Genomic DNA, 57671 nt, shown 5'->3' with positions numbered 1-57671 from the left:
CGTGCTCATCGAGCCGCTGCGCAACTTCTACCCGGCTGAGGCGCATCATCAGGATTATCTGGTGAACAATCCCGGCGGCTACTGCCATATCCCGCTCGCCGCGATCGCGAACGTGAAGCGCCGCCAGAAGTACGTGGAGAAGATTTGGGACCTGACGCTCGAACAGTTCGCGGTGACGCAGAACGCCGCCACCGAGCGTCCGTTCGTCAACGAGTACGACCACACGTTCGAGCCGGGCATCTACGTGGACATCGTGAGCGGCGAGCCGCTGTTCTCGTCGCGCGACAAGTTCGATTCCGGCTGCGGCTGGCCCGCGTTCTCGAAGCCTCTGGACGCCTCCTCGCTGACCGAGCATGCCGACGACCGCGTGCCCGGCCGCCCGCGCATCGAGATCCGCACCGCGGACACGCAGATTCATCTCGGCCATGTGTTCGAGGACGGTCCCGCCGAGCGCGGCGGCCTGCGCTACTGCATGAATTCGGCCTCGCTGCGGTTCGTGCCTCGCTCCCGCATGGAGGCCGAAGGCTACGCCAAGTGGATCCCGGCGGTCGACGGCGATGCCGACGGTGACGGTGTGGATGGTGCCGGTGCGGCTGGTGTGGCCGGTGTGGCCGGCGAGTGACGGCGCGGCTCGGCCAGCATCCGTTCTACCAAATCAATCATCACGTCCTTTTCGTCAGGGTCGCTTACCGCTACGAGTAACGTGATGGCCGCAAGATCGTTGTTGGTGATTTCCGGCGTATGGCCGCCGGCGAAGGCGTCGGCGTTTCCCTCAAGGAATCGCACGAACAGTGCGGCGGCCATACGTTTGTTGCCGTCGGCGAACGGATGGTCCTTGACCATGAAATACAGCAGATGCGCGGCTTTCTCCTCGACTGTCGGGTACAGGTCCTGGCCGTCGAAGCTCTGATAGATGGCGCCGATGATGCGTTCCACGGATTCGCCCCGTTCCCGTCCGAGCAACGAATCGGCGGGGTACGCCTGTCGCAGGCGCATCGCCAGAGCATGGACGTCATCGGCTCCGAGTTTCCAGACCGGATGTGTTTGTGGTTCAGGAGATAGTTCGCGCGCATCGTAGTCGCGCAGCATGTCCAATCCCGGCAGGTAGCTTGATACCACATCCGCGATGCCGGCCGCCAGCTGGTTGTCGCTGCGGGCAAGCACGTTGACGATTCTTCCCAGTTGTTCCAGACGTCGCTTGTTGGCCGCATAGCCATCGATGAGGTATCGCCTCAGCACGGTGGTGGCCCAGCGGCGGAATTGCACGCCGCGTTGCGATTTCACGCGATAACCCACGGAGATGATGACGTCGAGATCGTAGTAGGTGACAGGCTTGTCGGATTGGGCAATTTGCACTTTTTGCAAATTGCTTTCTCCGTTGATTTCTCCTTCCGCAATGGCGTTGGTGATATGCCGGGAAATCGACGCTACGGAACGGCCGAACAGCTCCGCCATCTGGGCCTGAGTCAGCCATACCGTGTCGCCGTTCACATTGACTTCCAGTTGTATGGTGCCGTCCTCGGAACGGTACAGTTCAATGTTCTTGGCTGATTCGTGGGGCGGCGTGTTCGTGACGATGTCTGATGATGCGGCCACGTCGGGCTCATCATCGGCATCGGGCAAGATGATGCCGGTGAGGCTCGCCGTGGCCGGTGTGAGCGGGCTGGTGAGGGCGTCGAGCGCCTGCTCGTACCGCTGCAGGAAATCCTGCGTCGGATTTCCCTCGCGTTCCGCGCGCGATAGCGCCGACTGGGTGGTCCCCATGGCCTTCGCCACCGCGCCCTGCGTGACGTGCAGTCGCCGGCGCTCCCCGCGCAGCTCCTCAATGCTTTTCATATCCCTAATATAGCATATGTGCTATATGCAACACGTCGAGCGCGAACCTGACGCTCTTCCTGGCGTCGCGCGGTGGGTGGGGGACGGCGGGCGATGGGGCGAACGGCCGTCGGTTCGCGCTCGGCTATCCGCGTCCGGCCTGCTCGTTGCGGATGGAGGCGTAGACCTCCGATGCCCATGCGGTGTACGGGTCATCGTGCTTGCCGTCGAGCGGCTGGTAGTTGACGTCCGTATGCATCGCATGCGTGCCGGCGCTCGCGGTGATGCGCAGTTCGGTGGGTTCGTCCACATGGTATTGCGCGCAGACGGCGCGGTAGTCGTCCATGAGCGAGCGGCCGTAGTCGAAGAACGCGCGTCGGCTCTCGTCGGGTTCGTTGCGGAGCAGGTCGCCCGCGCCGACAAGGCCGTCTCCGGCGCGGAAGAAGCAATCCCACTTCGATGCGTCGTTCTGCACGGATGCATGCACGTAGATGGTGCTGATGCGCCCGTCCTTGATGGCGTTGGCGTCGATGAGGGAGCGGGCGTGGTCCGCCATGCGCATCTGGAGAATGGAGGTCTTCTGCTCGAACGGGTTGAGGTTCTGTTGCGCAAGGTGCGGGGTGCGGCGTGCGTCCGCCGTCTGCGCGCGAGCCTGCCGTTCGGCGCGCTCCCGCGCCTCCCGTTCCGCGGCGGCGAGTTTGCGCGCGCTGAGGAACAGTGCCGCCCATACGATGATGAGCGCGAAGTCGGCGGTGAGTCCGAGGAACAGTCCTCGGATGCCGCCGTAGGTGATTGCAGACCAGATGGTCACGCCGATGCCGACGGCGATAATCACCGGCAGAAGTATCAGTATGCGGCGTTGTCTGCCCGCATAACCGGAATTTCCGGGGTTGTTTGGGTTGGGAGACTTGTTGCTGCTGGCCACCGTGCCGCTCCATTCCGTCCTGTGGTTTCGTGTTCGCTCCGATCGCCCGGACTCGTTCGATGGGCTATGCGTCTGCGCGTTCTGACCGGAGCCGCGTTTCCTCCAGATTATCGCCGTGCAGGGGAGCGCGGGGCGGTGGGCTCGTAAGTTCATCCGCTGTTCATGTGTATCGCGTGGTGTTGTTTCACGTGAAACAACACCACGAAGCCACCGTCCGGGGCGAAGGCTCGGGGCGTTGGTGGGTCCGCGGCGCCGCCCACTGTCGCGTCACTGCGCGTGCGGCGTGACGCTCCACGCGCCGCCGGCGGCACGGTCGTACAGCAGCAGTGAGTCGTCGCCGATCGGCCGTCCGTTGCGATACAGCGAATGTGTGTCGCAATACCACAACTCCGCGCGATGGCGCCCCGACTGGCGTCCGGCTGCGGCAGGCTCACCCGTGCCGATGCCACAGCGGCGGTAGAGCGTCGTGGTGACCGGCGTGTGACCGACGATCTGCCGGTATCCGACGAGCGGGTCGAGCGCCAACTCCTCCATGCCGGTCCAGACCGGCGACGGAATCGATCCGGGCCAGCCGCCGCGCTCATATCCGACCATTACGCCGAACGGCCGGATGCCGCCGGCGATATGCCCTTGCGCGAACGCGTCGATCGCATCGGCTACCTGCGCTGCGCCGGGGATGGGGGAGCGGGCGCCGGTCTTTTCGGTGGAGCCGCCGCCCGGCAGTATCTCATCCGGCAGCGGCTTGTTTGACAATGGTTCTCCCGGCAATGGCTCGCCCGCATCGGCGAGTTTGCCGATCATCCACTCCCACCATGCCTGCGTGACGCCGGCGTGCGAGGCGAGTACCTGATTCCCGCGCGCATCCGCGAACCCGTAGGCGAGCCGCGGGCGCATCATGTGCAGCAGATAATGCACGTCCGGATAGGCGGCATCGTTGTAGCCGGGGCAGGTGTCGCGGAATGCGCGATGGTCGGCCATCGCGGAATCCGCCCAGTAGGTGAGGTCGTGATTGCCGAGCAACACGATCACCTCGCGCTGCTCGCGTTGCCGATTCACCCACTCCGCAAGCCGTTCGAACGCGGCGACCTCGCCGGCGGCACTGATGCCCCACTCGTTGAGCAGGTCGCCAAGCAGGACGATCGTGCCGGCGTCGGTGCGATCCGCCGTCTCCTCGATGATCGGGCAGATCTTCGCGCTCTTGCAGTGGATGTCGCCGGAGAAGAGGATGCGGTCGGCGCGCGAACCATCCTGCCCAAGCCCGCGCCGCCATCGTTTCGCGCGCTGCGGCGGTTCGGGCAATACGCGTGCCCTGGCGATGGCCGCAGACCCGTCTTGGTCGTCGGCATCGTACGTGCCGAAGATGAGATCGTCAATCCGCATGATTCCGTTCCTTTCCCGCTTGCCGTCTTACACGATGCCCGCCATATATAGCGGCATGTCCTTGATGGCGCCGCCGTCGTGGTGCTTACGGGTGGAGAATCGGAAGGCGGCGGGGAAGTCGTACTTACGTACGGCGGCTATAAGCGATTTGGCTTGCGTGTGATTGCCTGCCTTGACCTCCACGGGAATGATCTCACCGGATGTCTCATAGAGAAAATCAAGTTCTCCGCTGGAGTTCGATGCGGACCAGTAGCAAGGCGTCGATTCGAGTTTCGCCGTCAGATGTTGGCAGACGAATTGCTCGATGAGGGCTCCTTTGAACTCTTGGAACAACCGATCCCCTTCGATGAGGGTCTTGACGTCCAGCTCGCTCATGGCGCCAAGCAGTCCGACGTCGAGGCTGTAGAGTTTGAAAGCCGCATCATCTCTATAGGCGCGTAGCGGATGCATCGGGGCGCTGACGCGCGGCACTTGCAGTACCAGAGAAGAATCCTTGAGCCATTGGATCGCCAGTTCGAAATCCTTGCCTCGGCCTCCGGATCGTACCGCCCCGTAAATGAACTTTTTGTTCTCGCGTGCAAGTTGGGAAGGCAATGAATCCCAGACCTGATTCAGTCGCAGGGTAAACGAGGCTCCGCGCTCACCGGTGCCGGTATGTTTGGAGAAATCATCCCGGTAGTCGGCCAGCAATGTGTTCTGAATGGTGCGGATGGCCGTGAAGTCGACGTTCGGGAACGTTCTGACGAATCCAAGTACGGCGTCGGGCATGCCTCCCGTATACAGATAGTAGCGGAACCACGTCATGATGTTGTCGTGCATGACGTCGATGAGGTCGAAGTTCTGCGAGGTGAGCAGATCGGCCATGGCATCCTGACCGGCCGCATCGAGGAACTCCAGGAATGTCAGTGGATAGAGTTTCAGCCGATGGACCTTGCCTACGGGGAACGAGGTGCCGGGGTGCAAGGCGATGCCGAGACTGGAACCTGTGGCGAGTACGTGATATTGCGGTGCTGTTTCGGCAAAGGTCTTCAGCGAAAGCAGTGCACGAGGAACCTCCTGCACCTCATCGAAGATGATGAGTGTATCTTCGGGGGTGATCCGAGTCCCCGATTCGATGGATAGTGCCGGGATCAGCCGCTCGACGGTGATGCTTGACTCGAAGAGGGCACGCATGGTGGCGTTGTCGTAGAAAGAGACGTATGCGACTTTGTCGTAATGGGTGCGCCCGAATTCGTTGGCCAGCCAGGTCTTGCCGACCTGACGGGCGCCTTCTAGCAGCATCGGCTTGCGGTTGGGGGATTTCTGCCATTCCTCCAGACGGTGCATCAGAAACCGCTTCATTAGGCCATTCCTTACATTTTCATGCGCACTTTTTAATGTTTATGCTACATTTTCATGTGGACTTTTTGCGTAAATAGGCACATTTTCATGTGGACTTTGGGTAGGGGACGACGAGGGCACGCACTGCCCGGTTTGTTTCGCTGGGCTTGTCGGCCTGTCTCCCAGTTGGCCTCGGCCACAATCACCTTGGCTGTTTCAGCTGGTCAGGTGGCGGTAGAGTTCCGGGTCGAGTGGTTTGGCGAGCCGCAGCGTGGAGAGCGTCACGTTCACGCGTCCCTCGCCGGACGCGGTGGGTTTCGTGGTGAGCGTCGGCCGGTCAAACGCGGCGACATGGCCGACGTAGTAGTACCGCCCGTCAGCCTCCTCCGCCTTGCGCATGACGAACAACGGCACGAAGTGCGTGCGCTGCCAGTCAGTCGCGCCCGTATGGAATCAAGACAGTCGTTTCGCTATGGCAAGACCAATGCGGTGTGGGATTTCCGTGACTAGGGCATTGCCCATGCAGAAGGCTCGGTGACCGTCGGTCATGCCGTCGTTGGTCCAGCCTTTGGGGAACATCTGGAGCTGGTCCAGTTCGTCGGGCACCAAACGGCGAAGGCGTCCATCCTGTTCGACCACGTGCTTGGTACGGCTGGCTCCGGCTCCGCCCTCTCCGGTCAGGATGGTACGGCTGGGGGCGGAGGGGGAGTCCGGGAAAGCGACAGGTCCTTCGGAATACGTGTACGTGTATCCGGCGGCGGTGGTCCTTTCCTCGCGCTTGCCGCCCTTGAGATACTGCCATGACGGCAGTTTGGCATCATCAATCCAGAACTGTTCGGGCACTTCGGAAGCGGGTACAAGCACATCGCCGAGCGTCTTGTGCGGTCCGTCGTATACGGCGTCAACGCGCATGGTCAGCACGTGGCCGTCGATCATGACGCCCGCATTGCGGAACACGCTGACCTTATCGCCCTTGCCGAAGCTTTGGGTGATTTCATAGGGGTCTTCACCGATATCGAAGCTGGCGGGCTCTTTCTCCTTCACGCTGCGAGTGATGGGGAACGCTTGTGCCATGACGCCGGTCGACAACAGTTGGGTTTCCGGCTCGTCCCATGACCCGTTGCGCTCGGCGTAGATGTACACCCTTCGGCGTCGTTGGGGCATGCCGTATTCGGCCGCGTTCACGACGTGCCATTCGGCGTTGTATCCCAAGCGGTTAAGGCAGGAGAGAATAATCGCGAAATCGCGTCCGCGTTGGCTTGCGGGGGACTTCAACAGTCGATCCACGTTCTCCAACAGCACATACTTGGGATGGCGCATTTCCAAAAGACGGTTGATGCTCCACCACAATACGCCCTTACGCCCTTCGATGCCGGCGGCAAGGGCCAAAGGCTTGGCGACGCTGTAATCCTGGCAGGGGAAGCCGCCGACGAGCATATCGAAATCAGGGATGGTGCGTTCGCCGGCCTCGACCTCATCCAGTACCTTGGCGATGTCTTCGTTCACGCAGGAACCTTTGCCGAAGCGTTTCTCATAGCAGCGCCAAGCGAACTGCTTGGTCTTCTGGCCCATGGGCTCCCACTGGTTGGCCCACACGGTGTGGAAAGGCCCGGCGGGCTTCATGTAGAAATCGTCTCCGGGATTGCCGTAGCCATCAAGTCCAAGGCGGAACCCGCCCACGCCGGCAAAGAGCTCGGCGACTCTAATCTCGTTGGCCACGGCAATCCTTTCGATCCGAACAGATGTGCTCGAATGTCCTGTTCGACTATGCAAAATCCATCAATCTAGCGGTAGACCTGGACTACATTAGCAAATCCTGCACTTGTTTGAACATGTACTCCATGTTGAGCCACCAAGCCTGCTTGGTCATATAGTCGTTCGTGAATGCGGGACTATCGGGCTTGTTATTCCAATGAGCCGGTGCAGGAAGCCGGCGGGAATTGTTGACAAGGCGTGGTCTTTTGTCGGATGCTTTTTCGTAGTATGGAGGGCAATATTGTGCCTTCGCGGCATCGGGGCGCAAATGAAGAATTCTATCATCCGCAGGTTTGACGAAATTGTTATAGACCCTACCGTTCTGATAGCGGAGTCGGACTCCTTCGCGGATTTTGCTGACATCTTCCTCCCATACCGATTGGATTTGGCCGTGGAGGTCCTCCGCGCTGACGCTCCAGAATTTTGCTCCCATAAAACGAATGCCAGCGGGATCGGTGTCTTCCTTGCTGGGATTTTCGTTATTGAACACAAGTAGCAGGAAACGCTGTGATTCCAACAGGCCATACAAGTCGGACGAATCCCATTCAGTCTGTCTGGTCAGTTCGAAGAAATCAGGGATGCCCTGTACCTTGAAATGCTCTTTCGGTCTGCCATGGAAAAGAGTAATGGTTTTAATGCGTATCTGACCATTGTTGAACTCTTCGACATTGAGTTTGTCGAAATCAGAGTCCGTCCCTTTTCCCTCATCGGGACCGGTGAGATGCAACATGCGTCGAATGGCCATATATGCGAGATTTTTGGGCACTTTTGTGTTGGGCCACGAAATATTAAACCGCCTTGTGATTTCAAGCATGGTTTGTTTCTCATAAGGACGGAAATAGTCGAGGATGATATCTTCGACAGAGCGTTTTCCAAGAGCTGCCGCGTCTCGAATAAGACTCTGAGGTGGTTCTTCTCCCAAAATGTATTCTTGGAGAATTGTCGTCATGAATCCCTGCCTAAAGCAATATGCTCGGCTTTTGGCATATTTGCCGTTTGCTTGCGTGGTGTAGCGATAATCTCTATTGCCCTTGGTGCATGTGCCTAAAGTTCTTGTGAGCGACTCCGTAAGTTCAGATGCTCGTCCTTCAACAATGAGCTGGTGGATTTTGTTCCAGTCTTGTTCGATTTCCGCCATATGCTTGTCGGATAATCTGATTAGGTTGCTGTTTGGAAAATCTGGCTCATCGATATCTTCTAATGCAAAGAGATTTGCGTATTTGACTTTATATTTGCGCTTATCTTCATCCTTTCTTTTATTTGAAACATCGCGACGTAGATATTGAATGACTTCAAGGAACTTGTTCTTGTTCCAGAATGAGCTTGTGGTAAAAGAGGAGAACCGTTCGTTGCGATAATTAATAATGTTGAGAACGAGCCGTTCTCCTGCTTGGAAAACGATAATGCCATTGACCCTTTTGACGTCAATTGGCGTTACCTTAAGCTCGACGCCTGCCTCTGGGAAATCCGGGGCAGAAATGTTGTCGGCTTGGTGACTAAACCATATTTGTTCAATGACGTTTCCGGGATAGCCTTTATTGTTGGGGCTCTTCGTATTGTCTGAATCGATTTCTCCCAGTGTTAGGTCGATTGCGTCGAGGGCGTGCTCTTGTATGGCCTTCTTGGTGCGGTATTCGCTTTTCCCGAATAGAGGAGACATTACCCTGTCGGCGGCCTTCTCGTCTGTTCCGAGCCAAACGTGATTTGCCATTTCCGTAGGAGTAATCCATGCAATCACGCTGCCGTCTTCAAGGTGACGAATCATCTTATCGGGATAGCAAATGTATGTCGTTACGCGACAAGGTATGCTGTTGAGCACAATATCCGTTCGGCACAATTCGGTGCCAATCTTGAGCTCTCCTTCGTACATTCCATGAAGGACACGTTCGAGCGTGGTGGTCGCGTCTTCTCCTTCATGCTGTTCTCCACCTGGAAGTGACCACACGCCGTCATCATTATGGGGAGGCGCTACGCACGCGACCGCACTGCCAATTAGGCAAACGGCCTTGATGATGTATGTGCGGTTGTTTGTGGTCGATTGTCGTTTTGCCATATCATCTCCGTTGATAAGAACACTATGTCGTTTTACTCTTTCCTTCATCCTATCCACTACCTCCCCACCACATCGCGTTTCCCCGTAATACCAAGCAGCGCGAACGGACGTTCCGCGTCAAACGGAAACAGAATCGTGCGCGCCAGATGGAATTCCAACCCATGATTGTATCCCCGAATCGACGGTCGTACGCCAACTGGTGCTGAACAGGCACAACCGCACCCTGAACGTCACCGGACCATCCGGCATCAGACAGGAACTCAGCCGCACAACCTACATCGCAACCTACGGCACGACGACCACGAACGCAATCGTAAGCGGCACATCCCGATTCACGCCGAACGGTTAATTGTCGTGTGGCATTCCAGCCAACCAGCATCCTCCCACCCGTCAGCGCCAGCAGCGCGTTTAGCGGCAGCCCGCGCCGCCGCCTTCATAACCTAGGCCGCCGCCGCTTCCACGCGGTGAAAGCGGCCTTCGACTACGCGATTGCATGGGTGGACGACGACATGTGGTGACATGATGCAAACGAAGATGCAAAGGAACACTTATTGACGTCTTGTCAGAGAGCATTGGTGCTTGTGTAGGGGGTTTAGCGATTCCGCTGGGAACTGATGCGACGTTTGAGCAGATAGCTTGATAGACGATCGGCCATATTCCGCGCTTTCTGGAATGCATGTAACTTGGTTCATCCCATTCGGTTTCCAACGGAACCCGATAACGACCTACGGAGTTACTCGCGCATGCGTCTTCGTCATGCTCGCCGCCTAATTCGCTGTGACCGCCAGCAGTTTGGTACAGTCATCGGACAGGTTTACGACGTCGTCAAGCGTTTCGGCGTGGAACGACTACTCGCGGCCGGACTGCGCGCCGTCAACGATCGCGCCGTCGCGGATGAACGGAATCGGCGATTGTCGCCTGACTCACATGTTGCGGTGTCGCCTATAGCGCCGAGGAACGAGGCTTGAAGCGTGCATTGGGGGCACCGGCGATGAGGGCTTTCGCGTCGTCGTCGTACCGGCCGCCTGAGATACAGGCGATTGCGCCTTTGTTCTTGAACTCCATCTGCTGGCCTGTTGTGCTGAGGGATTCGATGTCGGTGATCGATGCTCTTCCATTTGCGATGCGAAGCGTGATATAGGCGATATTCAGTCGTTCGCAATCATTCAAGCTGTCGGTGATGATGCGGTGAATGCTCACCGTCGTTTCGGATGCCGCCAGCTGGTCGAGCTGATCGTTGATATCGTTCCTTACCAGTACGGGCGGTCGGTTCTGCCGCCAAAGATACGGACTGATGGAAGTGGGGAACCGTAAGGTCGCAGCCGTCATGGGAGGGAACAGGATGCGATCGATGTGATAGGGGTCGGGGTGGTCGTCCGAATCGTAGTGCTGCATCTGCAACGATTTGACACCGAGCTCGGAAGCGATGTCTTTCCCGTCGATGCCGACGAGTCCTGCGTAGGGATTCGCGTCATGATGCATTTCGTAATACTGGTGGAACAGACGAACGGCGATTACGGTGGTGATGATCGCCGGAATGCCGAACAGCAACGCTGGCACGATGCTTCCGTGCTGATCCAACTCCATCACGGCCCCCATAATGGCGAACACCCAGCAGAACAAGGCGAACATAGTGTAGAACCACGCCATGCTGAACTGCTGTGAGTCTGCCGCCTTCTCTGCGTCTGCGCGAGGGGCGTCGGTGCCGGTCCAACTGGTGGTACGCCACGATTGTTCGGGAGGCTCCGGGGCGGGAGACTCCAACGACGCGGGAGCGGCGTCGGCTTGCCGGATGCCGGTATATTGCGTGCCGTCCTGATCGTCGAATGGCTGCTGGAACTGCGGTTCGGGAATGGCGCTCACGATCCTCCTCGGTCGATGCTCATCGGTTCATCCTGTCTCCATTGTCCTACTCGGAGAGGGCGCATGGCCGTGAATATCGTTCGTGGGGAGGCGATGTTCAGATACGTTTCTCCCTTTGTTCCGCTGCCATTTAACTGTCGAAAGGGCAATGTCGTTTGCGAACACGTCTGGTCATGCATGCGGGAGTAGGGGAGTTGACATCCATCGCGGAACGGCCACTTGTGGCCGGACGGCTATCCGCCCACGGTCGCGCCGTTGCGCACGAACGACATCAGGCGGTTTTGTCGTTTGCTCTGCTTATTCCACCAATTCGTGTAGCTGCCGCACACTGATGACCCGCCCATGCCGTGTCATGAACGAATCATCACCGCCGTAGACCAGCACTTTTTGATTGGCATCACATCCCATCAATTCTCCTAGGGAATCCAACGTGGCGAACGCGTGGGGATCATAAGTGGAGGACGCCTTGATTTCCACGAGATACCGTATACGCCCCGCCTTTTCGACAATCAGGTCGGCTTCCTTCTGGTTGGAGTCGCGCCAATAGTAGACGTGTGGTGTCTTGCCGCGCGAGTAGTACTCCTTGACGATTTCCGAAACGACCATGTTCTCGAATAGATGCCCACGAAACGCATTGTTCGAACGCAGGTCATCCACACTTTCCAACCCCAACAGGTGTGCGGCCAGGCCGGAATCGTAGAAGTACAGTTTCGGCGTCTTTGTCAGACGCTTGCCGAAGTTGCGGTAATACGGTTGCAGGCGGAATGTAACGAAGCTCGCTTCGAGAATCGACATCCAATCACTGGAGGTATTTGTGCTGATGCGAGCGTCGGCGGCAAGGGAACTGTCGGAGGTGAGTTCTCCGATGCGGTAGGCGCACAATCCGAGGAATCGCCTGAAATCGGCGAGCTTGCGCACTCCCAGTTCGCCGCGCACATCGCGTTCCACATAAGTGCTGACATAGGTGTCGAAGAAGCGGTTCGGGGACAGGCGGCTGGAATATAGACGGGGGTATCCGCCTCGGAGCAGCCATTCGTCGAGATTGCCGGGCTGAAGCCCGGCCGCCAGGATTTCGGAATAGGTCAAAGGAAGCAGATACGTGAGCCCCACTCGTCCGGCCAGTGATTGCGAGATGGACTTCAGCAGCAGGAAGTTCTGGGAACCGGTGAGGATGAACTGCCCCGGTTCGTTGGTGGCATCGACGATGCCTTGGAGATACGAGAACAGCTCAGGAACGCGTTGTGCTTCATCGATGATCGTGTGCTTCGGGTACATGGTGAAGAACAGGCGCGGATCATCCTCGGCGAGATGCCGAGTGTCCGTATCTTCCAGGCTGACGTATAGGAATTCCGGATGTAGCTCTCTTGCCAGCGTGGTCTTGCCGCTTTGCCTTGGGCCTGTGATGGAAACCACGGGGAATCCGGCGAGCAGTTCATCGATATCCGTGGCCAATGTCCTAGGTATCATTATCTTCCCGTCATTTCAACGATTATCGACTCCTACTGAGAGTTTAACATAACTTCTACTGACAGTTTTGCATAGGAGATACTGACAGTTTGACATAATACCTACTGAGAATTCTGCATGGAATCGTGACTGGTTGCTTCGCGCATGGCGCGGGCGTCGCGGGAGGCACCGTCGCTGCCGTCAGGCGTGGTTCCAGCGCTCTCGATGACAGCGCCGCTGCTACATGTTGCCGCCGACGATCTCGTCGTAGAGGCGGGCGAGGCGGTCCTCGCGCTTGGACTTCACGAGCTCGCACTCCCACACGTCGATCACGCGCCAGCCGGCCGCCCGGAGCTCCGCATGCTGGCGGCGGTCGCGCTCGCGATTGCGCAGCAGCTTCGCCGTCCAGAACTCCACGTTCGACTTCGGCGTGCTATGCCGCGCGCACCCCTCATGCGCATGCCAGAAGCAGCCGTTCACGAACACGATCGTGCGCCACTTCGGCAGCACCACATCCGGGTGCCCGGGGTAGCGCTTGTCGTTCTTGCGGAACCGCAGTCCGCGGCGGAACAGGTAGCTGCGCACCAGCATCTCAATCGACGTGTCCTTGCCGCGGATATGCGACATCGTGTACGACCGGGTGCCGCGCGCGTATTTCTCCGGGGGCTTCGGGGTCACCACGGGATCTGCGCCTCGTCGCCCGAGAACGGGCTGTTGTTCGAGAACGGGTCGCCGCCCGAACCCGAGGCGGAGGGGCGCACGCCTGCGCCGCTGCCCGCCGTTGTGCCGTCCGTCGTCACGCCGTGGGCGAGCTCGTCCAGGAACCCATCCACCTCGGCGACGTCGTATCCCTCCTTGAAGCGCACGGTCTGGAACGTCCGGGCTGCGAGTTCGGTCGCCGTCATCGGGTTGCCGGCCTTCAGGCGGGCGATGACCTCGTCGAGAAAATCATCGACCTCGTCGACGTCGTACCCTTCCCTGAAGCGCACGGTCTGGAACGTCTTGTTGCGGATATCATCCACGTTGACCATCGTCATCCTCCCGTCTGGCGACCGGTGGCCGGCGGCCGGCGGCCGGGCTCATGCTTCGGGCGGGGCCGGCTGCGGCTGGTCGTCTTATAGCCCTTCAGCTTAGCCTGGGTCGTTGAGACCCGGCGGCGCCGCAGGGAACGAGCCATCGGGCATCGAAGGGTGGGGCGCAGCGACGAATGTGCGGAGCGCAGGGGCGAACCTGTAGGGTTTGGGCGGCAACCTGCGGAGTTTCGGCACGAACCTGCAGGGTTTCTGAGCAGATGTGCAGTCCCTGACGGCGAATGTGCAGGGTGTCCCCTTGAAGAACTTCCGACCGCTGGTTTTTCCGTTCCGGCGAATCCGCATGATTCTGCCGATTCCGGATGCCGCCATCGGCGGGTAGGGGCTCTTCTTTACGGGATGGCCCTGCAGGTTGCTGGTCGAATTATGCAGGTTGCTGTGGGAACCGTGCAGGTCGCCTTCCGAACCGTGCAGGTCGCCGCCCAAACCCTGCAGGTTCCGCGCCGAATCCGGCGCCTAGGGCTCAGACGGTCTCACGCAGGCTCAGGTAGTTGTCGATGTCCTGCTGTCGTACCGCGCGGTCGGCGTAGATTCTGCGCGACGCGGCGTCGGCGGTGAAGTCGACGTCACGCCGCACCACGACGAAGCCGAGCTTGTCGGCGATCATGCAGGAGGCGTAGTTGCGCGCCAATGCCGCGAGGAATATGGGCAGCGCCGCATCGTATTGCGCGGCGATCTTCTGTCCGCTCGCCGCAAGGTATGAGCCGTACCGGAGATGCCAGAGCCGTGGCGGTATGTAGTAGCGCATGTTCAGAATGTCGCCGGCGCGACGGATGCCGCCCGTGCCGAGGAAGTGCCCGCTGTGGTCGCGCATGACCCAGTAGCCGATGCCATGGCGTTGCCAGTCGTGAATCCAGTGCTCCAGCATCGTCTGCGTCTGGTCGATGCTGGTGTGGCGATGGTTCGGCATGTTCCACCATATGCGCGGGTCGGCGAACAGCGTGTGCAGGTCGTCGAGGTCGTCCATCGTCGGCTTGGACAGGTGCGGCGCCGGCCCGCGCCGGCCGCGGCGTCTGGCTCCGGCGCGTTTCCTTCTGGAGCGGCGTGGCTTGACGATGACGGCTTCGTCGTCGGCGCTGGGATCGGTCGCCGGCTCGTCCGTCGTATAGAAGCCGCCGCTGCGGATGTCCTGACGGACGGCGACCTGCGGGATCGACACGATGTGGATGGGCGCGCCCGGTGAGGGCGCGGTCGTGGCGGTGTCTTTGATGACATGGCGTCGCCCGGCGGTGGAACGTCCTTGGACCGGTGTGGCGATGTGCTGGTTGAAGGTGATTGCGTTGCTGGCATCCGAGCCGGTATCGCATGGCATGGTGCAGAATCCTTCTTTCCTTCTTGTTCCTTCCTTGATCCCACCCCCGAAAACTAGGTAGTTGGGCCCCTCGTATACACCCCCTATTCAATATGTGGCCGCGGGGGATGAGGATTGTGGTCTTGTTCACAACTACGTTCCGGCAGGGAGGGGGATTGGTGTATCGGCGGAGTTCTACCGGCGGAGTTCCGCCGAGGGCACGCGGCCGGGGTGCGGGAATGTGCGACGAGGCAGGGTGAGATAGGGGGTATATGGGGGCTGGAGGAGTGTGTAAGGGGGTGCGTGATGGGTATGGGCGCAGCGGCGCGCGCACGGACTCGGTCGCCGCCGGGCGCGCACGCCACGGACCATGTGCCGGTCCTCGTCGCTATGATGGTCATAACGCGCGTGCGCGAAGCGGCGTATGCGGGTTCGAATGGAACCGAAAGCGGAATCGGATATGGAAGGCCAAGGAGGGCATCATGATTCTCGTCACTACGACACCAACGGTCGAAGGATACGTGATCACGAACTATCAGGGCATCGTGTTCGGCGAGGTCGTCGCCGGCGTGAACATGTTCAAGGACATCGGCGCCAGTTTCCGCAACATGTTTGGCGGACGCAGCCAGGGCTATGAGGAGGAACTGATGAAGGCGCGCAACGAGGCGATCGCCGAGATGCAGCAACGTGCGGAGGCGCTCGGAGCCCATGCCGTCGTCGGCGTGGACGTCGATTACGAAGTGCTCGGCACCGACGGCTCCATGCTCATGGTCACCACCTCCGGCACCGCCGTCCAGCTCGCCCGCGCCCGGTGAGAGGGGGTCGAACCAAAGCAAAAGGGCAGGAACCTTTCGGTTCCAGCCCTTTCTTGCTGGTGCGAGTGGGGGGAGTTGAACCCCCACGAGCATACACTCACTGCCACCTGAAGACAGCGCGTCTACCATTCCGCCACACTCGCAGACAAGTGGATAACTTAGCACCACCTCGTCGAGAGACGCAAATCGAGCGTGTCTTCGGCGTGTCGCGCCGAGGATGCCGCGTTTCGACGCACCTAGGCTACGCGCCACTCCACCGTGTGCGGGGCGGCACCAATCTCGAAGTGGTATTCGGCACAGCCGAGACCCACGTGCGCGAACAGGCCGTCCAACGCCTCCGCGGTCACCGAGCCATCCTCGTTGAGCGTGAAGTGGAACGGCTGCTGGCTGAGCGACGTGGGCGCGGCCATCGCCGCTTCCATGCCGCGCACGAACCAGTCCGGCCAAGTCCCGGCGTCTCCGCCTTCCGTTGTGCCTTCCGTCGCACCGTTCGTCGCACCGTTCGCCACGCTCGCCAGTTCCTCGATCGGCTTCGTGCGGCGCCGCCCGCCCGGGCGTGCGCCATGGCCGAACGCGATCACCCACACCACGGATTCGCCATCGTCCAGCGTCCACCATGCATCGGCCGCCGGCACGGTTTCGGTGCCGTCCAGCACCGCCCAGGACGTCGCCAATCCCAGCTGCACGGCGCGCAGCACGAGACGTTCGCCGTAGTATCCGACCCGCTCTTGCAGCGCGGCGGCAGCCGGCGAGACCGGCGTGCCGTCCGCGTCCTTGAACGCTTGCAGCGTGGCACCACCCGCGTTGCCCGTGCCATTCACGTCGCCGGCGTCACCCGCACGCCCGATCAGCGCGATTGCGTTGTGTACGCCCTTGAACCGGCCGTAGTGCGTCTTCAGCCCGAGGAACGCGTCGTCCAGTCCGGTGGTCATCTGTATGTGCAGGCCGCTCGCCGCGTTGCACGCGTCGATTTCGGCCTGCAACGCGGCGAGCACGTCGGCCGCGACCGGTTCGTCCGTGTAGGCGCGGATCGCGTGGCGCGCGTCGATTGCTTCGAGAAGATTCATCATGATGCCTTTGCGGTGATTGATTGAGGTGATGGGTGGGGTGACGGGGTGATGGTGCGGATGGGACCCCCTCAGTCCGCTTCGCGGACAGCTCCCCCTGACAGGGGGAGCCAAGTCGGGTCAGGGATTCGCTGCTAAAAATCGTTGGCTGCTCCCCTGTCAGGGGGGCCAAGGATGGGCGGGGTCTACTTGCCGTAGAAATGGGCCAGGGATTCGTCGCGGAACTCTTCGAAGTAGCCGCCGTCGATCGAGGCGCGGATGTCGTCGAGGAGCTTCACGAAGAACCGCTCGTTGTGGATCGTGGCGAGCGTGAACCCGGTGAACTCGTGCGCGCGCAGCAGATGGTCCACGTAGGCGCGCGAGTAATGCGCGCACGTGTAGCAGTCGCAGCCCTCCTCCAACGGCCCGAAATCGAACTTGTGTTGCGCGCGCTTGATGTTGTAGCGGCCGTGGCGCGTGAAGATCGCGCCGTTGCGGGCGCATCGCGCGGGTGCCACGCAGTCGAATGTGTCGCCGCCGTTCTCCACGCACGCGAAGATGTCGTCCACGGACGCGATGCCGAGCACGTGACGCGGCCGGTTCTCCGGCATCGCGTCGCAGATCCACGCGCACGTCTCGCCGATGATGCGCTTCTCGATCGCGCCGCCGATGCCCACGCCGTCGAAGTCGAGCGAGGCGATCTGCTCGGCCGCGTGCCGGCGTAGATCCTCATAATTCGCGCCCTGCACCACGCCGTACAGCGCCTGGTACGGCTTGCCGAGGCGGGCTTCGGTGAGCCGCTGGTGCTCGGCCACGCACCGCTGCGCCCAGCGGTACGTGCGCTCCACCGACTCCTCTTGGTAGGAGCGCGTGTTCATCAGCGTGGTGAGCTCGTCGAACGCGAACATGATGTCGGCGCCGATCTTGTGTTGGATGCCCATCGAGATCTCGGCGGAGAAGCGGTGCTCGTCGCCGTTGAGCGGCGATTTGAACGTCACGCCGTCCTCGTCCACCCAGGCGAGGCGCTCCTTGCCTTCCGCGATGATGTCGTCCGATTTCATGCCGGTCACGTCCATCGCGAGCGTCTTCTTGAAGCCGACGCCCAGCGACATGACCTGGAATCCGCCGGAATCGGTGAACGTCGGGCCGTGCCAGTTCATGAACTTCGCGAGGCCGCCGGCCGCGTCGAGCACGTCCTCGCCGGGGCGTTCGAACAGGTGGAACGCGTTGGCGAGCAGGCATTGCGCGCCGAGATCCCGCATCGATTCGGGCAGGACCGCCTTCATCGCGGCCTGCGTGCCCACCGGCACGAACGCGGGCGTGCGGATGTCGCCGTGCGGCGTGTGGATGATGCCGGTGCGGCCGTAGCGCGCGCCGTCCTTGCCCTTGCCGTCGGCCGCGTCCGGCAGGCGCGTGATGGTCTCGAATGAGAACGCGGCACGGTCGCCGGGTTTGCCGGGGGCGGCACCGCGCGGATGCTCGTTGAGGTCGACTACGGCGGTTGCGTCGGTGTTCGCCGTGGCGTCGGCTGTAGTGTTCGTGGGGTTGTCGGTCATAGCTTCACTTTAGGCGGACAAGCGGATTGCGGGAAGGTCGATGGGGCGGGCGGAACCGCTGGAGATGCGTGCGGCGGAGCGGATGGAAGGACGACGTAGGGCTGTCTCGCTTATGAGGGGTACTTCGGAACGTACGTCGATGTGTATCTCCGTTGGGAGGGGTGCCGGAGACGGTGTACCCGGGAGGTTTTGGAGGAATTCCGACGCCCGGCGCAGGTTTCCCGTCGGCGGAGTACCCCTTGCAACGGGGATAGCGGTTCGAGGCCCGTCGCATCCACCCCTTGCAAGCGAGATAGGCGGTGGCGTCGGACGAGTGCGCGCAAAAGGCTCGGCCGGGCGACCCCGCCTAGGCGAACCGGGCGGGCATCCCGGATGGGCGCATGCGGGAAGTCGGTAGAAGATTCACTCGGCACTTCCAACGAACATTCAGGAAACATCCAGAGCTACTGCCTTTACTCTTAGGTAGCAATACGAACCGGCGGCGAGATTGCTGAAGTGCAGACAACGATATGAAGCCGCCGTTCCTATGAAGGAGCAGACGATTATGGCTGATGAGCAGAACAGCTGGAACCCGCAGGGTGACCAGAACACGCAGCCGCAGGAGGAGCAGACCTCGGCCACGCAACCGCTGACGCCGCAGACCGGTGCCGATACCTCCGACCAGCGGGATGCGCAGGCCACGCAGAGCTTCGCCCCCGCATACGGCGGCGAGCCCGCGGACAACGAGCAGCCCACCGAGACCATCGATCCGTCGGCCGTGCAAGGCGCGCAGGCGGCCGCCGCATCCGGCTCCGCCGCGACCCGGACGTTCCCGACCGCGCCTGTGGCCCCGATCGCCTCCACGCCCGCCACGGCGTCGAACACGCCTGAAGCGGTTCCCGACTACGCCGCCGCCAAGGGTGAGCAGACCGTGGTCTCCTCGGCGCCGACCGGCTCCACCGAGCCGACGGCCCCGGCCTCCCAGCCGTCCCAGCCCGCATACGGCCAGTACCGTCCGGCCCCCGAATACGGCGCCTACGGCCCGGTGCCCACGCAGCCCGGCACCGGCGCCCAGCCCGGCGCATCCGCCGGCCAGACGCAGCCCGCGCCGGACCGCAACCCGTACGCCGGCGCGCCGGGAACCTCCAACAATCCGTTCGCGCCGCAGGGCGTGCAGAATCCGCAGAACCCGCAGAACCCGCAGCAGAACCCGTTCGGCCCCAACCCGTCCGCCCCGGGCGCCCCGGGAACCCCGAACAACGGCAACCCGTTCGGTCTCAACCCGAACAACCCGAACGATCCGAATACCCCGAACCTCAACGCCCGCCCGAAGGCCGCCAACGGCACGGTGCGCGGCGTGGTCATCGGCGTGGTCGCCGCGCTCCTGTCCGCCGGCCTGTGCCTCGGCGTCGGTTACGCGGCCATCACGAGCGGCGCGGTCAGGGTGCCGACCACCAGCTCGCTGGCCAACGTCAACTCCGGTTCCTCCGGCTCCGGCTCCGCCACCGCGAAGTCCGGCGAGGCCCCCGACTGGAAGGCCGTCGCCAAGGAGGTCTCCAACTCCGTGGTCTCCATCCAGACCCAGCTGTCCGACGGCTCCGCCCAAGGCTCCGGCGCGATCCTCGACACCAAGGGCCACATCGTGACCAACAACCACGTGATCTCCGGCGCCCAGAAGATCCAGGTGACGCTCTCCAACGGCCAGATGTACTCCGCGCAGGTCGTCGGCACCGACACCACCACCGATCTCGCGGTCATCAAGCTCGACAATCCGCCGAGCGACCTCAAGGCCGTCGAATTCGCCGATTCCGACAAGCTCGCCGTCGGCGAGAACATCATGGCCGTCGGCAACCCGCTCGGCTACGACGACACCGCCACCTCCGGCATCGTCTCCGCGCTCAACCGCCCGGTCACGGTGATGGACGACAACAACAACGACATCGTCACCAACGCGGTCCAGATCGACGCGGCCATCAACCCGGGCAACTCCGGCGGCCCGACCTTCAACGCGGCCGGCCAGGTGATCGGCATCAACTCGTCGATCGCCTCCACCTCCAGCTCGTCGTCCTCCAGCACCGCCGGCTCGATCGGCATCGGCTTCGCGATCCCGTCGAACCTCGTCAAGCGCGTCGCCAACGAGATCATCGAGAACGGCTCCGTCAAGCACGTGGCGCTCGGTATCACGATCACCTCCGACACGGTCGAGGCCGACGGCGTGACCCGCGCCGGCGCGAAGATCACCAAGGGCTCGTCCGGCTCCGCGGTCGTCTCCGGTTCCCCGGCCGCCAAGGCCGGCCTGAAGGAAGGCGATACGATCGTCGCCTTCAACGGCAACGCGGTCGGCAGCAACGCCTCCCTGCTCGGCTTCGTGCGCGCCTCTGCCCTCGGCGACAAGGCGACGCTCACCATCGTGCGCGACGGCAAGACCATGGACGTCGATGTGACGCTCGACCAGCAGGAGGAGAAGGTCAACGGCTCCAACCGCTCCGACTCCAACAGCCAGAACGGCAACGGCTCCGACGGCTCCGGTTCGGATGGTTCCGGTTCCGGCTCCGACGGTTCGGACGGTTCCGGCAGCAACGGATTCCCATTCAACATGTGGTGATTGGCAGCGTCCGGCCCCGGCATTCGCTTCGCGCGAGTGCCGGGGCTTTCCCGTTTCCGGGCCGACCGCAGGTGGGGGACGCGGGTGCGCCGTTGTGCTCCTGCTCCCCCTCAGTCGGCTGCGCCGACAGCTCCCCCTGAAGGGGGCGCATAATGCGTGCGACCCACGCCGTGGGTTGCGGCGCTCGCGGGCCGCTGTTAGAGTGGCAGCGCAATAACCGAATATCGATTCTTTACGCCGTGTATCGAGCGATGCATCATGTGGAAGCGCAGGGTCCGGCCCCGCTCCCGCCCCGATGCCGCCGATGGGTTAACAAGGCGTGACCGAACCAGCCGTGCGTCACGTTTTGCATACCGTCAAGGCCAAGCGATTGCAAAGCGGCACGCCCGGCCCGTACCAGCGTAAGGAGCATCAGATGAGCCAGCTCATCCCATCCCTCACCGCCGATCCAGTCGACCAGGCCACCCCATCGAAACACCGCGGCATCATCCCCGCGCTCGCCGACCTGTGCCGTCGCCTGCCGATGCTGCCGGTCGTCGTCCTCTCCGCGATTCCCGTCGCCCTGCTGTGGAACATCCGCCTGTGGGGCGCGCTCCCGTCGCACGCGTCCGTGCTCGCCGCACTGAGTCATCTCTCGCTCGGCCAGTGGATCGTCGTCGCGCTCGTCGCATACACCGTGACCGACACCGTCATCGGCATGATCGACGACATCCGCCACGGCCAGGTCGGCATCGACCTGCTCGCCGTCCTCGCCATGCTGTCCACACTCGTCGTGGGCGAATACTGGGCGTCGTGGGCGGTCGTGCTCATGGTCACGTCCGGCGAGGCGATCGAGGAATACGCGCAATCGAAGGCGGAACACAGCCTCACCGCGTTGCTCGACGCCGCGCCGCGCACCGCACACGTCGCGAACCTGCCCGGCGTGGGCAGGGGAGCGGCGCGCAACATCGCGCCGATCCGCGACGATGGCTTCCGTCGCGCCACGCGGCCGACGGACGACGTGTGCGCGATCACCGGCCGTGACCCGGAATCCTGCGATCCGGCCGTCGCGCGCGCCGACGCGCGCGTGCGGCCGGGCGCGGACGCGCGATTCGACACCGTGCCCGTCGACCAGGTGCGGCTCGGCGACGTGATCATCGTGCTTCCCGGCGAAACCGTGCCGGTCGACGGCGAACTGCTGTCCGGCGCGGCCACGCTCGACCTGAGCGCGATCAACGGCGAGCCTGTGCCGCGTGAAGTGTACGCTGGCGCGCGCGTCATGTCCGGCGCGGTCAACGGCTCGACGACGCTCGCCATGCGCGCCGTCGAAGTCGCCGCCGACTCGCAGTACCAGCGGATTCTCACGATGGTGAGCCAGGCGCAGGAGTCGCGGCCGGCGGTCGTGCGGACCGCGGACCAGCTCGCCGTGCCGTTCACGCTGCTCTCGCTGCTCATCGCCGGCGTCGCGTGGGCGGTGGCCGGCACGCCGCTGCGGTTCGCGCAGGTGCTCGTGCTCGCGACGCCCTGCCCGCTGCTCATCGCCGCGCCGGTCGCGTACATCGCCGGCACGTCGCGCCTCGCCGCCGCCGGCGTGCTCATCAAGACGCAGGATGTGATCGAACAGTTGGGGCGCGTCACGCAGGTGTTCTTCGACAAGACCGGCACGCTGACCGTCAAGCAGCCGCAGGTCGTGCGCGTGGAGATGGTGGATGACGGCGATGCCGTGGGCGCCGGTGTTGCGGGTGCGCGCGTGCCGAGACTCGACGAGGACCATGTGCTCATGTTCGCGGGCGTGGTCGAAAGCTATTCGGTGCATGTGCTCGCCAAAGGCATCGCGGCGGCTGGGCGCGAGGCGCTCGGACGGCTGCATGCGCGGTACGCGGCCGGGCGGCGCGAGTGCCCGGAGAACGCGGCGGCCGTTGCGGGCGGCGGTGCGGCGGGCGACAGCGCGGCGGCCGTCGCGTCCCATGGCGGATACGGGCGTGACTATCCAGTCGTGACGAACGTAAAGGAGGAATCCGGCAAGGGAATCTCCGCCGAAGTCAACGGTCATGCGGTGCGCGTCGGGCGGCTGGCGTTCGCGGCCGCGGGCGAGGACGGATTCGTGACGGTGGCTGGTGCCGGACGGACGGGCCGGGGCACGGGAGACCCCCTCAGTCCGCTGCGCGGACAGCTCCCCCTGGAAGGGGGCGCAAAGGGGAGGCAGGGACGTGACGAGCTGGAGCGGCTTCCCTTGGAAGGGGGCGCAAAGGCGAGGCAGGGACGCGAACGCGAGCTGAAGCCGAGGGGCGCAAAGAGTGGGGCCCGGTTCGGGATGCTGGCGGCGGACGAGATGGCGTCGTATGTGGCGGTGGACGGGCGGCTGGTCGCGCGCATCGTGCTGCGCGACGTGCCTCGCGCGAACGCGAAGGCCGCCCTCGCGAAGCTGCACCAGCTGGGTGTCGCCAAGCTCACGATGCTCACCGGCGACAAGCGGGCCTCGGCCGAGATCATCGCGCGCGAGGTCGGTATCGACGAGGTGCACGCCGAGCTGTTCCCCGAAGACAAGGTGGCGGCGGTGCGTGCGGTCGCCGGCGGCGACAGGGAACGCGGGAACGGAGGAGCCGGCGAGATCGTCCGTTCCCATGCGGCGGTCGAGCCCGTCACGATGATGGTGGGGGACGGGGTGAACGATGCTCCGGTGCTGGCGGCTGCGGGCATCGGCGTCGCGATGACCGACGGCACGTCCACCGCCGCCTCCGAATCGGCGCAGGTCGTCGTGATGAACGACGACATCGCCGCCGTGCCGCGCGCCATCGCCATCGCGCGGCGTACGAAGCGGGTGATGCTCCAGGCCGTGATCGTGGGTCTCGCGCTCGCCGTCGTCGGCATGGTCGCGGCCGCGTTCAATTTGATCCCGGTGGTCGTCGGCGCGTTCCTGCAGGAGGGCATCGACGTGGTGAGCATCCTGTGGGCGCTCACCGCCGTGTTGGACCGGGACTAGTGGCATCGCTGTTCGCGCTGCGCCGGTACTGTGATGGTGACGCGTCGGTGCTGCGTTGCGGTGTGCGGGTTTCACGCGGTCGCAGTGCTTGCCCATGGCGCTTTCTCGTTCGGGAGGGGTACCTCGTCGTCCTTGCGCGGAGGCAACTGGCCTACGAGGGGTATCTGACAGAGGGCATAACGGGCTTGAGTGGCTCCATGCCGCTCTCCGTGCCCGGAATGACCGTGATTGAGTACCCCTCGTAACGCGGATACGCCTCCGGAACGGTCAAAACGTACCCCTCCCAAGCGAGATGCCGTTAAGAAACGGGGTGGACGCCGTAATACGCGGCATCCACCCTGTTGCGTCGCCTGCGCGGCGGCCAGCAGACTCACACGGTGATCTCGCCGGCGATGGATCGGGGGATCCAGGCGGCGAGATCCTTGCCGGTCAGGCCCTGCGAGAGCAGGAACACGATCTTCGCATAGGCGGCCTCGAGCGTCATGTCGCCCGTGCCGACCGCGCCCGCGCGCGCGATCGCGTCGCCGGCCTCGTAATGGCCGAGCAGCACGTTCGCCTGCTGGCACTGCGAGGCCACCACGACGGGCACGCCCTCGTCCAGCACCTTCGCGAGCACGTCGGTCAGGCCGGGTTCGGTGCACGGCACGTTGCCCACGCCGTACGCGCGGATCAGCACCGCCTCGGGACGCGGGGTGAGCATGTCGTCGAGTCGCGCGGCCGTGATGCCGGGCGCCATGTCGATTACCGCCACGTCATGCCGCGCGTACGGCAGCGGGTCGTACCAGCCTTCGCCGCGGCCCTCGTAGGATTCCCAGTGCCAGGGCGCGCCGGTCTGCGCGAGCAGTCCGGCCGACGGCGCGTCGAAGCCCTCGAACGCCCACGACGACACCTTGCTCACGCGGTTGCCGGCGATCAGATGATGGCCGAAGAACAGCGAGACGCCGTGCGCCCGGCCGCTGATGACCGCGTTGAGCGCGCCGGTCACGTTGGCCGTGGCGTCGGTTTCGACCATGCCCAGCGGATACTGCGATCCGGTGAACACGATCGGCTTGCCGAAGCCGGTGAGCGCATACGACACCGCGGCCGACGAGTAGCTCATCGTGTCGGTGCCGTGCAGCACGACGAACGCGTCGGCGTCGTTGCGGTGCGCCCGCAGGTCGTCGATGATCGCCTGCCAGCTGTCCGGCGTGGCGCACGACGAGTCGATCAGCGGGTCGAGTTCGGTGTACGAGACCTCGTCGGTGCCGATCTGCGTGCCGTCGAGCAGCCCGCGCAGCCAGCCGAGCATGTCGGCGCCGGGGGCGAGCCCGTGCGGCGAGTTGACCATGCCGATCGTGCCGCCCGTATACGTGATGTGAATGCGCATGATGATTGCCTCCTGTCCGGTATTCGGTCTAGTCGGTCCTGTCCGTTCCGTCCGTTCGCGCCGCCCGCTACTTGGCGGCTTCGACCTCGTCCACCGCGTCGGCGTCGAGCATCTCGTCCAGCAGGTTGCCGTCGATGCGCCCGCGCACGTAGTACCAGCCGATGACCATGGCAATCACGACGACGACGAACAGGGCCAGCGTCCAGCGGCCGGAGGCGCTCGTCAGGTTCGAGATCACGACGATCGCGAAGAACACCAGCGACACGTAGTTCGTGTACGGGGCGCCCGGCATGCGGTATTCGGGGCGCGTCTCCTCGCCGGCCTTCACCTTCTTGAGGAACGCGAGGTGCGTGACGAGGATGGAGGCCCACGTGCCGGCGATGCCGATGCCGGCGAGGTTCATGATGATGTCGAACGCGTCGGACGGCAGCACCGCGTTGAGCACCACGCCGATCAGGCCCAGCGCGGACGTGATGATGATGCCGCCGTACGGGATGTGGTGCTTGTTCATGCGGGCCGCGAACTTCGGGCCGGAGCCGGCGATGGCCATCGAGCGCAGCGTGCGGCCGGTGGCGTACAGGCCGGCGTTCAGCGACGAGAGGGCGGCGGTGAGCACGACCACCTGGATCACATCGCCCGCGTGCGGGATGCCGATGCCGGAGAAGAACGTGACGAACGGGGACTCGTTCGACGAGTACGCGGTGTACGGCAGCACGAGCGCCATCAGGATCACGGAGCCCACGTAGAACACGAAGATGCGGATGATCATCGAGTTGATGGCCTTCGGCAGGACCTCCTTGGCCTCCTGCGCCTCGCCGGCCGCGACGCCCACCATCTCGGTGCCGCCGAACGCGAACACGACGCCCAGGGTCAGCGCGAACACGGGCGCGATGCCCATCGGGAAGAAGCCGCCGTGCTCGGTGATGTTGGCGATGCCGGCGTGCGTGTCTCCGACCGGGGCGCCGGTGACGATCGCCCAGATGGCGATGACCATGAACGCGATGATTGTGAACACCTTGATTGCGGCGAACCAGAACTCGGCCTCGCCGAACATCTTCACGCTCATCATGTTGAGCACGAACACGAGGGCCAGCGCGCCGAGCGCGAGCAGCCACTGCGGCACGTCGGCGAACGCCTTCCAGTAGTGGAAGTACACGGCGACGGCGGTGATGTCCGCCATGACGGTGGTGGACCAGTCGAGGAAGAACATCCATCCGGTGATGTACGCGCCCTTCTCGCCCAGGAACTCGCGGGCGTAGGAGACGAACGCGCCCGACGACGGGCGGCGGATCGCCAGCTCGCCCAGCGCACGCACCATCAGGAACGCGAAGATGCCGCAGATCGCGTAGGCGATGGTCAGGCCGGCGCCGCCCTGCGCGAGACGTCCGCCCGCGCCGAGGAACAGGCCGGTGCCGATCGAGCCGCCGATGGCGATCATCTGGATGTGGCGGGGCTTGAGCTCCTTCGCATAGCCGGCGTCGCCCTTGTCCTGCACGACGGTGGCGGTTTCCTTGGCGGTATCCTTGCCGGTTTCCTTTCCGGCGTTCGCGGGTGCGGCCTCCGGCGTGGTCGTCTTCTCTCTCTCACTCATGATTCCGTCCTTTTGTTCGGTGGATTCTCCGATATCGCGGCATCGTGGCGCGCGATCGGTGAACATGATATGACGCTCGATAACCAATCAGGTGAACGGATTCCGCATTGGTGCCTCCATAGGTGCCGGGAGACCGACACGCCGTTGCCGACAAGGTTGTTCGCTGATTTGACTTAATGGTTGTTAAGTGTAAAGTAAGAATCGTCCAACACAGGAGGGACGCGCAGCCGGACCGCAGTGATGATGCTGGTTCATGGAGGAATCCCGTCGGCCGCCAAGCGCTCCCATAGTGAATGCAAGGCAAGGAGAAACGATGTCCGTTTCAATGCAAGCCGCACAATCGCCCCAATCGGTGCGGTCCTCCCAGACGGAGCAGTCCGCGCGCCCGTGGTCCGGTTCCGTCAGTGACGAGGAACAGCCCAAGGCTCCTATTCTGATCGGCATCGCCACGGCGCTCGGCGCGATGCTGTGGCTTGGCCCGTACCTCGGCGTCAACGCCGTGCTGCTGCCGGCCAAGGTGCAGGTCATCGATCCGGCGAACAAGGCCAGCATCATCGCGTTGCTGTCCGGTTCGGCCATGGTGTTCGCCACGCTCGCGAACATCATCATCGGCGGCCTGTCCGACTTGACCCGCAGCCGCTGGGGCCGCCGCACCCCGTGGCTGTTCGTCGGTTCGATCGGCTGCTTCGTGATGCTGCTCGCGTTCAACGCGGTGACGACCGTCCCGCTGCTGGTGGTCTCGTGGTGTCTCTACCAGGTCTTCCTCAACGCCCTCGTCGCCCCGATCGTCGCCGTCATCGCCGACCGCGTGGCGCCCCGGCACCGCGGCCTGGTCTCCTCCATCTACGCGTTCGGCTACGTGATCGGCCAGTATGGCGGTCAGCTCGTCGGCGCGCAGTTCCTCGGCCCGAAGATCGGCACCGGCATCATCGTGATGAGCGTGCTCACCCTGCTGTGCGGTCCGCTCACCGCGAGCCTGATGCGCGAGAAGTCCAGCCTCGGCATGGAGAGGAAGCGCTTCACGTGGGACATGTTCGTCCAGCACTTCATCTTCCCGGTCAAGGATTGCCGCGACTTCTACCTCGCCCTGTTCGGCAAGATGCTCGTCAACACCGCGACCACCGCGATCATGGCCTACCAGCTCTACATCCTGTCCGACTACATCGGCCTCGGCACCTCCGGCCAGCAGAAGTACGTGTCGATCATCTCGATGCTGCTCATGGTCACCGCTATCGCGATGTCCATCGTCGCTGGCCCGATCTCCGACAAGATTCACAGCCGCAAGCTGCCGGTCGCCTTCGCCGCCCTGCTCGTCGCCATCGGCGTGGCGATGCCGATGGTCTCCAACGCCGCGTGGACCATGGTCGTCTACGGCGCCGTCGCTGGTCTGGGCATGGGCATTTTCTTCGCCGTGGACCAGGCGCTCAACATCGAGGTGCTGCCGAACGCGGAGAACGCCGCCAAGGACCTCGGCATCCTCAACCTCGCCAACACCGGCTCCCAGCTGCTCGGCCCGCTGGTCGCGGCCGCGATCGTCGGCGTCACCGGCGGCAGCTACTACGGCCTGTTCCCGGTCTGCGCCGTGGTCTCGCTCGTCGGTGCCGTGCTCATCATGATGATCAAGCGCGTGAAGTGATTACGCACCCCAATCCGCACGCACCCCACCACGCCCAATTAGACTGAACACCGATTAACCAATAAGGAGAAGACATCACCATGGTCACATGGATCGAAACCACCGACGACGCCCGCTGGGTCGCCAAGCCCGCCCCGAAGGCCGGCGCGACGAGCGAGCTCGGCATCGCCCTGACCGGCGGCAAGGAGCAGGAGGTCGAAGGCTTCGGCGGCTGCTTCAACGAACTCGGCTGGCTGCCGCTGCAGTCCCTCACGGCCGAGGACCGCGAACAGATCCTCAAGGAGCTGTTCAGCCCCGACGAACTCGATTTCCGCCTCAACCGCGCCCCGATCGGAGCGAACGACTTCGCCGCCGGCTGGTACAGCTACGACGAGACCCCCGGCGACTACGAGCTCAAGGACTTCTCGGTGGAGGGCGACGAACGCGCTGTGCTGCCGTACATCCGCGCCGCCAAGAAGTACCAGCCGCAGCTGTCCGTCCACTCCAGCCCGTGGAGCCCGCCCACCTGGATGAAGAACCCGCCGGTCTACAACTACGGCAAGCTCGTCATGACCTCCGAGAACCTGCAGGCGTACGCAAACTACTTCGTCAAGTACGTGCGCGCCTACCGCGCCCTCGGCGTGAACGTGACCCGCATCTTCCCGCAGAACGAGCCGTGGTCCGACGCCAAGTACCCCACCTGCACGTGGACGAGCGAGCAGCTGCGCACGTTCATCCGCGACTACCTCGGCCCCACCTTCGAACGCGAGGGTCTGCTCGGCAAGGCCGAGGAGGGCGGCGTCGAGATCTGGCTCGGCACGCTCAACGGTCCGCGCGACATGCAGTTCGTGAGCTTGTACGGCATGGTGCTGGAGAACTACAACCGCTACGTCGACAACATCCTCATGGACGACGAGGCGCGCAAGTACATCACCGGCGTTGGCTATCAGTGGGAGGGCCGCGACTGCATCGAACGCACGCACAAGGCGTGGCCGGAACTCAAGCTCATGCAGACCGAATCCGAATGCGGCATGGGCGACAACTCGTGGGAGTACGCCGAATACATCTTCCACCTCGTCAACCACTATCTGACCCACGGCGCACTCGGCTACACCTACTGGAACATGGTGCTCGCCGGCACCGAAAGCACGTGGGGATGGCGCCAGAACTCGCTGTTCTCCGTCGACACCGAGGCGAAGACCTTCACCCGCAACCCGGAATACTACGTGATGCGCCACTACGCGCACTTCGTCAAGCCGGGCGCGCGCGTGCTCGACGTGGAGGGCCGTTTCTCGTCGATGGCCTCCGCCTACGAGAATCCGGACGGTACGCTGGCCGTCGTCGTGCAGAACGCGCTGGAACGTGAGGTGGAGTTCAGTTTCACCGATCCCGCGGACGCCTCCCGCGCCTTCACCGCGACGCTCGCCCCGCGCTCGTTCAGCACGTTCACGCTCGACTGAGCGGGAACGTGCGCGATGGCGGTCGCCGGCCCGGCGGCTCGGCGTTCTGCCGTCGCGCCGCCGGGACCGTGCGATTCCGCGAATCGTATAGGATGGTCGCGTCAACGACAATACGATTCAAAGGAAACGCAGGTACCCGGTGGGCGGAACGAAGACCGCGATGACAGCGCGCGAGCGCAGGATCAGCATCATCAACACGGCGACGCAGTTCGTGGCCCAGCACGGGTTCTGGGGATTGCGCCTGCGTGAGATCGCGGTGGCCGAAGGCGTGACGGAAGCGGGACTCCTCTACCATTTCGGGTCCAAGGAAGGCCTGCTGCTGGCGATACTCGACTACCGCGACCGCACCGACCGCGTGGCGCTGTACGGCGAGCTCGGCGTGCCGATGCCGCCGGACGACGCCCCCATCGGCGAACAGGACGATTTCCCCGTCGGGCTGCGCGATTTGACCGCGGCGACCGTGCGGCGCAACGCCACGCAGCCGGAGATCGTGCGACTGTACACCGTGCTGCAGGGCGAGGCTCTGTCGGAAAGCCACCCGGCCTTCCAGTACTTCCGCGACCGCGAACAGTGGGTGATGCGCGAATACACGAAGGCCGCGGCCAACGACGGCTGCCACGACCCGCATCGGACCGCGATGCAGACGCTGGCCGCCATGGACGGCCTGCAGATGCGATGGCTCCACGACCGCGAGCACATCGATCTGGTGGGCGAGTGGCAGGCGCTCATCGACCGCATCATCGGCTGACGCCCGTCCCCGAACACCCGTCTCCGGCACCCAATCCATCCCCGATTGGTCCCGATACCGACGATCATCCCCGCATCCGCAAGGCCGCGGGGCCGGCTTCGCACACCTTGAACGCCGGCTCCGGGGAAACCGCGCCATGGCATGGACGCCACGGCGTAATCATCGAACACACCGAAACGCATCGAAAAGGAAAGAGAACATGACCACCCATCCCATCCTGAGCAGAGCGGTAGGCGGACTGCTGGCCGCGGCGACGCTGCTCGGCGGCGTAGGCCTGGCGGCCCCGGCCGCACAGGCCTACCAGCCGACCGTGAAGACGCTCTACGCGGCGTCCGCGCAGGATAAGGTGAACTTCAACAAGAAGAACCCGATCCTGTACCCCAAGTCGGCGCAACTGGAGGACGGCGCGCTCGTGGCGACCTTCGAACGCAGCGTCGGCGACCCGGTCGGGCAGACGCTGCCCATCTACCGCAGCACCGACTATGGCACCACCTGGGAGGCGCTCTCGGAAGTCCAGTCGCCCGCCGCGCTCACCAAAGGCACCGACCGCGAGGCCGAATACGCGCAATATACGAGCGCGTGGACCAACCCGTACCTGTACGTGATGCCCGAAACCGTGGGCGGACTGGCCAAGGGCACGCTGGTGCTCGCCGCCATCGTCTCCGGCGACGACCCCTACCTCAAGGAGCACCTCGCCGCCGACTCGAACTTCAACCGCACGTCCGACGACTTCGACCGCAAGGACGTGGCGCTCGCGCTGTACTCGAGCGCCGACGGCGGCAAGGACTGGGACTTCCTCAACATCGTGGCCAAAGGCGGCTGGCAGGGCTCCTACGGCGGGCCGTTCGCCACCGAGAACGCCACGCACCAGAACGATCCGGTCTGGGAGCCGTTCCTCATGGTCTACGACGGCAAGCTCGTGTGCTACTACTCCGACGAGAACGACTTCGACTGGAACTCCTACGACAAGGAGACCGGCGCCATCGCGCTCGCGGCCGACAACGACACCGCGAAAGAGGACGGCGGCAGCGGGCAGATCCTCGCGCACCGCACCTGGGACGGCAATCTTGCCGATGATTGGAGCGCCATCGTCGTCGACGAGGCCGGCAACAAGTTCAAGAACAAGTACGCGGGCGGCGGCCGCCCGGGCATGACCACCGTCGCGCCCACCACCGACGGCAAGTGGATGATGACCTTCGAATGGTGGAACGGCCGCGACGCCAACATCCAGTACAAGATCGCCGACGATCCGCTGGAGTTCCACAAGGTCGACCGCCAGCCCATCACGAAGCTCGCCGGCGGACTGACCACCGGCGGCAGCCCGGTGCTCGTGCACCTGCCCGACGGGCGGATCCTCTACAACGCAGCCGGCAGCGCCGACATCTGGGTGAACGAATCCGGTGCCAGCGACGGTGCGTGGACGCGCTTCCGGACCGCGGTCGGCGCAGGCTACAGCCGCAACATGCAGTACGTGCCGCAGACCGGGCGCGTAGCGCTGCTGCGGGCCACGTTCGGCGGATTCAACGTCTCCTACGGCGAGGTCGATCTGGGCCGTTCGCAGGGCGCGTACTACCGGCTGGTGAACAAGAAGACCGGTGACGTGCTGAGCGTCGGCGACCAGGCGAACGACGGTGCGAAGATCGTCGCCGAGAAGGCGGGGGATTCGGGTGCTGGTGACGTGCGTGACGCGCAGCTGTGGCACATCGTTCGTCACGCCGACGACACGGCGACCCTGTTGAACAAGGCCGGCGGCCGCGCGATGGCGATCGACGGCGGCACGATTGCGGCCGGCGGCAGGCTGCTCTCCTGGGTGGACGACGGCGGCGCCGACAAGCAGTGGACGCTGGAACCGGCGGGCGACGGCGCGTACCGATTGGGCATCGGCAGCGGGCTGTTCGCCGCGGTCGGTGGCTTGGGAGCAAGTTCCGGCTCGGTTGCCGGCACGCAGGCGACAATCGGCGCGAAGGCGTCCGACGGCTCCGACGAGTGGACGCTCCAGCGTGATCCGGAACAGGTCAAGGCGGCCGCCGTCGAGCCGCTGGCCGGGGTCTCGACCGAGATCGGCACCGCGCCGTCGCTGCCCGGGACGGTGAAGGTCACGGTGCCCGGCGGACTGGCCGAGTTCGGTGACGACGCGACGGCGGTCGCGCCGGTCGAAGCGCCGGTCGCTTGGGATGCGATTGATTCGTCCGCATATGCGAAGGCCGGTTCGTTCACGGTCAAGGGCACGGCGCACGTCACGGCGGTCGGCGTGGATACGACGCTGCCGGTGCAGGTCGAGGTCGCCGTCACGACGGCGGACGGCGGCTCCGGTGACGGTTCCGGTGACGGCCAGAACGGTGGTTCTGGGAACGATTCCGGGAACGGGCAGAACGGTGATGGACACCACGGGTCCGGTGCCGCCGGCTCGCATCATGACGTCGCGGCCGATCGGCGGGACGGCACACAGGATTCCGCCCGTCGCGACGGTTCCATCTTGTCCGCCACCGGCTCGTCCGTCGTGGCCGTCATGACGCTCGCCGGTGCGGCGCTTCTGCTGGGCGCGGCAGGACTGGTGATGGTCCAGCGCCGCCGCGACTGAGCGTCCCGCTGACATTGCTCTGGCATTACCGAGGCGCCTAGGAAGCGCGAGGGAGCGGCTCCGGTCGCTCCCGAACGTGACGCCGAGGCGAGCGGGAATGTGCGGGCGAATGTGCGGAATGTGCGAAAAGCGTTGCAATGCATGGAAAATGGGGGTACCGCGATTCGGTGGCTTGCGATAACCTGTTACGCGTGACTGAATCTTCGAATACTGCAAACGAACTCCGCATCGCCGTGATCGGCGCGGGCCCCGCCGGCGTCTACTCCTCCGACATCTTCCTGCGCCAGCTCAAGAAGCTGGGCGAGGAGCTGGGCCTCGGCACCAAGGCCCGCATCGACCTGTTCGAAAAGCTGCCCGTGCCGTTCGGCCTGGTCCGCTACGGCGTGGCCCCCGACCACCCGTCCATCAAGTTCATCGCCTCCGCGCTCGAGAAGACGCTCGACAACCCGGACATCCACCTGTACTGCGACGTGGAGTTCGGCAAGGACGTCACCCTCGACGACCTGCTCGCCCGCTACGACGCCGTGCTGTTCGCCACCGGCGCCGTCAAGGACAAGCCGCTGCGCATCCCCGGCGCCGACCTCGACGGCGTGTACGGCGCCGCCAAGTTCGTCGAATGGTACGACGGCTACCCCACGGGCGCCCGCGAATGGCCGCTCGAGGCCGAGAACGTCGCCGTGATCGGCGGCGGCAACGTGGCGATGGACGTCGCGCGCGAGCTCATGCGCAACGCCGACGACCTCAAGGCCAAGACCGACATTCCGGACAATGTCTACGAGGGCATCCAGAACAACAAGGCCAAGGTGCTCCACCTGTTCATCCGCCGCGGCGTCGCCCAGGCGAAGTTCAGCGTGCAGGAGCTGCGCGAGATGGAGAAGCTGCCCGGCGTGCAGCTCATCATCAACGAGGACGACTTCGAACTGGACGACGACACCATCGAGGTCGCCGGCAAGGACAAGCTCACCCGCCAGATGGTCGAGGAGCTGTTCGCCATCCGCGAGATGGCCGAGGACATGGAGGACGACGGCGACGTCGACTACGAGGGCAACCCGGCCGACCGCAAGTACTACGTCCACTTCAACTCCGCGCCCACCGAGATCGTCGGTGAGGATGGCAAGGTGAAGGCCATCCGCGTCGAGCGCACCGAGACCGGCGCCGATGGCGTGATGCACCGCACCGGCGAGTTCACCGACTACCCGGTCGAGGCCGTCTACCACGCGATCGGTTACCAGCCGGCCGAAGCCCCCGGCATCGCCTACGACAGCCACGGCGCCCACCTCGCCAACGCGAACGGTGACGGCCGCATCACCACCGAGGCCGAAGGCGGCGAGGTGCGCGAACGCCTGTACGCCACCGGTTGGGCCAAGCGCGGCCCGGTCGGCTTGATCGGTTCGACCAAGTCGGACGCGCTCGCCATCGTCACCAACATGCTCGAGGACCTCGCCAAGGCCGCCGAGGGTGGCCGCGTGGCCGCCGACCGCGACCCCGAGTCCATCGACCGCCTGCTGGAAAGCCGCGGCGTCAAGCCGATCGACTTCGCCGGCTGGAAGAAGGTCGACGCCTTCGAACGCGCCGAGGGCGCGAAAGAGGGCCGTGAGCACAAGAAGGTCATCGAGCCCGCCCAGATGCGCGAGCTTGCCCACGCCGAGTGAGTCGCGAGTCGGTCGGTCACATTCCGGCCAGGTGTTTCACGCCGCGTTTCACGTGACACGTCGTAGCATGGCGTGAAACACCCGCCGGGAGTGCTCGGCCGCGCGCCACATCCGTGCGTCACACAGAAGCCGCGATCGGCGGAATCGGATCCGGGTCCCACCGGAATCCCTGCCGATCGCGGCTTCGTCATATGCTTCGTCCTATTCTCATACGTACACGTGCGCGCGTCGGCATACGCGGGCCCGTGCGCAGTCATCATCATGCGGTTCGATATCACGTTCGTGATATCCCGTGACCGTGATATCGCAGACGTGATATCGCGTATCCGCATAATCGGAAGGTGGTCCGTCATGAAGCAGTCGCGTGGCTCCTCGCATAGGGGGAGGGGAGCGCATGGCGGCGGACGGCCGTCGCGCAACGGCCAGGCGCGCCGCCATCACACGACGCAATACCAGCATGCGTCACGGCGGATGCGCGCCGTCTACCGCCGCCGGCGCATCGTCGTCGGCATGGCGGCGCTCGCCGTGGTCTGTCTCGTCGTCGGCGTGATCGTGCACGTGCCCGGCTGGGTGGCGGGCGCGGGCGACGTGGTGGAGGCCGCGTCCGGCCATCCCGCGCTGCACCGCGCGTCGACGGCCAAGCCGCGCGCGCTCACCGCCGCGGAGCGCGCGGTGAACGCGATCGGCGGCCTCGACGGCGCGGCCGACGTTTCCACGGAAGGTTTCACGCTGTCCGACGACGACCGTGCGGTGCTCGACCGAGCCGTCGCGACCGTCACGTCGGCCGGATACGGCGTATCCGCGACGATGGTCGACATGACGACCGACCGCGCGCTCGCCGTGCACGGCGGCGACGCGCGCTACTCGGCGTCCGCGATCAAAGGCCCCTACATCATCTCCCTCGCCGCGACCGGCACAATCGACCTCGACGCGGTCCAGCAGTCGTCGGACGCGAACCCGACCGGCGTCGGCGCCGACGGGCAGCCGGTCTCCTCCGCCGACGGCGACGCGACGGGCGCGTCGGCCGCGTCGGAGGAGGACGAGTCGGCGATTGCGTCGGACATGGCGCTCACCTCGACCGGTGCGGGCGTGAACCAGCTCATCGCGCAGACGATTTCCGTATCCGACAACAGCAGTTTCGCTGCGCTCCACCGCACGTACGGTTCGGGGGCGTTCGCCGCGTGGGCGACGCGCGCGCATGTGGGCGTCGACGTGACGGGCGGCGCGTACCTCAACATCTCGTCGATGGACATGGCGCGCATGTGGGCGATGGGGTACGGCTACCTGTTCGATGGCGATTCGGCGCTCGCCGTGCGCGGGTCGAAGCCGGCCACGTCCGATGCGGCGCGGCAATGGCTCGCGGGCGAGTTCACCGATACGCTCAACTCGAGCATCCACAACGCGCTCGGTGATCAGGACGGCTATGCGGTGTACACGAAGGCGGGATGGATTGACGAGGACGACTATCACGCGTTGAACGACGCCGGCATCGTCACGAACGCTTCCGGCGGGTACGTACTCGCGGTGATGACCGACGCGGTCGAACAGTACGACTTGGTGGCCGGGTTGGTCTCCGCGCTGGACGGCATCCACTCGTCGGCGATGGCGCAGTAAGCGGATCGTCTTTTCGGACCTGCCGGTGTGGCGTCGGGGTCTCTCCCTCCGTCACGGCTTCGCCGTGCCACCTCCCTCGTCAGAGGGAGGCGAGGCTGGTGTCGTCTTTGGTGGTGGCATGTTGGCTCCTCTGATGAGGGGGCTGTCGGCGGAGCCGACTGGGGGAGAGATTTCGGGATGCATGCAGGCGGTGTTTCACGTGAAACATCGCACGGTCCGCTCGGCTGCCGTCCAGCGAAATTTCAGATAGCCCCGTTAGCGTGAGCCGTATGGACGGCAAAATGCGTGTGCACGGCCATTGCAATGGCCTGAAGACAGCCCTGCTTTTCGGAGTGATGTGGGCCGTCGTCATGCTGGTCTGGTGGGCCACGGGCGGCAGTAGGGGAACCCTCGGCATCTTCATTCTCATCGGACTTGGTTCCACGTTCTTCTCCTACTGGTTCTCCGACAAGCTCGCTATCGCGTCGATGGGGGCGCAGGAGGTCAGCGAGGCGGAGGCGCCCACGCTGTACCGGATCGTCCGCGAGCTGTCCGCCAAGGCCGGCAAGCCGATGCCGCGCATCTACGTAGCGCCGACGATGAGTCCGAACGCGTTCGCCACTGGGCGCAACGAACGCCATGCCGCCGTCTGCTGCACGCAGGGCATCCTCAGGATTCTCAACGAACGTGAGATCCGTGGCGTGCTCGGCCACGAGCTGATGCACGTGTACAACCGCGACATCCTCACCTCGGCGGTCGCCTCCGCGATGGCGACCGTCATCACGTATCTCGGCTATTCGCTCATGTACTTCGGCGGCGGTACGTCGCGCGACGAACGCGACAACGCGTCCGGCGGGCTCGGCCTGATCGGCGTGCTGCTCAGCGCGATCCTCGCGCCGATCGCCGCGTCGCTGTTGCAGCTGGCGATCTCCCGCACGCGCGAATACGACGCGGACGAGGACGGCAGCATGCTCACCGGCGATCCGGAAGCGCTCGCCTCCGCGCTCAATAAGATCTCGTACGGCGCGCAGACCACGCCGATGCGCAAGACCGCCGGCACGCAGTCCGTCTCCGCGATGATGATCGCCAACCCGTTCTCCTCGGTGGGATTCTCGAAGCTGTTCTCCACCCATCCTCCGACCGAGGACCGCATCAAGCGCCTCATGCAGATGGCCCAGGAGATGCGCGCCGCCCAGGTGTACGGCGGTGCCGGTGGGGTCGGCGGTCCTGCGCAGGTGCGCTGGTAGCGTCTCGCCGTCCGCCGATTCGGCCGATGTGAGTCCCCGATGATTGAGGTCATCGGGGACTCACTTGTTATGAGGCGGGGAAAACGTTGGAATCATTGGGGACACGCCGTATGCGGCCTATTAAGTTCATTCGTTTGACAAACATTGTTCGACCATTTAACATATTGAATCGTCAATCGGAAACGGATGGCGGCGCACAGTGATGGGACGCCACGCGGATTCGACGAAGAACGCAGTGAACACGAACATCAAAGGAGACTGCAATGGGTCTGTGGGATATCGACAAGATCGAGTACGTCGGTCGCAAGGGCGAGAAGGAAGGCCTCGGCTTCCGCTACTACGACGCCGACAAGGTCGTCGCCGGCAAGAAGATGAAGGACTGGCTGCGCTTCGCGGTCGCCTACTGGCACACCTTCGACCAGCGCCTCGTCGACCCGTTCGGCGACGGCACCGCCGAGCGTCCGTACGACAAGTACACGAACCCGATGGACCTCGCCCTCGCCAAGGTCGACTACGCGTTCGAGTTCTACACCAAGCTGGGCGTCGAGTACTTCTGCTTCCACGACCGCGACATCGCGCCGGAAGGTGACACCCTGCGCGAGACCAACGCCAACCTCGACAAGGTCGTCGACAAGATCGAGGAGAACATGAAGTCCACTGGCGTCAAGCTGCTGTGGAACACCCAGAACCTCTTCACCAACCCGCGCTTCGTCTCCGGTGCCGCCACCTCGCCGTTCGCCGACATCTTCGCCTACTCGGGCGCGCAGGTCAAGAAGAGCCTCGAGATCGCCAAGCGCCTCGGTGCCGAGAACTATGTGTTCTGGGGCGGCCGTGAAGGCTACGAGAACCTGTGGAACACGCAGATGCACCGCGAGCAGGCCCACATGGCCAAGCTTTTCCACCTGGCCGCCGACTACGCCAAGGAAATCGGCTTCGAGGGCCAGTTCCTCATCGAGCCGAAGCCGAAGGAGCCGACCTCGCACCAGTACGACTTCGATGCCGCCGCCGCGCTCGCCTTCCTCAAGACCTTCGATCTGGACGACGTGTTCAAGCTGAACCTCGAGGGCAACCACGCCAACTTGGCCGGCCACTCCTACCAGCACGAGGTCCGCTTCGCCCGCGAGAACGGCATCCTGGGCTCCCTCGACGCCAACCAAGGCGACAAGCTCATCGGCTGGGACATGGACGAGTTCCCGTCCGACCTGTACGACTGCGTCGCCGTGATGTGGGAGGTCCTGGCTAACGGTTCCATCGGCCCCCACGGCGGTCTGAACTTCGACGCCAAGCCGCGCCGCACCTCCTTCGCCGCCGACGACCTGTTCCGTGCGCACATCGTGGGCATGGACTCCTACGCCGCCGGCCTGCTGGTCGCCGCCAAGATGCACGAGGACCACTACATCGAGGATCTGCAGGCCGACCGCTACAGCTCCTACGAGTCCGGCATCGGCAAGGACATCGAGGACGGCAACGTCACGCTCGCCTCCCTCGAGGAGTACAGCCTCGACAAGACCCAGGCCGAGCTGCGCGCCGCCACCAAGTCCGACCACCTCGAGCAGGTCAAGGCCACCATCAACAACTACATCATCGACGCACTGGCCGAAGCGTGAGCCGAAAGCCCGGTGGGCTTTCGGGTAGCCTCAGGCGAGGTTGAGGCGGGACGGCCGGCGACGGGGCTTTATTCGGATCGCAATCGCCCCATTGGGTAACTGGAGGCGATATATGGCAAACCCCCGGAATGAAGAACGGCTTCATTCCGGGGGTTTGCCATATGCGATGGCGGCTGATGCCGGCGGTGATTGCCACCGAACAGGAACCACATGAAGGCAAGTTCCTGCTCCCGCTGGCGGGAGCTGGCCGCCGTAGGCGGTCTGAGGGTGGTTCGGCGCCGAACCGCGACCACCCCCAGTCGGCTTCGCCGACAGCCCCCGCCGGCGGGGGCGTGAACATCGGTATCCGGTGGGAGGTCCATCGTGATGCGACAGCCCCTCGCCGGCGGGGCGGCGGCTCCTTCTTCAGCCGCGGGCCTTCACGTAGGCCTCGTTTACGGCCTCGGTCGGCTCTCCGGTCTCCACGCCGTCGATGGTGAGCGGCCACTCCGGCGGCTCGGCCTCACCGGACAGCACCCACGCGGCCTGACGCGCCGCGCCGATCGCCACGTACTCGTCGGTGGCCGGGCGCGTCACGTCCATGCCGAGGATCGATGGGGCCAGTGTGCGGATCGCCACCGACTTCGCGCCGCCGCCGATCAGCAGGATGCGGTCGATCCGCGCGCCCAGCGAACGGATCAGCTCCAGGCAGTCGCGCTGTGAGCACAGTAGACCCTCGACGAACGCGCGCGCAAGATTCTCCTTCGTGGTGTTGTGCAGGGTCAGACCGGTGAGCGACGCGGTGGCGTCGGGGCGGTTCGGCGTGCGCTCGCCGTCGAAGTACGGCACGAGCGTGATGCCGCCGGCACCCGGCTCGGATCGGAAGGCCAGCTCGGCCAGTTCGTCGTAGTCGATACCGAGGGCCGCGCGGCCGGCATCGATGATGCGTGAGCCGTTGATTGTGCAGGCGAGCGGCAGGTAGTGGCCGGTGCAGTCCGCAAAGCCCGAGACCGCGCCGGTCAGGTCGTACACCGGGTTCTCGGCGATGGCCGCGGCCACGCCGGACGTGCCGAGCGAGATCGACACGTCGCCTACGCCCATACCGAGGCCGAGCGCGGCCATTGCGTTGTCGCCGCCGCCGGGGGCGAGGATGCAGCCGCCGTCGACGTTCTTGCCGGCGATGGCGGGGGAAGCGTTCACGGCGGCCGTCTCGCGCGGGCCGAGCACGGTGGGCAGGATGATGGATGCGGCGTGCGCCTTGGCGGCCTCCTCGCCTTCGGCGGCGGCCAGCACCATCGCGATGAGGTCGCGGCGGTACTCGCCGTGCGCGGCGTCGTAGTAGATGGTGCCGGACGCGTCGGAACGGTCGGTGAACAGCTTGTCGAGGTGCGCGTCCTCGCCTTCCGCGACAGGGCCGTAGCCGGCGATGCGCCAGCTCAGCCAGTCGTGCGGCAGGCAGATCGCGGCAATCCGCTTCGCGTTCTCCGGTTCGTTCTCGGCCACCCATGCGACCTTGGTGAGTGTGTAGGAGGCGACCGGCGAGGAGCCGACGGCCTTGACCCAGCGCTGCTTGCCGCGCGCGACGACGTCCTCCGGCTCGCCGTCCGCGGCCGGGGTGGCCTCGCCGAGCTTCTCGATGAGCGCGGCGGCCTGCGGCGCCGAGCTGGTGTCGTTCCACAGCATCGCGTCGCGGATCACATTGCCCTGCCTGTCCAGGATCACCATGCCGTGCTGCTGCCCGCCGACGGCCAGCGCGGCCACGTCGTCGAGTCCGCCGGCCTGTTCGGCGGCGGACCGGAACGCCTCCCACCAGTATTCGGGATTGACCGACGTGCCGTCCGGGTGCTTGGCCTGGCCGAAACGCACCTGTTCGCCCGTGGTGGCGTCCGTGATGCGGACTTTAGTTGATTGGGTTGATGTATCGACTCCTGCGACCAATGTACGAGTCATGTTTCCTCCTCGATGAGGGCCGCGCGCAAGACTTTCGACGCGCCGCACCTAATAAGTTAGACGATTAAACTATACTGTATTCCGGCATGAAGATGCAAGTGAGGTCGCGTCGTACGCCATACGACATGCGACGGCCGGCCGGCACGCGTCGCGCGGCGTCTACTATGAAAGTCTACGTCGCCACACGGCCCGAAGCCCAAGACAAACAACAGAGAAGACGAAGACGACAGCATGAAGGGACAGGTACCATGGCCGCTTTGAGGAAGATCAATCAGGACGATCTGCGCAACCACAACCTGTCCGTGACGCTCGACGCGATGCTGTGCGCGAGCGACCCGCTGAGCCGCGCCGACCTCGCCAAAGAGACCGGACTCACCAAGGCGACCATGTCGCTGCTCGTCTCGATGCTGCTCGACTCCGGCGTGGTCGTGGAAGGGGAGCCGGTCGCCGCCGCATCCTACGGACGTCCCAGCACACCGCTGCGCATCCACGGCGGCCGCATCGCCGGCATCGGCCTACAGGTCAACACTGACGGCTACGGCTGCCTCGCACTCGACATCAACGGTGACACGCTCGGCCGCGAATGGGTGAACGACGACATGACCGACTGCGACCCGCAGGACGTGTTCACGAAACTCGACACCATGACGGCATCGCTGGAACAACAGCTCGCCCGCCGCGGCTGCACGGTGGCCGGCACCAGCCTCGCCCTGCCCGGCGTCATCACCGGCAACCGGCTGACGGTCGCCCGCAACCTCGGCTGGACCGACCTCGACCTCACGCGCTTCGACGTGGTGCGCCGCCTCGACGCCATCCCCGGCAACGAGGCGAAGATGGCCGCCATCGCGCAGATCCCGGGCTACGCCACAGAACGCGCCGACTTCCTGAACGTCGTCGACCGACGCGACTCCTTCATCTACGTCTCCACCGACGTCGGCATCGGCGGCGCCATCGTGCGCGACGGCGAAGTGGTCCGCGGCTCGCACGGATTCTCCGGCGAAATCGGCCACCTGTCCGTCGCGATGGACGGGCCGCGCTGCACGTGCGGCCGCCGCGGCTGCCTCGAAATGTACGCGGGCCGCCGCGCGATGGTCGAAGCCGCCGGACTCGCTGACGGCGGTCTCGCCACCCAATCGGATGCCGTCAGACGGCTCCTCGACGGCTGGCGTTCCGGCGACCCGCGGATCACCGCGGTGATCGACCAAGCCGTCGACGCGCTCGTCTCCGCCATCGCCTCCGCCGTCAACCTTATCGACGTGGACACCGTGCTGCTCGGCGGCCTCTGGACGCACTTCGGCGACGAACTCACCATCGTGCTCGAAAACCGCCTGCGCGGGGAGGTCGTCGGACCGGGCGGCATGACGGTGCGCGTCGCCACGCCGCCCGTCGCGGAACACCCCTCGCTATACGGCGCGGCCGAACGCGGCCTGCGCCGGTTCATCGACGACCCGCTGCGGTTCATCGGCGCGTGAACGTTCGGCGGCGACGGCGGGCGATGCGAGGACCGGTGCGGTGATTGGCGTGAGAACCGGTGGGATGGCCGGTGCGCCGGCCGCCCGAGTAGTGAGACGGCGGGGTATCACGTCGGGCGGCGCGTTTACACTGGTGGCTCGCGTCCAAAAGACGCACCCTTGCGGATGTAGTTCATCGGTAGAACGAAAGCTTCCCAAGCTTTAAAGGCGGGTTCGACTCCCGTCATCCGCTCCAGTCACGGGCCGGCGGAATCCCGCCGGCCCGTTGCGTTACGCCCCGTTTGCATGCCCCACTGCACCCATGGTGCGGTAACACATTTCCTCCACAACCCCGGAATCATGCGGTTTTTGAGCACCGCACCATGGGAAGTTTGCCGCACCATGGGAATGTTGGTTGGGGAGAGGTGGGGTTGTTGATGCGCAGCGGGGGTTATGCGCAGCGGGTGGCGCGGGAGATTGGCTCCCAGGGCTGCACGGGGACCGGCTCGGTCGTGAAGATCCGGCGCGTGGGCTCGTCGAGCACGCTCGTGTGGATCGTGGCCTCGTTCACGTATTCGTCGAACCAGGCGTCGGATGCGACGAAGTAGCCGTCGCGGCCCGCGTCCTTGCCCCAGCTGTTCTCGATCTTCCAGCGGTTCGGCTTGCCGTCCGCGTCGAGGTTCACGCCGAGCAGGGTCATCGCGTGGTTCGACGGGCTCACGCCGTACTCGAGACGATCGCCCTTGCCCATCGTGTACTCGATGCCGAACAGGTCCTCCACACGCACCACGTCGCGGCTGAACACGCCCTCGCCGCGCAGCGAGAACTGCTCGCAGTCGCACGCGAACCACACCGGACGCCCGCTCTTCAACTGGTCGATGATCGCCTTCTTGAACACGCTCATCTCCACGTTCGCGAACTCGATCGGGTGCCCGCCGACCACGTTGCCCGTGTGCGCGAGACGGTACAGGCGGCCGAACGGCGTGCGCGCCATCGGCGCGTTCACCACGCCCACGTAATCGTCGAGATCCTGCTTGACGTACTTCGCGTAGAAGTCGAGCGGCGTGATGCCGTGCTCGCTGATCAGTCTGCCCTTCACGAACCCGTCATCGGGCTTCTTGCCATCGGACTTCGTCGCGGCGTCGCCGGAATCCTTCTTCGCATCGTCCGCATCATCGTCGTCATCCTTCTGACGCGCCGTCCAATCGAACGTCTTCGGCGGCTCGCCGAGCGCGACGGCGACGATACGGTACACGTCGTCCATCTGCTCGCGCACGCGCGCACGCAACGCGGCGGCGGACTCGCCCGCCGCGTGACGTGTGCGCAGCTCGAGCGCGAACTCACGCAACTTCGCGTTGAGATATTGCGTGAACGCGTCCGAATCGCGGGAATTCGCGGTCTCCAGGTACGCGGACTTCGGCACCAGACCATACTTCGCGGCGAGCGAGGCGAACATCTGCCACCAGCCGCCGTCGTCCGCCGGATAGTCGTTGATCGCCTGGAACAGGCGCGAATCGGTCGGCTCGTCGAGCGTGGCCAGCACCTGATCCAGATAGAAGTTCGACTTCTCGATCTTGTCGTAGAAGAACAGGTAGGTCTCCGAGAACTCGAAATCGTCGAGGTTCCAGCGGCGGATCACATCGTGGCGGAGCGTGTTGAGGCTCGCGAACATCCAGCAACGGCCGGAATGCTCCTGCGCGGTGATCGAGCCCTGCTTGAGCTCGATCGAGAAATCGTCGCGGGGCAGCGCGCGCAGGCCGCGGTAGTCGGTCGCGGCCTTGAGCACGCCGGCGCTGGTCGCGGCGGTCGCGGCCACGCGGTTCGTGCGGGAGGCGTTGAAGTCGGCGGAGTAGGCGTCGAGCGCGGCGGGGGTGAGGGCGGAGGTTGCGGTTTCGGGTGTGGGTTGGGTAGTGGTATCGGTCATGGTTCCCTATTATCTCGCGGATTGGGGCGCGGGAGACCCCCTCAGTCGGCCTTCGGCCGCCAGCTCCCCCTGAAGGGGGCGCATGCACCGACTCCCAGTGCCACCGATTGAATACCAGCCAGCTCCCCCTAAGGGGGCACTTGTGCGGGGCATGTGGACGTGAGGCGACGGGGGCATGACTTGTGCGGGAATTCACAGCGGGGAATGATCACCCGGCGTGCGTGTTCCGGGCGGCGGCGCGATAATGGCCGTATGACTATCGCAACTCCCGAACGTTATGCTGAAATGCTCGACGCCGCACGTCGCGGCGGATACGCGTACCCCGCCATCAACGTGACGAGCACGCAGACCCTGAACGCCGCTCTGCAGGGCTTCGCCGAAGCCGAATCCGACGGCATCATCCAGGTGTCCGTCGGCGGCTCCGCCTACTTCTCCGGCCAGAGCGTGAACGATCGCGTCACCGGTTCGCTGGCGTTCGCCGCGTTCGCGCACGAGGTCGCGAAGAAGTACCCGAACATCACCGTCGCGCTCCACACCGACCACTGCGCCAAGCAGTACCTCGACGAGTGGGTGCGCCCGCTGCTCGCGCACGAGGCCGACGAGGTCGCGCACGGCAAGGAGCCGACCTTCCAGTCGCACATGTGGGACGGCTCCACCGTGCCGCTCGACGAGAACCTCGACATCGCCGAGGAACTGCTCGACAAGTCCGTCAAGGCGCACACCGTGCTCGAGATCGAGATCGGCGCGGTCGGCGGCGAGGAGGACGGCCACAGCCACGAGATCAACGACAAGCTGTACTCGACGCCGGCCGACGGCGTGAAGGTCGCGCAGCGACTGGGCCTCGGCGAGCGCGGCCGCTACATGGCCGCGTTCACGTTCGGCAACGTGCATGGCGCGTACAAGCCGGGCTTCGTGAAGCTGCGCCCGGACCTGCTCGGCGACATCCAGCGCGAGGTCGCCACCGCCGTGGTCGACGGCCGCGTGGCCTCCGCCGCCGGCGCGGTCGACTTCCCGGCCGGCAAGCCGTTCGCGCTCGTGTTCCACGGCGGCTCCGGCTCCCGCCCGGAGGAGATCGCCGAGGCGGTCAGCCACGGCGTCGTCAAGATGAACGTCGACACCGACACCCAGTACGCGTTCACGCGCGCGGTGGCCGGCCACATGTTCGAGCACTATGATGCGGTGCTCAAGATCGACGGCGAGGTCGGTAATAAGAAGTTCTACGATCCGCGTTCGTGGGGCCGCGAGGCGGAGACCTCGATGGCCGCGCGCGTCGTCGAGGCCTGCCAGGAGCTCGGCTCCGCCGGCAAGGCGCTGAAGTAGTGCTCGAGTAGTGCTCAAGCGCTCAAGTAGCGGTTTCGCGGGGAAAAGAGGAGGCCGATGCCGTCATGGCACCGGCCTCCCGCCGTTTGAGCTGTTTGATCCGTTTGGCCCGTTTGGCCCGCTTCGGTCTTGGCCCGTTTGCGGCCCGCTACATCACCTTCGTGCTTTCGAGGTTGCGGATGACCCAGTCGTTGAGGCGGATCACGGGCTTGCGCAGCACCAGGCCGAGCACGAGCGAGGGCACGAGGAACAGCGCGAGCTTGCCCATCGCCACCCAGTACTCCATGCCGTAGGCGCCGGCCATGGCCGAGTGCATCGCGTCCACCGCGTACGGGAACAGCAGCCAGTGCGAGACCACCTGGAAGAACGGCGGCAGCGTCTCGATGGGGAACGTGCCGCCCGAGCCGGCCACCTGCATGACGAGCAGCACCACGGCGATCGCCTTGCCGATGTCGCCGAACGAGACGGTCAGCGTGTACACGATGTTCGAGAACACGATCGCCGCCAGCCATCCGACCATCATGAACCGGATTGGATGCTCGCACTGCACGCCCAGATACAGCAGGTCGCCCAGGCAGACGAGCGTGCCCTGCATGAGCGCGAGCACGCCGAACAGCATGTAGCGCCCGAAATACTCCTGATGCATGCGCAATCCGAACCGTCGCGCGTTGCCGGGCGATTCCGAATGCGGCTTGCGCAGCACGTCGAGCATCGCGCCCGGGCCGGCCGTGCGCCCGATGATCACCGCGTCGCGCAGACCCACGTCCTCGCCGAGCGGCAGCACGTTGCCGAGTCCCAGGATCTTCGCCTTCTCATGGTCGGAGATTGCCACCTTGAGCATCGCGACGAGGATGATCGCGCCCACCCAAATCGCGAGGATCGTGTAGAACGGCGCCATCGCGGACCCGTAGTTCGCGATCGGGTAGATGGCCTCGCGGTCGAGGGAGACCGGCGCGGAGAGGATCGTGGCGATCGTGTCCGGATCGGAGGACGCGACCGCGGACAGGTCCGCCTTGGCGCCGGAACCGGAATCGCCGGAACCGGAATCGCTGCCGCCCCCGCTCACCGCGCTCGCGAACTTCGCGTTCAGATCGTCGAGCTTCGCCGCCGCCTTGTCGAGCGTCGAGGCGACGTCGCCCAACGCGGTGCGCACGTCCGCCAGACTGTTCGAGATGCCGCCGGACAGGCCACGCACGCTGGCCGTGGTCGCGGCGAGGCCGTCGACCACGCCGCTGGCCTGCGAGACCATGTCGTCCATCGACGAAGTGAGCGCGTCGATCTGCGGCTTCAGCGTGGACCGGTACGTGTCGGCCGCGTCGGTGACGGACTTGCGCGCGGCCGCGATCTGCGCCTGCAGATCGCGTCGCGTCGCGTCGAGTCCGGCCTTGCCGTCGGACGCCTGCTTCGCCGCCTCGCCGAGCGTGCCGGCGGCGGCGTTGAGCGCGTTCTGCGTGTCCACCGCCTGATCGGCCGCCGCGTTGAGCGCGTCCTGCAGCGCCTTGCCGTCGGCGTCGCCGCTTGCGCCGGCCGTGTCGGCCATGGCGCGCAGCGCGGTCGCGTAATCGCCGTACGCCGCGGCCTGCGCGCTCACCTGCTGCTGCAGTTTGGTGAGCGTGTCCGCGACCTTGCCGTTCTGCGTGTCCTCGTCGTCGAACGCCTTGTCGATCTGTTCGCTGATGGAGTCATAGGCGCCGCCGGCCTGCTTCAGCGCGTCGGCGACGCCGCCCGACGCGCCGTTCATCGCCTTGACGAGCGACTGCGCGCCCTGCGAACCCTGTTCGAGCGCCTGTTTCGCGGCGTCGCCCTGCGTGCCGGCGGAGCCGAGCATCCGGTCCGTCGAGTCGATGATGCCGTCGGCGGCGGCGAGCAGCTGCGCGTAGGAGTTCGCCTGCGCGGATGCGGTCTTCAGCCGCGCGGACATCGTGGTGATGTGCCCGGTCGCGTTCTCCACGTACTGCTGCATCTGCGGGCTGTCCGCGTAGCCGGCGACGTTGGAGGCGAGTCCCAGCGCCACCTGTCCGAGGGTCTTCGCGAAGGTCTGGTCGATGGTCGTGGCGACCGTGCCCGCGCCCTGATCGGTGATGTGCGGCGCGATCGGGTTGATCTTCGCGTTGAGGTAGTAGTCGAGCCGCGCGTGACGGATGGTCGGCGAGAACAGCGTCATCATGTCGGCGCTGAACGATTTCGGGATGACGAGCGCCGCATAGTATTCGCCGGAGTACACGCCGTCGATGGCCTTGTCCTTGTCGACGAACTGCCAGTCGAGCTGGTGGTTGGCCCTGAGTGCGCTCGTCACCGTCTCGCCCACGTTGATGCGCACCGGCATCAGATCGGACTTGTAGCCCTTGTCGGTGTTCGCGACGGCGACCTTGAGCGCCTTCGTGTTGCCGTACGGGTCCCAGCTCGCCGCGATGTTGTACCACGCGTACAGCGCGGGCACGATGACGAGGCCCACCGCCACGATGATCGCGATCACGTTGCGCGTGGCCTGCCGCACGTCGCGTGCGAAGATGCGCCAGATGTTCCTCATCGTTCGTCTCCCTTCGCGGAGTCGGAGTCGGTTGCGTCGGTTGCGTCGGTCGCGGCCGCGCCTGCGCCGCGTGCCGCGCGCTTGCGCCGCCACATGTAGCCGTCGAGCATCACGTCGCGGAACTGTTCGGACGTCATTGCGCCGACGCCCACCTGCTGCGCGTAGCTTTCGCGCGTGTATTCGACGACGATGAGATACACGTCGATGACGATGATCGACAGGATCCACGCCGACAGCATCGCGATCTTCGCCTGCGTGAAGAACAGCAGCATGAGGAACGCGATCGGCAGCACGGTGAGCAGCACGAGGCCGGCGACGATCATCCGCGGGTAGCGGTCGAAGAAGCGGTGCGCGCGGCGCTCGATCAGCTCGCGCATGCCCTGCGAGGAGTCGGAGGCGACGCGGAACGCGGAGGAGAGGCTCACCCGCTCGTTGACCATCGAATCATGTTCGGTGATCATCAGGTCGGTGTCGCCGAGACGACGGTCGAACAGCGCGTTGAGGTTCATCGCGTACCGGCGCACGACGAGTCCGACGAACAGCGCCGCCGGCACGTAGTAGAAGAGGTGCAGCATGTCGAGCCAGTAGTGGTTCGCGTACATGCCGCCGATCGGGCCGCGCATCGCGTTGATGCCGTAGGTGAACGGCAGCCAAGGGTGCAGTTCGCGGAAGAAGTTCGGCATCAGCTCGATCGGGTACAGGCCGGACGCGCCCGGGATCTGCACGATGACGAGGATCACCGCCACCGCCTTGCCGATGTGACGGAACGCGACCGCCAACGCGTAGATGATGTTCACGTACACGAACGAACACCAGACGCCGGCGAGGACGAACAGCAGCGGATGCGCGCATTGGATGCCGATCACCAGATTGCCGACGGTCACGATCAGCGCCTGCAGGAATCCGATCGCGACGAGCAGCAGCCACCGGCCCAGATACGCCTGCGTGGAAGTCATGCCGCGCAGCTCCTCGGCCGCGGCACCGGCCGCCGCGCCGGTCGCTTCTCCCGCCGCTTCTCCGGACTCGCGCGACTCGCGGTCCACCTCCAGCTTGTAGATCGCGATGAGCACGAAGCCGCCCACCCACAGGGCGAGGTTCGTGTAGAACGGCGTGACCGACGAGCCGTAGTTGTCCATCGGATACACGGTGCGCGTGTTGAGCGTGACCGGCGATCCCATGAACTTGCCGAACTCCTTGTCGTCCAGATGCAGCGCGTCCTTCACGGCCGTGTACGCGGCGGAGCTGTCGAGCGCCGCCACGTCGGTGCGGACGCCGGTCACGTCGCCGATGAGCTGGTCGAGCGAATCGTGCGTGCTCGTCACGGTCTGCTTGGTCTGCGTGAGCGTGCCGGACAGCTGGTCGAGCAGGCCCTGGGTCTGCGTGGCCGTGTCGGCGAGCGAGACGAGCGTGCCCGACATCGTGCCGTTGAGCGCGCCGAATGAGTTCAGCGATGTGTTGAGGTTCGGCATGACCGTGCCGGTGAGCGTGCCGCGCGCGTTGGACAGTCCGGTGATGCCGTCGCCCACGGCCTTGCCGGTCGTATCGGACAGGGAGCCGGCCGCCTTCTTGCCGCCGTCGATGAACGCGGTCGCGTCCTTCTGGAAGTCGTCGGCCTGCTGCTGTTGCTTGGCGACCGCGTCGCCCAGCGCGTTCACCTGCTGCCAGATGCGCTGCCCGTCCGGATCGCTGGTGTTCTCGTCGATGCCGTGGTCGCGCAGCGTCTTCTTGAGCGCGTCGACGGCGGCCGACGCCTGGTCGAGCGAGGCGGAGACCGAGGTGTGGATCTGGTTGACGGCCTCCTGCGTGCTGTTGAGCGTGCCGGTCGCGTCGCCGGCCGCCGTGTTCACCTTCACGCCGATGCCGCTCAGCCCGGCCGACCCTTGGTCGAGCGCGCCGACCATCGTCGTGGAGAGCTGCTGCGAGGAGGTCTGCGCCTGCGCGAGCAGCGTGCCCGACTGCGAGGACGTGCGTTGCGCGGCGGCGATCGACTGCTGGAGCGAGGCGAGCGTGTCGTTCGCGCTCGCGATCGTGCCGTCCGACTGGTCGAGCGTGGTCGCGATGTCGTCGAGCGCCGCGTTCACGTCGCGGATGTCGCCGGCCACGGTGTCGAGCGTCGCGATCACGTCGCGCTGCGTCGAGCCCGTCGCGTCGCTCAGGTCGCGCCCCGCGTCGGTCACGGCCTTCGCGACGGTGTTGCCGACGGTCGTGACGAACGTCTGATTAATCTGCTCGTCGATCGTGGTCGCGCCCGAATCGGTGATCTTCGGCGCGATCGCGTTCTTCTTCTCGTTCACGTAGTACGTGATCTTCGGACGCTGCTTCGGATTAGCGAGCGCGCCGACGAGCTTCGCGCTGAAGTCCTTCGGCAGGACGATGGCCGCGTAGTAGTCGCCCGTCTGCATGCCGTTGAACGCGTCCGTCTCGTCGACGAACCGCCAGCCGAGCTGGTGGTTGCGTTTGAGCTGCGTGACGACCTGCCTGCCCGCGTTCAGTTCGCCGACGAGCGGCGAGCTGGTGCCTTTGTCGTTGTTCACGATTGCGACCTGGATGTTGCCGGTGGCGGAGTATGGGTCCCAGTTCGCGAGGATGTTGAACCATGCGTACAGCGATGGGATGATCGCCACGCCCAAGGTGACCACCACGGCGACCGGGTTGCGCAGGATGCGCGTCAGGTCGCGGGTGAACACGCACCATATCGTTCGCACTTTCGACGGCTCTCTTTCTGTTCTTCGCTCTTCCGGCGTGTTTCGGTTCCGTGATGCACATTACTCAGGGCGGTGGCATTGGGCGGAGCATGCGTCCGAGGGGGTGGGGGATACTGGAGGCATGACCAATGCAGCGGATGTGAACGTGAACGAATCGACCGAGAGCGCAGGCACGGGCGCGGCGGACGCGGGTGCCGTCGCCGTCACCATCCCGGCCGGCACCGTGGTGCTCGCCGCCACCCCGATCGGCAACGTCGGCGACGCGTCCGCACGCCTGCGCGCGCTGCTCGAGCACGCCGACATCGTCGCCGCCGAGGACACGCGCCGCCTCTACGATCTCGCGAACCGTCTCGGCGTGCACGTGAACGGCCGCGTCGTCGCCTACCATGACCACAACGAGCGCGACAAGGCCGACGGCCTGCTCGACAACGTGGAGACCGGCGCGACCGTGCTCGTCGTCTCCGACGCGGGCATGCCCACGATCAACGACCCGGGCCTGGCGATCGTGCGCCGCGCCATCGAACGCGGCCTGCCGGTCACCTGCGCGCCCGGTCCGTCCGCCGTGCTCGACGCGCTCGCCCTGTCCGGCCTGCCCACCGACCGCTTCTGCTACGAGGGCTTCCTGCCGCGCAAACATTCCGAACGCGTGCAGCATCTGCGCATGCTGCAGGGCGAACGCCGCACGATCGTGTTCTATGAGACGCTGCACCGCATCGACGATTCGATGGACGATCTGCTCGATGCGTTCGGCCCGGACCGCCGCATGGCCCTGTGCCGTGAGCTCACCAAGGACTACGAGCAGATCCGCCGCGGCACGATCGCCGAAATCCGCGACAGCGTGCACGACGATCCGCCGCGCGGCGAGATGGTGCTCGTCGTCGCCGGCGCCTCCGACGAGGAGGCGGCCGCCGTCGCGCCGAGTACGCTGTCCGTCGAGGATTTGGCCGTGCTCGCCATCGACCGCGCGCTCGAGGACGGCCTGCGCATCAAGGAGGCGATCACGCAGGTCGTCGGCGAACATCCGCTGCCCGACGGCACGCTCGCCAACCGCAAGCAGGTCTACCAGGCCGTCCTCGCCATCAAGCAGTAACGTTCCGCGCCTCCAGCTCATCCAGCGATTCCAGCAGGACGGTGAGCGCGCGTTTGACGCCCGGCCCGCCGGCCTGCGAGACGTATTCGAGCAGCGCCGCGTCCGCTTTCGGATTCGCGACCAGCCATCGGCGCAGTTCCGGCGCGGTGCGCGCGATATGCCACAGCACGTCCATGTCCGTCGCCGGGTCGGCGGCCACCATCGGCGTGAGCACGAGTGGCGGTTCGGGCGGTTCCAGCGCCGTCGCGTGGGCGGCGTCGGCCGCCGCCCGCGCCAGGCGTCTGAGCCGGTCGGCGCGGTCGAGCGAGCGCAGTCGCCGCGACGGTCGCGCGCGGTTCATGGCGCGACCTTGACGCGGCGATGATCGTACGAATGACGCACGCCGGTGAAGAACGCGCGTGCGCGCGGCGTGGTGGACATGCACGGATTCTCGTCGAGGATCGTGATGCAGTCGTCGGGAGTGAAATCGTAGGCGTCCATGAAGTCGACGACCTTGTCCGCGTATTCGTTCGGATGCGTGGAGGTGACGAGCAATGACGCGACGTCGCAGGCGGTGCGCGTCGGATCGGTGACGCGCAGATTGCCGATCGTGACGAGATGGTTCGGCATGACCTTGCGCGTGAACGCGCGGATCCGGTGCCCGAAATGCCGCATGCGGAAATGCGACCGCGACAGCACGTCGAGCGTGCGCGGGAAGTCGCCGCCCATCCACACCCACATGGCGGTGAGCGCGCACGCCACCGTGGAATGCGGGATGAGCCGGTGCACGATCGAGGCGCGGCCGTAGAGGGTGGCCGCGTGCTCCGACCAGTAGCCGCTCTCCAGGTCGTCCAGCGTGGTGATCGTGCCGTCGGTGGCGAGCCGGCTGAGGCTCATCGGCCCGGGCAGGTCGCGTTCGCGCAGGATCGCCGGCACGAGCGGGGTGGTGCGCAGCGCGGGCGGCGGGGATGCGGATGATGGCGGTGTGGTCGTCGTTGAAGGTTCCATGACCATACGGTAGGGCGTGCGCGGCGTGCGCGCCAATCGTGCGCGACCGTACCCGCGCGAGGTGGATGATCCGGTGGATGGGCGAACGGTTATCCACATCCCGGCGTGTCCCCGGCGCGCCGGATAATTCGGTCTTATGAGTCATATTCTGGTGAATGTTGCATGGCCGTATGCGAACGGCCCCCGCCATATCGGTCACGTGGCCGGTTTCGGCGTCCCCTCCGACGTGTACGCCCGCTACGAACGCATGAAGGGCAACGACGTGCTGATGGTCTCCGGCACGGACGAGCACGGCACCCCGATCCTCGTCGAGGCGGAGAAGGAGGGCCTGACCGCGCAGGAGCTCGCGAACCGCTACAACCGCGTGATCGCCAAGGATCTGTGCGACCTGGGTCTGAGCTACGACCTGTTCACGCGTACCACCACCGGCAACCACGAGCACGTGGTGCAGGAGATGTTCACGCAGTGCCTGAAGAACGGCTACATCTACAAGGGCACGCAGCAGGTGGCGATCTCCCCGTCCACCGGCCGCACCCTGCCGGACCGTTACATCGAGGGCGAGTGCCCGATCTGCCATGCCGAGGGCGCGCGCGGCGACCAGTGCGACGCCTGCGGCAACGAGCTCGATCCGGACGAGCTCATCAACCCCGTCTCCAAGATCAACGGCGAGACGCCGCGCTTCGAGGAGACCGAACACTACTTCCTCGACCTGCCGGCGCTCGCCGAGGCGAACCTCGCCTGGCTGAACACGCGTGAAGGATGGCGCACCAACGTCATCAACTTCTCCAAGGGCCTGTTCAAGGAGGTCAAGCCGCGCGCCATCACCCGCGACATCGACTGGGGCATCCCGGTTCCGGTGAAGGGCTGGATCGACAACCCGAACAAGAAGCTGTACGTGTGGTTCGACGCGGTGATCGGCTACCTGTCCGCCTCGATCGAGTGGGCGCGCCGTCAGGGCGACCCGGAGCTGTGGCGCCAGTGGTGGAACGACCCGTCCTGCCCGGCCTACTACTTCATGGGCAAGGACAACATCACGTTCCACTCCCAGATCTGGCCCTCCGAGATGCTCGCCTACAACGGCCAGGGCTCCAAGGGCGGCGAGACCGGCAAGCTCGGCCCGCTGAACATGCCCGAGCAGGTCGTCGCCTCCGAGTTCATGACGATGGAAGGCAAGAAGTTCTCCTCCTCGCGCGGCATCGTCATCTACGTCAAGGACATCCTCTCCCGCTACCCGGTGGACGCGGTGCGCTACTACATCTCGATCGCCGGCCCGGAAAGCTCCGACTCCGACTTCACGTGGGCCGAGTTCGTGCGCCACAACAACGAGGAGCTCGCCTCCTCGTGGGGCAACCTGGTCAACCGCGTCGCCAACCTCATCGCCAAGAACTTCGGCGAGATCCCGGCGCTCGACGAGGATTCGATGACCGACGAGGACCGCGCCCTGCTCGACGAGACGCGCGGCGCGTTCGCCACGGTCGGCGGCTTCATCGAGAACCACCACCAGAAGGCGGGCCTCATCGAGGCGATGCGCGTGGTCGGCGACATCAACAAGTACATCTCCGCGACCGAGCCGTGGAAGATCAAGGACGACGAGAAGCGACTGGGCACCGTGCTGCACGTGGCCGCGCAGGCCGTTTCCGACGCGAACCACCTGCTCGCCCCGTTCCTGCCGCACGCCTCGCAGAAGGTGTGGGAGGCCCTGGGCGGCAAGGGCGTGTTCTCGCCGCTGCCGCGCCTTGAAGAGGTCGAGGACCTCGACAAGCCGGGCTTCAAGTACCCGATCATCACCGGCGACTACAAGCTCGGCGAGACCGTGCACCCGTGGGAGAGCGAGCCGATCGAGGTGGGCGCGCCCGTCGCCAAGCCGACGCCGATCTTCGCGAAGATCCCGAAGGAGGCCGTCGAGGAGGAGCTCGCCCGCTTCGACGAGGCGCTCGCCGCCCGTCGCGCCGCCGAGGCCGAGCGCCTCGCCGCCGAAAAGGCCAAGCTCGCCGCCGAAGAAAAGGCCGAGTAGCCCCGTTTTGCGTGGTCCCCTCGTCAGAGGGGGCCACGCGTCTGCGTGCCGGGCCGATGCTAAGCGGTTACAAAACCGTCACATAGTGCTCAGAGGTTTCTCAGGAACGCGCATCGTTCCTCCAAGGGAGGGACGGTTTACTAAAACATGTCAGCGGTTGGGAGTCCTTCCCGAAGTGAATATCACTGGCGAGGTTCTTCCCGAACCCCATAACTGAACCCTTCTTCTCTCTTCTCTCTCACCCGGCGGTTTCTCCCCGCCGGGTTTCTTTTTGCGTTGTGTCTTTGTGAGAGCGCACGGCCCGGCTGATGGCAAAAAGCGGCAAATCGTGGCAAGAACAAGGTTGGCAAAAACGGCAAACGGCGTGCGGGATTAGGTTGTGACTCGTCGTCCGGAACGGCGGCGGAGCCGAAGAATCGATGAAGCGAAGAATCGGCGCCGTCCCAACCGAGCCGGACATGGAACCCATGAGAAGGAACTAAGGAGTTCTCGATGAGCACTGCAACAGCGCAGCCGGCGAAGAAGACGCCGAAGAAACTGACCTGGCTCAACATCGTCGGCTACGGCTCGGGCGATTTCGCCAACAACATCGGCTGGCGCATGATGTCGATGTTCCTGGCCACCTACTACGTCTACATCGGCATCAACCCGCTGATCGTCGCCAACATCTTCCTGTTCGCCCGCTTCTTCCAAGCGGTCGTCTACCTGCTCGCCGGCAACTACGCCGACCGCGTCAAGGCCAACAAGAACGGCAAGTTCCGTCGTCTGGTCGTCTACTTCGGCGTTCCGATGATGGTCGCGGTCTGCCTCATGTACACGATCCCGACCGACATCGACATGGCCCTGAAGATCACGTGGGCCATCGTCACTTACCTGCTCTACCAGCTGTTCGGCGCCCTCGGCGGCGTGCCCTACGGCGCGCTCCTCGGTGCGATGACGCAGGACCAGAACGAGCGTCAGCGCCTCTCCTCCGCCCGCATGGTCGGCGGCGCCCTGTTCGGCCTGATCGTCACCTTCACCCTCGCCCCGGCCATCAACACCGTCAAGGACCAGTCCGAACTCGCCAAGCTGATGCTGCCGATCGTCTCGATCTTCTGCCTCGTCGGCGCGCTCATCTACGTGTTCCTGTACAAGACCACCATCGAGCAGATCGACGTGCCCGAGCAGCCGAAGAGCTCCTTCATCGACACCATCAAGGCCATCGTCCAGAACCCGGCGCTGCTCATCCTGTGCTTCGCCACCGGCTTCTACCTGATCGCCACCTGCGTCGGCTCCATCGGACCGATCATCGCCAAGGAGGTCCTCGCCAACGGAGTGGACGCCGGCACGCTCGCCCTCATCACCACGCTCGTCACCCTGATCAACGCCTCCATCGGCGTGGTCGCCTCCCCGTTCGGCCCGGTCATCGCCCGTCACCTCGGCAAGAAGGGCGGCTGGTACCTCGGCTGCGCGCTCGGTGTGATCGGCGGCGTGATGTTCATCTTCGTGAACAACGTGTGGCTGTCCCTCGTCGCCCTCGCGCTCAACGCGATCGGCGCCCAGTTCTGCGGCAACTACGTGTGGGGTATGGAAGGCGACACCGTCGAATACTACGAGTGGAAGACCGGCAAGCGCACCGACGGCGCCGCCATGGCCGGCCTGAGCTTCTTCCGCCAGATGTTCGGCGCCCTGACTTCCTGGCTTGGCCCGGCCATCCTCGCCTTCACCGGCTACAAGTCCGGCATGAACGTCGCCCAGGACCCGTCCGTCGCCGAGAACCTGCGTCTGGCCGCCGGCCTCGTGCCGCTCATCGGCTTCGTGATTTCCGCCGCGATCATGTACTTCTACCCGATCACCGAGGCGAAGTTCAAGCAGATCAAGGCCGACCTCGCCGAGCGTCGCGCTCAGGCGTGAGTCGTTCGTGAAGCCGATCGGGGGGCCGCGCGGTACGTCGCGTGACCACCCCCGATCGGCTTCACGGGTTCCCGACCGCAAGCAAGCCATTGGGGCGAGGTCTGTACAATGAAACGGAATCGGATGGGAGGAACGATGGCGGCGCACGGATCGACCGAAAGCAAGGACGCGGCCGGCGGGAACGGGCCGGCGGTCGCGGCGACTTCATCGGCGGTCGCACCGAAGGCCACCAAACGTGTGCGGCTGGCCGACGTCGCGGCGGAGGCGGGCGTCGCGATCTCGACCGTGTCGCGCGTCTTCTCCGACCCCGATCGCATCAACTTCCAGACCGCCGAGCATGTGCGCGAGGTCGCGCAACGGCTTGGCTACCGGCGCAGACCCACCTCGCGCACGCGCGCCGGGAACGCGGGGGCCGCGGCGGGCGCCGGTTCCGGCGTCTCGCCGGCGTCCGCGCGCGGCGACGTCG

39 protein-coding genes, 2 tRNA genes and 2 pseudogenes (2 of these 43 running past the window's edge) are annotated in these 57671 nt (G+C 64.9%); 19 read left to right on the top strand and 24 right to left on the bottom strand.

The features are described 5' to 3' along the window. On the top strand, positions 1-622 hold the 3' portion of the coding sequence (gene msrB, locus AC1AYP_RS03925) for a peptide-methionine (R)-S-oxide reductase MsrB (protein ID WP_476546799.1). The gene continues 404 nt to the left of window position 1, outside the view; only the last 622 of its 1026 coding nucleotides appear in the window; its start codon lies off the left edge, out of view; its stop codon occupies positions 620-622. Here msrB and rhuM read toward each other — a convergent pair. The 13 genes and pseudogenes from rhuM to AC1AYP_RS03860 all read right to left on the bottom strand — a co-directional run bounded on the left by rhuM (position 526) and on the right by AC1AYP_RS03860 (position 14960). Next, a complete protein-coding gene (gene rhuM, locus AC1AYP_RS03920) occupies positions 526-1836 on the bottom strand; it encodes a RhuM family protein (protein WP_476546798.1) in 1311 nt (436 codons plus the stop codon). The genes msrB and rhuM overlap by 97 nt on opposite strands. A 124-nt stretch (positions 1837-1960) precedes the next feature. Then, complete coding sequence (locus tag AC1AYP_RS03915; protein WP_476546797.1) at positions 1961-2740, bottom strand: hypothetical protein; 780 nt, start codon at positions 2738-2740, stop codon at positions 1961-1963. Between the two features lie 267 nt (positions 2741-3007). Further along, positions 3008-4120, bottom strand: coding sequence for a metallophosphoesterase (locus tag AC1AYP_RS03910; protein ID WP_476546796.1), 1113 nt, complete (start codon positions 4118-4120; stop codon positions 3008-3010). A 27-nt stretch (positions 4121-4147) separates the two neighbouring features. Continuing rightward, positions 4148-5461, bottom strand: coding sequence for an ATP-binding protein (locus AC1AYP_RS03905; RefSeq protein ID WP_476532493.1), 1314 nt, complete (start codon positions 5459-5461; stop codon positions 4148-4150). A 195-nt stretch (positions 5462-5656) separates the two neighbouring features. Next, positions 5657-5875, bottom strand: a pseudogene (locus AC1AYP_RS03900) (DUF3427 domain-containing protein); the annotation flags it as partial. An 18-nt stretch (positions 5876-5893) separates the two neighbouring features. Then, positions 5894-7159 carry a DNA (cytosine-5-)-methyltransferase gene (gene dcm / locus AC1AYP_RS03895; RefSeq protein WP_476546795.1) on the bottom strand — a complete coding sequence of 422 codons (1266 nt, stop codon included), beginning with the start codon at positions 7157-7159 and terminating at the stop codon, positions 5894-5896. Positions 7160-7241: 82 nt separating this feature from the next. Beyond that, positions 7242-9248, bottom strand: coding sequence for a Sau3AI family type II restriction endonuclease (locus AC1AYP_RS03890; protein ID WP_476546794.1), 2007 nt, complete (start codon positions 9246-9248; stop codon positions 7242-7244). 942 nt (positions 9249-10190) lie between these two features. Further along, positions 10191-11111 carry a hypothetical protein gene (locus tag AC1AYP_RS03885; RefSeq protein WP_476546793.1) on the bottom strand — a complete coding sequence of 307 codons (921 nt, stop codon included), beginning with the start codon at positions 11109-11111 and terminating at the stop codon, positions 10191-10193. 297 nt (positions 11112-11408) lie between these two features. Beyond that, positions 11409-12563, bottom strand: coding sequence for an ATP-binding protein (locus AC1AYP_RS03880; RefSeq protein ID WP_476546792.1), 1155 nt, complete (start codon positions 12561-12563; stop codon positions 11409-11411). A 234-nt stretch (positions 12564-12797) separates the two neighbouring features. Beyond that, positions 12798-13235 carry a very short patch repair endonuclease gene (locus AC1AYP_RS03875; protein ID WP_476546791.1) on the bottom strand — a complete coding sequence of 146 codons (438 nt, stop codon included), beginning with the start codon at positions 13233-13235 and terminating at the stop codon, positions 12798-12800. Next, a complete protein-coding gene (locus tag AC1AYP_RS03870; RefSeq protein WP_476546808.1) occupies positions 13232-13480 on the bottom strand; it encodes a DivIVA domain-containing protein in 249 nt (82 codons plus the stop codon). The genes AC1AYP_RS03875 and AC1AYP_RS03870 overlap by 4 nt, the downstream gene beginning before the upstream one ends. 8 nt (positions 13481-13488) lie before the next feature. After that, positions 13489-13594 (bottom strand): annotated as a pseudogene (locus tag AC1AYP_RS03865) (DivIVA domain-containing protein); the annotation flags it as partial. 517 nt (positions 13595-14111) lie between these two features. Continuing rightward, entirely contained in the window at positions 14112-14960 is an 849-nt protein-coding gene (locus AC1AYP_RS03860) for a GNAT family N-acetyltransferase (protein WP_476532485.1), read from the bottom strand. A 461-nt stretch (positions 14961-15421) separates the two neighbouring features. Here AC1AYP_RS03860 and AC1AYP_RS03855 point away from each other — a divergent pair, with 461 nt between their 5' ends. Continuing rightward, positions 15422-15754 carry a putative heavy metal-binding protein gene (locus AC1AYP_RS03855; protein ID WP_476502270.1) on the top strand — a complete coding sequence of 111 codons (333 nt, stop codon included), beginning with the start codon at positions 15422-15424 and terminating at the stop codon, positions 15752-15754. A gap of 57 nt (positions 15755-15811) precedes the next feature. Here AC1AYP_RS03855 and AC1AYP_RS03850 read toward each other — a convergent pair. From AC1AYP_RS03850 to tgt, 3 genes are all read right to left on the bottom strand, one after another. Beyond that, positions 15812-15897 (bottom strand) — tRNA-Leu (locus AC1AYP_RS03850). 93 nt (positions 15898-15990) lie between these two features. Next, positions 15991-16824: a nitroreductase family protein gene (locus AC1AYP_RS03845; protein ID WP_476544762.1), complete on the bottom strand. Its 834-nt coding sequence runs from the start codon at positions 16822-16824 to the stop codon at positions 15991-15993. 182 nt (positions 16825-17006) lie between these two features. After that, a complete protein-coding gene (gene tgt / locus AC1AYP_RS03840) occupies positions 17007-18356 on the bottom strand; it encodes a tRNA guanosine(34) transglycosylase Tgt (protein ID WP_476502272.1) in 1350 nt (449 codons plus the stop codon). A gap of 544 nt (positions 18357-18900) precedes the next feature. Here tgt and AC1AYP_RS03835 point away from each other — a divergent pair. Next, positions 18901-20940: a S1C family serine protease gene (locus AC1AYP_RS03835; RefSeq protein WP_476502273.1), complete on the top strand. Its 2040-nt coding sequence runs from the start codon at positions 18901-18903 to the stop codon at positions 20938-20940. Positions 20941-21463: 523 nt separating this feature from the next. Then, positions 21464-23902 carry an HAD-IC family P-type ATPase gene (locus AC1AYP_RS03830; RefSeq protein WP_476502311.1) on the top strand — a complete coding sequence of 813 codons (2439 nt, stop codon included), beginning with the start codon at positions 21464-21466 and terminating at the stop codon, positions 23900-23902. 370 nt (positions 23903-24272) lie between these two features. Here AC1AYP_RS03830 and AC1AYP_RS03825 read toward each other — a convergent pair whose 3' ends face one another. Next, positions 24273-25268: an asparaginase gene (locus AC1AYP_RS03825; protein ID WP_476546790.1), complete on the bottom strand. Its 996-nt coding sequence runs from the start codon at positions 25266-25268 to the stop codon at positions 24273-24275. 67 nt (positions 25269-25335) lie between these two features. Beyond that, the gene (locus AC1AYP_RS03820; protein ID WP_476502275.1) at positions 25336-26859 is read right to left on the bottom strand and encodes an amino acid permease; all 1524 of its coding nucleotides are present in this window, start codon (positions 26857-26859) and stop codon (positions 25336-25338) included. 313 nt (positions 26860-27172) lie between these two features. On the opposite strand from AC1AYP_RS03820, the gene AC1AYP_RS03815 reads away from it, so the two are divergent. The 8 genes from AC1AYP_RS03815 to xylA all read left to right on the top strand — a co-directional run bounded on the left by AC1AYP_RS03815 (position 27173) and on the right by xylA (position 39362). Continuing rightward, positions 27173-28495: an MFS transporter gene (locus tag AC1AYP_RS03815; protein ID WP_476502276.1), complete on the top strand. Its 1323-nt coding sequence runs from the start codon at positions 27173-27175 to the stop codon at positions 28493-28495. An 80-nt stretch (positions 28496-28575) separates the two neighbouring features. After that, positions 28576-29934 carry a glycoside hydrolase family 30 protein gene (locus AC1AYP_RS03810; protein ID WP_476502277.1) on the top strand — a complete coding sequence of 453 codons (1359 nt, stop codon included), beginning with the start codon at positions 28576-28578 and terminating at the stop codon, positions 29932-29934. 139 nt (positions 29935-30073) lie between these two features. Then, a complete protein-coding gene (locus AC1AYP_RS03805) occupies positions 30074-30682 on the top strand; it encodes a TetR/AcrR family transcriptional regulator (RefSeq protein ID WP_476546789.1) in 609 nt (202 codons plus the stop codon). 199 nt (positions 30683-30881) lie between these two features. Continuing rightward, entirely contained in the window at positions 30882-33263 is a 2382-nt protein-coding gene (locus tag AC1AYP_RS03800; RefSeq protein WP_476502279.1) for an RICIN domain-containing protein, read from the top strand. A 191-nt stretch (positions 33264-33454) separates the two neighbouring features. Next, positions 33455-34915, top strand: a complete 1461-nt coding sequence (locus AC1AYP_RS03795; RefSeq protein WP_476502280.1) for an FAD-dependent oxidoreductase — start codon at positions 33455-33457, stop codon at positions 34913-34915. Between the two features lie 351 nt (positions 34916-35266). Continuing rightward, on the top strand, positions 35267-36529 hold the full coding sequence (locus tag AC1AYP_RS03790; protein WP_476502281.1) for a serine hydrolase: 1263 nt from the start codon (positions 35267-35269) through the stop codon (positions 36527-36529). A gap of 269 nt (positions 36530-36798) precedes the next feature. Then, complete coding sequence (gene htpX / locus AC1AYP_RS03785) at positions 36799-37755, top strand: zinc metalloprotease HtpX (protein WP_476502282.1); 957 nt, start codon at positions 36799-36801, stop codon at positions 37753-37755. 263 nt (positions 37756-38018) lie between these two features. Continuing rightward, complete coding sequence (xylA, locus tag AC1AYP_RS03780; protein WP_101621831.1) at positions 38019-39362, top strand: xylose isomerase; 1344 nt, start codon at positions 38019-38021, stop codon at positions 39360-39362. A gap of 405 nt (positions 39363-39767) precedes the next feature. On the opposite strand, the gene AC1AYP_RS03775 is transcribed toward xylA, so the two are convergent. Further along, on the bottom strand, positions 39768-41291 hold the full coding sequence (locus AC1AYP_RS03775) for a xylulokinase (protein WP_476546788.1): 1524 nt from the start codon (positions 41289-41291) through the stop codon (positions 39768-39770). A 248-nt stretch (positions 41292-41539) separates the two neighbouring features. On the opposite strand from AC1AYP_RS03775, the gene AC1AYP_RS03770 reads away from it, so the two are divergent. Continuing rightward, positions 41540-42763 carry an ROK family protein gene (locus AC1AYP_RS03770; RefSeq protein ID WP_476502284.1) on the top strand — a complete coding sequence of 408 codons (1224 nt, stop codon included), beginning with the start codon at positions 41540-41542 and terminating at the stop codon, positions 42761-42763. A 161-nt stretch (positions 42764-42924) separates the two neighbouring features. Next, positions 42925-42998, top strand: a tRNA-Gly gene (locus AC1AYP_RS03765). Positions 42999-43193: 195 nt separating this feature from the next. Here the strand turns inward: AC1AYP_RS03765 and AC1AYP_RS03760 are convergent. Beyond that, complete coding sequence (locus AC1AYP_RS03760) at positions 43194-44666, bottom strand: C1 family peptidase (protein WP_476546787.1); 1473 nt, start codon at positions 44664-44666, stop codon at positions 43194-43196. A 252-nt stretch (positions 44667-44918) separates the two neighbouring features. On the opposite strand from AC1AYP_RS03760, the gene fbaA reads away from it, so the two are divergent. Beyond that, a complete protein-coding gene (fbaA, locus tag AC1AYP_RS03755) occupies positions 44919-45986 on the top strand; it encodes a class II fructose-bisphosphate aldolase (RefSeq protein WP_476502286.1) in 1068 nt (355 codons plus the stop codon). Positions 45987-46134: 148 nt separating this feature from the next. Here the strand turns inward: fbaA and AC1AYP_RS03750 are convergent, their stop codons facing one another. Next, positions 46135-48516, bottom strand: coding sequence for a YhgE/Pip family protein (locus AC1AYP_RS03750; protein ID WP_476502287.1), 2382 nt, complete (start codon positions 48514-48516; stop codon positions 46135-46137). Then, positions 48513-51221: a YhgE/Pip family protein gene (locus tag AC1AYP_RS03745; RefSeq protein ID WP_476502288.1), complete on the bottom strand. Its 2709-nt coding sequence runs from the start codon at positions 51219-51221 to the stop codon at positions 48513-48515. Before AC1AYP_RS03745 ends, AC1AYP_RS03750 begins: the two co-directional genes overlap by 4 nt. A 121-nt stretch (positions 51222-51342) precedes the next feature. Here AC1AYP_RS03745 and rsmI point away from each other — a divergent pair, with 121 nt between their 5' ends. After that, positions 51343-52311 (top strand): 16S rRNA (cytidine(1402)-2'-O)-methyltransferase, encoded by a 969-nt coding sequence (gene rsmI / locus AC1AYP_RS03740; protein WP_476502289.1) that lies wholly within the window; start codon positions 51343-51345, stop codon positions 52309-52311. Here rsmI and AC1AYP_RS03735 read toward each other — a convergent pair. Together AC1AYP_RS03735 and AC1AYP_RS03730 are read right to left on the bottom strand one after the other, a co-directional pair. Then, the gene (locus tag AC1AYP_RS03735; RefSeq protein WP_476502290.1) at positions 52301-52651 is read right to left on the bottom strand and encodes a variant leucine-rich repeat-containing protein; all 351 of its coding nucleotides are present in this window, start codon (positions 52649-52651) and stop codon (positions 52301-52303) included. The genes rsmI and AC1AYP_RS03735 overlap by 11 nt on opposite strands. Further along, the gene (locus AC1AYP_RS03730; RefSeq protein WP_476502291.1) at positions 52648-53298 is read right to left on the bottom strand and encodes a hypothetical protein; all 651 of its coding nucleotides are present in this window, start codon (positions 53296-53298) and stop codon (positions 52648-52650) included. Before AC1AYP_RS03730 ends, AC1AYP_RS03735 begins: the two co-directional genes overlap by 4 nt. Before the next feature lie 136 nt (positions 53299-53434). Here AC1AYP_RS03730 and metG point away from each other — a divergent pair, with 136 nt between their 5' ends. The 3 genes from metG to AC1AYP_RS03715 form a co-directional block, all read left to right on the top strand. After that, positions 53435-55312, top strand: a complete 1878-nt coding sequence (metG, locus tag AC1AYP_RS03725; protein ID WP_476502292.1) for a methionine--tRNA ligase — start codon at positions 53435-53437, stop codon at positions 55310-55312. A gap of 492 nt (positions 55313-55804) precedes the next feature. Continuing rightward, positions 55805-57205, top strand: a complete 1401-nt coding sequence (locus AC1AYP_RS03720) for an MFS transporter (RefSeq protein WP_476502293.1) — start codon at positions 55805-55807, stop codon at positions 57203-57205. A gap of 123 nt (positions 57206-57328) precedes the next feature. Continuing rightward, positions 57329-57671, top strand: partial view of a LacI family DNA-binding transcriptional regulator gene (locus tag AC1AYP_RS03715; RefSeq protein ID WP_476502294.1) — the start only. It continues 908 nt past the right edge of the window; the window shows 343 of its 1251 coding nt (coding positions 1-343); its start codon is at positions 57329-57331; the stop codon falls past the right edge of the window.

This window comes from Bifidobacterium sp. LH_424, from assembly GCF_056356895.1.
Note: the sequence above shows the minus strand (reverse complement) of the source record. Positions and strands in the feature narration are given on the sequence as shown.

What these genes read in the sequence shown, in the direction of transcription:
- rsmI (WP_476502289.1), top strand. Translation starts at nt 51,343, where the DNA reads ATGACCAATGCAGCGGATGTGAACGTGAACGAATCGACCGAGAGCGCA.
- AC1AYP_RS03790 (WP_476502281.1), top strand. Translation starts at nt 35,267, where the DNA reads ATGAAGCAGTCGCGTGGCTCCTCGCATAGGGGGAGGGGAGCGCATGGC.
- fbaA (WP_476502286.1), top strand. Translation starts at nt 44,919, where the DNA reads ATGACTATCGCAACTCCCGAACGTTATGCTGAAATGCTCGACGCCGCA.
- AC1AYP_RS03815 (WP_476502276.1), top strand. Translation starts at nt 27,173, where the DNA reads ATGTCCGTTTCAATGCAAGCCGCACAATCGCCCCAATCGGTGCGGTCC.
- AC1AYP_RS03820 (WP_476502275.1), bottom strand. Translation starts at nt 26,859, where the DNA reads ATGAGTGAGAGAGAGAAGACGACCACGCCGGAGGCCGCACCCGCGAAC.
- metG (WP_476502292.1), top strand. Translation starts at nt 53,435, where the DNA reads ATGAGTCATATTCTGGTGAATGTTGCATGGCCGTATGCGAACGGCCCC.
- AC1AYP_RS03905 (WP_476532493.1), bottom strand. Translation starts at nt 5,461, where the DNA reads ATGAAGCGGTTTCTGATGCACCGTCTGGAGGAATGGCAGAAATCCCCC.
- AC1AYP_RS03835 (WP_476502273.1), top strand. Translation starts at nt 18,901, where the DNA reads ATGGCTGATGAGCAGAACAGCTGGAACCCGCAGGGTGACCAGAACACG.
- AC1AYP_RS03750 (WP_476502287.1), bottom strand. Translation starts at nt 48,516, where the DNA reads ATGAGGAACATCTGGCGCATCTTCGCACGCGACGTGCGGCAGGCCACG.
- AC1AYP_RS03845 (WP_476544762.1), bottom strand. Translation starts at nt 16,824, where the DNA reads ATGATGAATCTTCTCGAAGCAATCGACGCGCGCCACGCGATCCGCGCC.
- htpX (WP_476502282.1), top strand. Translation starts at nt 36,799, where the DNA reads ATGGACGGCAAAATGCGTGTGCACGGCCATTGCAATGGCCTGAAGACA.
- rhuM (WP_476546798.1), bottom strand. Translation starts at nt 1,836, where the DNA reads ATGAAAAGCATTGAGGAGCTGCGCGGGGAGCGCCGGCGACTGCACGTC.
- tgt (WP_476502272.1), bottom strand. Translation starts at nt 18,356, where the DNA reads ATGACCGACAACCCCACGAACACTACAGCCGACGCCACGGCGAACACC.
- AC1AYP_RS03855 (WP_476502270.1), top strand. Translation starts at nt 15,422, where the DNA reads ATGATTCTCGTCACTACGACACCAACGGTCGAAGGATACGTGATCACG.
- xylA (WP_101621831.1), top strand. Translation starts at nt 38,019, where the DNA reads ATGGGTCTGTGGGATATCGACAAGATCGAGTACGTCGGTCGCAAGGGC.
- AC1AYP_RS03810 (WP_476502277.1), top strand. Translation starts at nt 28,576, where the DNA reads ATGGTCACATGGATCGAAACCACCGACGACGCCCGCTGGGTCGCCAAG.
- AC1AYP_RS03910 (WP_476546796.1), bottom strand. Translation starts at nt 4,120, where the DNA reads ATGCGGATTGACGATCTCATCTTCGGCACGTACGATGCCGACGACCAA.
- AC1AYP_RS03770 (WP_476502284.1), top strand. Translation starts at nt 41,540, where the DNA reads ATGGCCGCTTTGAGGAAGATCAATCAGGACGATCTGCGCAACCACAAC.
- AC1AYP_RS03800 (WP_476502279.1), top strand. Translation starts at nt 30,882, where the DNA reads ATGACCACCCATCCCATCCTGAGCAGAGCGGTAGGCGGACTGCTGGCC.
- AC1AYP_RS03760 (WP_476546787.1), bottom strand. Translation starts at nt 44,666, where the DNA reads ATGACCGATACCACTACCCAACCCACACCCGAAACCGCAACCTCCGCC.
- AC1AYP_RS03890 (WP_476546794.1), bottom strand. Translation starts at nt 9,248, where the DNA reads ATGGCAAAACGACAATCGACCACAAACAACCGCACATACATCATCAAG.
- AC1AYP_RS03730 (WP_476502291.1), bottom strand. Translation starts at nt 53,298, where the DNA reads ATGGAACCTTCAACGACGACCACACCGCCATCATCCGCATCCCCGCCG.
- AC1AYP_RS03830 (WP_476502311.1), top strand. Translation starts at nt 21,464, where the DNA reads ATGCTGCCGGTCGTCGTCCTCTCCGCGATTCCCGTCGCCCTGCTGTGG.
- AC1AYP_RS03735 (WP_476502290.1), bottom strand. Translation starts at nt 52,651, where the DNA reads ATGAACCGCGCGCGACCGTCGCGGCGACTGCGCTCGCTCGACCGCGCC.
- AC1AYP_RS03860 (WP_476532485.1), bottom strand. Translation starts at nt 14,960, where the DNA reads ATGCCATGCGATACCGGCTCGGATGCCAGCAACGCAATCACCTTCAAC.
- AC1AYP_RS03775 (WP_476546788.1), bottom strand. Translation starts at nt 41,291, where the DNA reads ATGACTCGTACATTGGTCGCAGGAGTCGATACATCAACCCAATCAACT.
- AC1AYP_RS03720 (WP_476502293.1), top strand. Translation starts at nt 55,805, where the DNA reads ATGAGCACTGCAACAGCGCAGCCGGCGAAGAAGACGCCGAAGAAACTG.
- AC1AYP_RS03825 (WP_476546790.1), bottom strand. Translation starts at nt 25,268, where the DNA reads ATGCGCATTCACATCACGTATACGGGCGGCACGATCGGCATGGTCAAC.